Origin of the sequence: Rhizobium aureum (assembly GCF_030182495.1) — a bacterium.
GTDB lineage: Bacteria > Pseudomonadota > Alphaproteobacteria > Rhizobiales > Rhizobiaceae > Rhizobium > Rhizobium tropici_C.
The window spans coordinates 110703-168373 of the sequence record NZ_JAQJCI010000007.1 but is presented as its reverse complement, the minus strand read 5'-3'; the positions used below and the strand labels follow the sequence as shown (position 1 = coordinate 168373).

Here is a 57671-nt window from a genome sequence, read left to right as displayed (position 1 = left end):
CGCGCCAATCCGGACGCGACAGCGTCGCCATCGAGAAGGCGGCATCCTCGACCGTGCGGGTCATCGGCCCGGCGCATCGCCCGACATAATAGGGATCGACGGGAATGCGGCCATGGCTCGGCTTGAAGCCGAAAATGCCTGTCCAACCCGCGGGAAGCCGCACCGAGCCACCGATGTCGGTGCCGATATGCAGCGGCCCATAGCCGGCTGCTGCGGCAGCGGCCGCGCCGGCGCTGGAGCCGCCCGGATTTTGGCTGGGATTCCACGGATTGCGGCTGAGTTTGTGAAAGCTGGAGAGGCCGGAGGAAAGCATGCCGTAATCGGGACAGGTGGTCTTTGCGAAGATCACTGCGCCGTCCTCGCGCAGCCGGGCGGCGATCGGCGCATCCTCGGCTGCGGGAACAAGTTCGACGGCAGCCGTGCCGAGCGGCACGGGCTGGCCCTTGGTGGCGATCAGTTCTTTCAGCGTCACCGGAATGCCGTCCAGCGTCCCAAGCGGCGCGCCCTTTGCCCAGCGCTCCGTGGAGGCGGCCGCCTGCCTGCGTGCATCGTCAGGATCATAGGCATAGAGAGCAGCGATTGTCGGCTCCCACGCCTCGATATGTTCTTCAAGCGCCAGCCAGTATTCGCTGGGGGACAGGCTCTTGTCGGCAAATTTGCGCCGGAGGTCTTGGATGGAAAGATCGGTCGGTTCGGTCATGATCTATACTCTTCATGTCTCAATCAGCGCGTCGCCTCGCGGGGGTCGAGGAGATCGCGCAGCCCGTCGCCGAGCAGGTTGAAGCCGAGGACGGTGAGCGCGATGGCAAGGCCCGGCAGTAGGGCCAGCCAGGGCGCGACGTGGAAATAGGTCTGTGCGTCGGCCAGCATGCGGCCCCAGGTCGGCGCCGGTGGCGGCACGCTCAAGCCCAGGAAGGCAAGCCCGGCCTCGGTCAGGATCGCAAGGCCGAGCTGGATCGTCGCCTGAACGATGATGCTGCCCATGATGTTCGGCAGGACGTGACGCAGCGTGATGGCAAGCTGCGTATTGCCGATGGCGCGCGCCGCCAGCACATAGTCCCGGCTCCAGGCCTGCAGGGCCGAACCGAGCGCGACGCGGGCAAAGACAGGCACCATGAAGACCGCGATGGCGATAATGGCCGTGGAGCGACCCGTCCCAAGGAATGCACCGAGGATCATGGCCGAAAGGATCGGTGGCAGGGCAAAGATCACGTCGCAGGCGCGCATGATCAGCGCCTCGAACAGGCCGCGTTGCGCGGCCGCCGAAACACCGATGATCGTTCCGATCGTCCCGCCGATCGCGACGGCCGATACGGAGATGGATAGCGAATTCCAGCAGCCGGCCATCAGCATCGACAGGACATCGTGGCCGAGCTGATCGGTGCCGAGAAGGCCGAAGCCGAAGGGTGGCTGCAGCTTGTGGGTGATCTGCATCTTCGCCGGCGGCACCGGCGTCCAGAACAGCGAGACGATGGCGATGCAGACAAGCGCGAGGATGATTGGCGCGCCAACCATGAGATTAGTCCGCCGCAGTGCCCGAAAACGGCGGCGGGAGAGCTGAGAGGCCGGTCTGGCCTGGACCGTTGTCACCGCGCACCTCCCGCCCGCAGTCGGGGATCGATGGCAAGATAGGAAAGATCCACCAGGAAATTCACGACGATGACGAGCCCGGCAAAGAACAGCACGACATCCTGCAGCACGATGATATCGCGCTGGCTGAGCGCCTGATAGGCGAGGCGGCCGAGGCCGGGCAGGGTGAAGACATTTTCGATCAGCACGGCGCCGGCAACCAGAAAGGTGAATTGCAGTCCGAGAATGGTCAGCACCGGCACCAGCGCATTCGGCACCACATGCCCCCAGAGCACGCGGCTGCGCGATAGGCCTTTGGCGGTCGCGGTGCGGGCAAAATCCTCATGCAGCGTGTCGAGCACGGCCGAGCGCGCGACCCTTGTCAGCACCGCCGCTTGCGGCAGGGCCAAGGCGATGGCGGGCAGCACGAGCGATTTCAGGGCTGGCCACGCGCCGCTACTCCAGCCGGGAAAGCCGCCGGCCGGCATCCAGCCGAGCGAAGTGGCAAACAAAAGCACCAGCAGCAGGCCGATCCAGAAGCCTGGCACGGCAATGCCGATCTGCGAAAACAGCGTTGCGACGATATCGAAGACGCCGCCGCGTTTGGCGGCAGCCGCGACGCCAAGCGGCATGGCGACGAGGACGGAGAGCAGGATGGCAAGGGCGGCGAGCGGTAGGGTGATGGCAAGCCGCTCGGCAATCAGGCCGGCAACCGGTACGCCATATGTATAGGATCTGCCGAGATCGCCCGTCAGCGCACCGGCAAGCCACTGCCCGTAGCGGATGATCAGCGGCTGGTCGAGGCCCATCTCATGCCGAAGCGCCGCAAGCGTTTCCGGTGTGGCGGAGGTGCCGAGCGTGATGGCGGCGGGGTCGCCCGGCAGCAGCGCCATGACGGCAAAGACCAGCAGCGAGATCGCGATCAGCGTCAGGATCAGTCCGAAAATCCGGCGGGTGAGCAATAAGATCATAGCATGTCCGTGGCCGATCAAGCCGGCATCGAAATGATTTGCGGCGGGCGAAGCAATCCGCCCATCCGCGCCTGCAGGCAAAAGAGCTCAATCTTCCCAGGAAACGTTGGTCAGCACGTTGGACGGGATCGGTTCGTTCTCCCAGAGACCCTTCAGCTTCTTGTCCCAGACGCCGAGCTTCGGCATGACGAACAGGAAGAGCGCCGGCACATCCTCGGCAAGAATGCTCTGCGCCTCGCCATAGAGCTTGTTCTGCTCGGCGGGATCGGTGGTGAGCTGAAGCTTCTTCATCAGCTCGTTGAAGACGGGATTCTTGTAGTTGAAGTAATAGGGATCGCGCGAATAGATATCGATATCGAGCGGCTCGGCATGCGCGACGATGGTCATGTCGTAGTTGCGGCCGCTGAAGACGTCCTGCACCCATTTGGCCGGGAATTCCGTCGGCTCGATATTCATCGTCACGCCGATATCGGCAAACATGGCCTGCATCACCTGCGCGCTGCGCGGCGCATAGGCCATTTGCGGCGTCTTGATCGTGAAGGTAAAGCCGTTTGGGTAGCCGGCTTCTGCAAGCAGCGCCTTGGCTTTGGCGGTATCGTAGGGCAGCGTGCCGGTCAGGTCCTTGTAGCCGGGATCGTTCGGCGTGTAGTGGCTGCCGATCGCGGTGCCTAAGCCGGACCATGCGCCTTCGATGATCGTCTTGCGGTCGAGCGCCATCATCAGTGCCTGGCGCACGCGCTTGTCGTCGAACGGCTTGCGCGTGTTGTTCATGCCGGCCACGACCTTCAGCTCGGTATTGCCGATCTTGGTCGTCAGCCTGGCATCGCCCTCGAAGGAACTCATAAGCTCCGGCGCGGCGAATTCCGGAAAGGCATCGACATCGCCGGCCTTGAGTGCGGCGGCCTCCGCCTGCGGGTCGGCGATGAAGCGGAAGGTTGCCTTCTCAAGCTTCACGTCGACAGACTTGTTCCAGTAGTCCGGGTTCTTGACGAGGTCGACATGGTCGCCCTTCGTCCAGGAGGAGAATTTGAACGGACCGGTGCCGACAGGTGATGTCTTGTCGTTGGCCGTGGATTTCGGCCCGACCATGACGGAGCTCGGCCAGCCGAGCCAATAGAGCAGGCTGCCGGTCGGCGAGGACAGATGCAGCACCAGCGTTTCCGCATCCGGCGTGTCGATCGAGGCGATAGTTGCAAAGAAGCGCTTCTGCGGATTGACGGATTGGGCGCCGCGGGCGCGATCGAGCGTGAACTTGGCCGCGGTCGAATCGAAGACCTGGCCGTCATGGAATTTCACGCCGGTCTGCAGCTTGAACGTATAGGTGAGGCCATCGGGCGAAATCTCCCAGCTCTTGGCGAGCTGCGGCACAATCTTGCCGTTTTGGTCGATGGCAACCAGCCCTTCGAAGATATTCTGCCAGGTGACCTGACCGATCGCGACAGGCGCGGCGATCGTCGGATCGAGCCCTGTCGGCTCGACGCTCATGCCGAGATTGAGTGTCGTCTTCGCAGCCTCGGCCTGTGTCAGGCCCATCATCAGCAGGCCGGTAGAAAGTGCCGCGCCAAAGGCAAGCCGGCGCGCGACGACGCCCAGGCTCGGGCGTGAAAACTTGGTCATGTCGGTTCCCTTGCTTTTTGCCCGCATGTCCGGCTTCCCTCCGGCCTGCGGTCTTTTTCAGGATAGTGTCATCTCATAGGCGCACACACAATTCCGAAAATGTGTGCTCGGTGTAGCCGAAACCGCTACACCGATTTATCTTCTACAGTGTTGGGTTCAATCCTGCCTCCCCTTGGCGGAAAGTTGCTGGCGCATGAAGCGTTCGATGAAATCGAGCAATTTGCCGGCCGCAAACGAGAGCTGGCGATCGGGCGCGACACAGAGATCGACCGGCGTCCGCACCCCTTTGCCACCCGCAACGGGCCGTGCGACGAGCTGCCCCGCCTCGATCTCTCTTTGAACGGTGAGTGCCGGCAGCATGGTAATCGCCGCGCCGCGCAGCACCAGCTCCTTCTGCATTTCCAGCGAGCCTGTCTCAAAAACGGGATCGAGCCTCAGCCCCTCACGTTCGAACAGCGCGTCGAAGGCCTGCCTTGCGCCGAAGGAGCGATCGGGGACGGCAAGCGCGTGTGACGCGATTTCGTCTAGTGTGATCTCGCTGGCGGCAGCAAGCGGATGGGAGGAAGCGGCGATCACCTCATAGGTCAGTTCGGAACGCAGGCGCACCTTTGTGCCGGAAAGCGGCGGGGCAAACAGCGTCACCGCAATATCGGCCTCGGCATTGTTGACGGCTTCGATGGCGCCGCGAGCACTTGTGATGGTCACGTCGAATCGCAGCCGCGGATAGCGCAGGCTGAACTCGGCCAGCGCCGGAGCAAGGATGTTGGCGACGGACGCGCCGTTGGCATAGATGCTGACGGTTCCGCGCTGCAGGCCTTTCAGGTCTTCGATCAACTGGTGAACATGGTCGAGCTCGCGCAGCGTCCGGCCGGCGCGTTCCGCCAGCAATTCGCCGGCAGCCGTCAATTTGATGCCGCGGGCACTGCGCTCGACCAGCTGCGTGCCGAAATGATATTCGAGGTTCTCGATCTGGCGGCTGATGGCCGTCGGCGCCACGTTCAGGTTTTCGGCTGCCTGGCGCATCGAGTTGGTGCGCACCAGCTCGTCGAAATAGATCAGCGCGCGGATCTGCATGCGCGGATCTCCGGTTAAACGGCGGACTTGGCGAAACGATCCCGCCACGCCGCTTGCCCACCTTCGACCGGCAGCGCCGTCGCCTCATAGACGCCGCGGGCGATGGCGCGCGTCATGACAATCGTGGCGAGGTGGCAGAGCTCCATGAAACCAGGCATATCGTCGCGCGCATGCCTGCCGGTGGAAGCGGCAAATACGGTATCGCCGTCGAGCGGCAGATGCGTCGGCAAGAGCGCACGTGCAAAGCCGTCGTGAGCGCAGATGGAGAGGCGATGCGCCTCCGCCTTGGTCAGCTGGGCGTCGGTGATGACGGCACCGATGGTCGTGGCGGTAATGTTGGTGCCCTTTAAACGCAGGCGCGAATCGACCGCTTGCGGCATCCCAAGGCCGCCAAATTCGCCATTTTCCTCAAAGGAAGCCGCCCAGAAATGTGGGCCGTCGCCGATGGTGGCGGAACCGAGTGCATTGACGGCGACGATGGCGGCGACCGTGTATCCCCTGCTGCTGACGGCGCTTGCCGAGCCGAGCCCGCCCTTGACCGTTGCCGTCGTGGCGCCCGTTCCCGCGCCGACGGTACCGAGCGCGAAGGAGCCCTTGCTCGCGGCCTTGAAGGCAGCATAGCCGAGATCGCGATAGGGCGAGTGCAGCCCCCAATCCTTGTTGCCGCCGTTGATGAGATCGAACAGGATTGCCTGCGGCACGATAGGCACCAGCGCATCGCCGACCTTCAGGCCGCGGCCGATTTCCCTCAAGCCCGCCTGCACGCCACCGGCAGCATCGAGCCCGAAAGCCGAGCCACCCGAAAGCACGAGCCCATCCACGGCGCCCACCGTCATCGCGGGATCCAGCAATGCCGTGTCCCGCCCGCCCGGCGCGCCGCCGAGGACGGTGGAGGATGCGACCGCCGGCTCATCGAAGATGATGGCGGTGACACCGGAACCGAGCACAAGATCGGTGGCGTGACCGACGGCGACGCCTTCGACATCGGTCAGAAGATTGAGATGATCGGCCAATGAAAAATCCTTCGCCATTCAACGCGCGAGGTCGTCATGGCGATAGGATCGTAAAGAGAGGGAAAAGACAAGATAGGCGGTTAAGGTTGGTTCGAAAGCCGAGACGGCATTCGTTCATCAACCGCGGTGAAAAAGATTAGCCCTCACCCTGAACTTGTCGAAGGGCGAGGGCGGGTGATGGGGATGAGAAAAATTGAAAGCGAGCCGATCCATCAAACATGGATCGGCTTGGCCTGTTGGCGGGAGAGGAGATCGCGGATCGCAAGCTTCACTTCGTCCGCGTTTCTGAAATGCTGCTCGTCCAGATCATGGACATGGTATTTGACAGCGATGAACTTGAGCCGATCCTGGTCGGGAACGACGATACCGACGGGAACGCCGGCGTATTCGATAACTTGCTTCTTCATAAATAGACTCCCACTGCGCTTACGGCGCAGATATGGCGAATTGACTGTTTGATTCCGGTAGGGAGGACGAACGTCACATTCGACAGCGCGGGCGGGAGAGTGCGCCCGAGCGGTCATTGCCAAGCACGGACCGCCGAAGGATCGAAGCGATGACTTTGGTATTCAGCATGTCACTTCCTCAGTTGGCGTTGTACTTGCTGGAGCTCCGACAACGGAGCGCCACGGTGCGGTGAACTATTATCTAGTATATTAGTAGATAATAGCGATTTCATCTTCAGAAACATATTCCGAAAGATGTCAAAATATCGACGATCGGGAAAATAAAATTCCGAGCCTGGCGGGTTGCGGAGAAGGTTGTGTTAAATGCCTTCGCATTGCTACCCGTGCGGCACGGCTCGCCGATCACCGACAGACAGATAGGAACTGGCGCGAGATTCGACAATGCCCCCGCGGCATTAATATGCGCGCGCCGCTAAAACACCTCAATGGTTAACGGCGCTCGAGAGCCCATCAAAAACCGTCTTCGAGCGCCGTCTCCAGGGCTTTCACGAAGAAATCGGCGCTTTCCGGCGCGAGGCAGAGCGGCGGTTTGATCTTCAACACATTCAGGTGATCGCCGGTCGGCTGCATGATGATCCCAAGGTCGAGCAGGCGTTCGCAGATTGCAGTCGTCTCTTCCGTAGCCGGCGCAAGCGTCTCCCGGTCGCGGACGAATTCCACGCCGAGATAAAGTCCCGTGCCATGGACGGCGCCGATCAGCGGGAAGCGATCCATCAAAGCGATCAGCCCTGCCTTCAGCCGGTCGCCGACGACGCGGGCATTTTCCTGCAGCTTCTCGTCCTTGAGGACATCGAGAACGGTCAGGCCGACGACGCAACTGACCGGACTGCCGCCGGCGGAGGAGAAGAAATAGCCTTCCTTTTCCAGCGAATCGGCAATCTCGCGACGGGTGATGACGGCGCCGAGTGGGTGGCCGTTGCCCATGCCCTTGGCGATGGTGATGATATCGGGCACGACGCCTTGCGTTTCGAAGCCCCAGAAGTGCTCGCCGAGCCGCCCGTAGCCAACCTGCACTTCATCGGCGATGCAAAGGCCACCGCGCTGCCGGACGGCATCGTAGACGCCAGCAAGATAGCCATGCGGCAATGCGATACCGCCGGCATTGCCATAGACCGGTTCCGCAATGAAGCCGGCGAGGCCATCGCCCTTGTCGTCGATGGCTTTCAGTTTCGCTTCGACGTCGTCGAGGTAACCTCCAGCAGAATCGGGGCCGCGGAATGGTCCGCGATAGGTATTGGGCGACAGGACGGGATGCACCCAGTCCGGTCGCGTCGTCAGCGCCTGTGGATTATCGGCAATCGAGGTGGATACGGCGTCGCTGGCGACAGTCCAGCCGTGATAGGCCTCCAGCAGGCAGAGCATGTTCCTCCTGCCCGTGTGCGCCCAGGCAAGGCGGATCGCGAGATCGTTTGCTTCCGAGCCGCTATTGACGAGGAAGATGCTCTCCAGTCCCTCAGGCGCCAGTGTCGCCAGCCGCTCGGAAAATTCCGCGACGGCGGCATAATGGAAACGGGAGTTGGTATTGAGCCGCGACCACTGCTGCGCGATCGCCGCCGTCAACCGAGGATGAGCATGGCCGAGTGTCGTCACATTGTTGACCATGTCGAGGTAGCAGCGTCCCTGCGTGTCGAACAGGAATTCGCGCCAGCCGCGCTCGATCTGCGGCGGCAGCTCGTAATAGTGCTTCTGCGGCTTGGCGAAGCGCGCATTGCGCAATGACAGCAGCGTGGATGCATCTGGTCTCGGCGCTTCGCAGGCGGCGTTGAGAAGAGCGACGGGCGAGGGGCAGATAGCCGACCAGCCGTCTACCTGATCCGCGGCCGCAAAGAGCGGCGGCATAAGATTGGCCACGCGGCAAAGCTGCACGCGCAATCCTCCGATCGCCGAACCCTCGGTGCCGATCGTGCCGACTGTCGCGCCCTGTTCGATGGCAGCTCCATCCTCGAGAGCGCTCTCGACGCCGTCCAGATGAAGGCTTATCTCTTCGCCGGCGAGCACGAGGTGCTGCCCCTGCCGTTGCAGAAGGCCGGAGAAGGGAGCCGCAACCGTGGCGCCGGCCGGCAGGCAGATATCGCAATGCAGGGCGAAATTCTGCGGCGGCGCCATGTTGAGCGGAGCGGCGAGGGACAGGCGGAATTCGCCGTAGCGGGTTGCCGCCGCGCCTGATGTCATCGCCGTCTGGGCGAGCAGCCGCCAATCCATGTCGGGCTTTTGCCAGTTGCCGTCGGCGAAATCCGGGCCGGTGACGGAAAGATCGATTGCGGCGATCTGCGAGGAATCGATATCGGGCAGCAGCGGCGACCAGCTTTCCATGGCGATCGGAGCGATGTCGAAGCCGATTGCCCGCAGGATTGCGGCCTCCATCACATCCGGTTGCGCGCCGGTCGCCACATCGAAGATCTCGCGCTCGAAATCGAGATTGCCGCGCACATAGTCATTGTCCGGGTCGATCGCGAGCTGCTGTTCGGTACTGGCGGTCAGAATGACGGCGCGCGCGACGATCAACGGCCACAGCGCCTTGGCCTCGACCTCTTCCAGCGGATAGATGGCATGATAGGCCTTGATGGCGGGAAGGATACGGAAGGGATTGCCTTCCGCATGATGCAGCAGCGATGCACAGGTAACGGCAAGGTCGCCCACCAGCCAACCCTGAATGATATCGCCGAAATCGATGACGCCATCGGGCACCAGCTGCCCACGTGCGTCGGGATGGCTGACGACATTGTCGTCGGTGACGTCATGATGCACGGGCTGGATGCGTAGATCGCCTGCAAGTGGCTGGATGCGTTTGACGGCGGCCACCATCGCCTTGGCGATGCGGTCGCGCGCTTCATGGTCCGTAATGGCCGACAGGAGCTGAACCGCCACGGGTCCCGCGCGGCGCAGATCCCACTGCAGGCTTCGGTGAAGGCCGGGATGATCGAAATCGGCGAGATTGCGGGCAAGCCGGGCCGACAGCGCGCCGAGCCCGGCGGCTGAAGCCGGCGGCAGATGCTTGCGCCGTGTCAGCGTCTGGCCGGGGAGAAAGCCGAGCAGCCGAACGAGGTAATCCTGCTCCCGCAAGGTGATGGTCAGGATGTCGCGGCCGTTCAGCGCCGGCACGATCTCGGGCACGCGCGGAGAATCCGGTTTGGCATGCAGGTGGCGGATAGCGGCATTCTGCGCCTCGAGCTCGACCAGCTCATATTCGGCCCGGCAAATCTTCAGCACATAGGCATTCTCGCCGGCATCGATGCGGTAGTTGCGATCCTGCTGGCTGCCGAGCTCCGTCAGTGCCCCGCTCAAGCCGTAATGCGCATACAGTATCTCCGCTGCTTCCTCCGGCGTCACGTCCGGTCTTGGCAGTTGCATACGATTCACAAGCGCGGCGTCGGCCATGGCATCCCCCCGGAAGGTTCATTTGCATCGACACTAAACCATTCCATCCTAAAGAAAATTACCCAAAACAGATAGGGTGGTCGCGCAATGAGCGGAAAGATAGGCCGCCGCATGCAGCCGGCGAGGCATGATCGCCTACTCGACCTCGATGGAATAGCTGCAACCGGCGAGCGTCTTGCCCGGATGAGCCTCATCGGTCGAGACATTCAATGAGATACGGGTGTGAAGTACGGTGTCGGAATTTTCCTGCTGGTCCTTGCGCGACAGGATTTCCTTTTCACCGAGGAACTTGTTTGGCCGGTCGACCGCAGCCGTTACGCCAAGCTGTTTCGCCAGGGAATGCGGGTCGGCTTCGTCGAGCACGGCGAGCGGCCCGGTAGAGGCGAAGGCAACTCTGTTCGTCTGCCGTCCGAAAACCGTCAAGGGTGCTGAAAGCTGGAATTCCCGCAGAAAGGGATTGTCTGACGACAGTTCGCTGATACCGAACAGCTTCATGGCCTTGGCGCTTTCCGGCCCGGTCAGCCACATGGCGAATTCGTTGTAGCTCGGCACGTCATAGGTCGTGCATTCGATCAGCTTGGCGAAATCGATCTTGGAGGGGTCCTGCGCTTCGGTCACGCCACGAGATGCCGGAGCCCACAGGAGGAACGCCGCCAGCAGCAGCGTTCCATTGCGATACAATGACATATCCCCTCCTTGATCTCCGAGACGATTCGATACCGGGTGATATCAAATCGCGTGTGGGAGCGAAAAGGGAAAGAAGCCCGCCGAAAGCGCGCTCGCGCCTCACCCCATGCGCTCGGAGGCATAGGAGCCCGGGCTTGCCGGGAAGACGACGGTGCGGTTGCCGTTCAAGAAGGTGCGATAGTGGATATGCGCATGGATGGCGCGGGCCAGTACCTGGCTCTCGACGTCGCGGCCGATCGAGACATAATCCTCAGCCGACTGCGCATGCGTGATGCGAGCCGTGTCCTGCTCGATGATCGGACCCTCGTCGAGATCGGCCGTCACATAATGCGCCGTCGCCCCGATCAGCTTCACGCCGCGCTCATAGGCCTGCTTGTAAGGGTTCGCTCCCTTGAAGGACGGCAGGAAGGAATGGTGGATGTTGATGATGCGGCCCGACATCTTCCGGCAGAGAGCATCCGACAGAACCTGCATATAGCGGGCCAGCACCACGAGCTCGGTGCCGGTCTGCTCGACCAGTTCCAAAAGCTGGGCTTCGGCCTGCGGCTTGTTATCCTTCGTCACCTTGATGTGGTGGAAGGGGATGTCGTGATTGACGACCACCTTCTGGTAATCAAAATGGTTGGAGACGACGCCGACGATGTCGATCGGCAATGCACCGATCTTCCAGCGATAGAGCAGGTCGTTCAGGCAATGGCCGAAGCGCGAGACCATGAGCAGCACCTTCATGCGCTTCTTGGCATCGTGGATCTCCGCATCCATGGCGAACTTCTCGGCGATCGGCTTGAAGCCTTCGGCAAGCGCCGGCCCACCCACCCCTTCCTCGGAGATGAAGGAGACGCGCATGAAGAACTTGCCGGTATCGAGATCGTCGAACTGGCTGGAATCGACGATGTTGCAGCCCTGCTCGGCCAGATAGTTCGAGATCGCCGCAACGATCCCACGCGTCGACTTGCACGTCACTGTCAATACATAGCTCGTCATGTCTCTTCCCTCGTAAAGCGGCTTGATCTTCGCCGCTCGCTTATCGCAATCAGCCGGCAGGGAAAAGTGTCCCCGATCCGAACGTGGGGCAAAGCTTATGACAGGCGGCGGAAAATTCAGTTCCCATTGCGCCGTCCAGCCGCGTATCCCCGTCGTCCCGACGGAAGACGGCACGAATCTGATGGGGAGCGCTGATTTGATAGGACGACAGTCACGCGGCGACCGCGCGCTTCCTTCTCCATTTTCTCCAGCGGCTGGGCGTCGTCAGCTCATGGACGACGGCGCCGCCGATCGCCGAGCAGAGGATACAGCCGGTGACGAAGACCGGCGCATTCGCCAGAATGTCGATATTCAGGTGGACGCAAACGACGCGCAGCAATGCGAGCGTGAAGGCGTGGGTGATATAGATGCTGTAGGAGGCATCCCCCAGGTAATTCAGCGTGGCGATGACCGGGAGCTTCGAGAAGTCGATAGAGACGGCCGAGTACAGGATGACGACGGCCGGGATGCCCCACATGTAGGCGCGCATGCTGGCATCGCAGAGCGTTTCGTTGATGAGCAGGAACGAGAATCCCATCACCAGCGCCGGCCAGGCGACGGCCTGCGGCAGCAGGATCTTGTCGAGATAGAGCTTGGCAAGAAAGACGCCCGCCAGAAACTCATAGATGATCGGATCGCTGTAGAATTTGGCGGCGGTCGTATCGCCTGGGAGAATGCTGCAGACGGCGATGATCGCGGTCATCGCGGCAAAGAGTGCGGCGAAGCGCCATTTTTCGCGCACGAGCAGCAGCAGGCCGAAGATGAGATAGAAGAACATCTCGTAGTTCAGCGTCCAGCCCGGCACGACGACGGGGACGGTCAGCGTGAGATCAGCCGGATTGCGCCAGGGAAGGAAGAAGAGGGAGGCGATGAGATGCGGAAGGTCGAAGACAGTCGACTTCAGCAACGTCGGAGCCACCAGCGCCACGCTGGCGGCAAACAGGGTCGCCAGCCAATAGAGCGGCACGATGCGCTGGATCCGGCGCCGGTAGAAATCCAGCGGGCGAACTTCGCGCCCGGCTGTGGTCAGCCACATGACGAAACCGCTGAGCACGAAGAATATGTCGACGCCCGTCTCGCCGAAGAGATGGAAAACCGTCTGGAAGCCAGGCTGGACCTTCGGCACCTGCAGCACCGAATGAAAATAGACGACCATCAGCGCAGCGATGGCACGCAGATACTGCAGCTGAACAAGCATCCCGATCCTCACCCGGCCGTTGCCGACGCGAATCGTCGTCAGCCCGGCACTCTGCTTTCGTTTAAGGTCTCCGACTGCGCCCGAACGGCGCGCGGTCTGTCGGAGACACGCATGTAACCGACGAGCAGCCAGAGCAGTCCGGCGATCTTTATGGAAAAGATTGCCGTACCGCCGATCATCATATTCAGAAAAATGAAAAGAGAGAGTGAATGCGCGCACCGCCTTTGCGCCGCCGTCCTTCCTGCCGGATAGAGGCAGACGAAGAGCCAGAAGACGATCAGGCCGAAGATCGTCGACCCGTAGATGAGATAGACATAGCCGCTGTCGGCGAATTCGCCGATGCGCGAGATCGACAGGCCGAGCATGGATTGGATATCGAGCTCCAGCATCTTCTTGATCGTGACGCCGATCCGTCCCGTGAAATTGTCTCCGACCTCGTCCGGCTTCATGAAATGCACGAAGAAGCCCACCAGGATGATGACTGGCATCAGGACAAGGCTGAAACCCTTCGGGATCTTGGGAAACAGAAAATAACCCGCAATGCTGATGCAGGAGAAGATCAGCATCGTGCGGGTATCGTTGGTGAGCAGGATCAAAAGCACCGTCGAGATAAAAAGCGCTTTTTCGAGCAGGGCGAGCTTCGGCCAGAATGAGAGCAGGTAGATGACGATGACCCCGCAGAAATTGGCGAGAGACACCTGCTCCAGGAAGATCGAGGACGAACGGTGATCGATGAGGCCGAAGGAGAAACGCCCCTGGAAGCCGAGGGCATTGGCAAAGAGGCCGGTCGAATTGAAGCTCGCCTGCTTGATCCCGCGCGTATTCTCGAAATATTCGCCGGGATGGAACAGGCTGACGTAGAAGGGCGTGCTGACGACTTCGCAGACGAGGAATAGCAGCACCGCCGCGCAGGCGATCCGGAAGGCAAGCCTGACCGTTCGCTCGCTCGCCCAGCTGCCGATGCCGGCAAAGCAGAAGATGATCAGGATGTTGCGGAACTGGTCGATGAAGGTCAGGCGATTGAAGACGGTGATGTAGATCGTGATGACAAGCGTGAAGACGAGGAAAAGGACGATCGGCAGGTCTTCTTCATAGATTCCCTTTTTCAGAATGAAAGCCACGCTGGAGATCATCATCAGGCCCTCGCAGAGCACGACATGCGAGACCGAAAGCGGCATGATGTTGTGGTTGATATAGGCGAGGATGCAGTTGTAGAGCACCGAAAACAGCGTGATCGCCAGGATCGGATAATCGACGCGCTGTTTATCGGTAGGGCTTCTCATCTGTTGTCCGGGGCTGCCGCATGCTTTGGCCGGCACGACGATAGCAGTCTCATGATTCGCGACAAAGCGCCAATCGCCTGCCTGCGCCGCCGGTTCTCACCGTCGATCAGCCCGCCGGCTTCACGGCCGCGCAGCTCGGCGCCAGGGCTGCCTTCTTGCCGGCGGCAGCCGTGATCGTCTTCATCTGCGGCCGGTCCTTGCCGTTACGCGGCTGCACGTTCAACGGTTCGTCCGCCGGCCACCATTCGCCCGCAGCCCAATAGCTCCAGCCGAGCCAGACGTCGCTATGATCAGCCATGATGCCGAACACGGCCTTCAGCCCGTCGAGGCAGGGCTGGGTGCCGGGCACGCCGAATTCACCGAGAAAGCCACGCTTGCCGTTCTTGCGCAGCCACTCCGTGACATCAAGCAATCCCTTTTGGGCACTGTCTCTGCCATCGCAGACGGCGTGTGTGCCGGAGCTGTCGGCATCGAGATACTGATGGAATTCGAAGGCGTAGAAATCGAGCGGGTCCTTGACGCCGAGCATGACTGTGCCATTGGCGCCGCCGCCCAGAACGTCGGCCGACCAGCTGTGCGCCCCCGTCCAGTTCGTGCCGGGCACGAGAATAAGGTTGCGCGCCCCGACGGTGCGGATGCTGCGGATGGCCGCATTGGCCGCCTCTAGCCAGTCCGGCGCCTTGATGTCGTGCGGCTCGTTCATCAGGCCGAATAGGACGCCCTTGCGGTTGGCGAATTCGATCGCCAGCCGTGCCCAAAAGTCACCGAAGGCAAGATCCGTCGCAGGCGCCTGCGTCAGCTGGGTCTTGTCGTAATAGCCGAAATTGTGCGGATCGAGGAGCACGGCCATGCCGTGCTTCTGGATGAGATCGACGGCATCCTTCAGCCGCTGCAGCTCCGCGCCGTCGAAAGGTTGCCCCAGCACCGGCTGCAGGCGCTCCCAGCGGAAGGGCAAACGCACGATATTCATACCCTTGTTCGCGAAATAGCGCACGGTCTCTTCCGAGTTATATGTATAGTTGACGCCGAACGCCCCGTCGCGGTCGCCATATTCGGCGCCGGAAAGATTGATGCCACGATAGCAGAGCTGCGAGGCGGCAAAGCCGTCATCGGCTTGCGCGACAATGGAGGCAATGGCCACCGTAGCGGCAAGCGCGCGATGCAGCAGTCTTGTCATCGGTCCGGTCATTCCACGCTCCCGTTGGCGGTGAAGGCGCTGTTTTCATAAGGCTGGTTGCGTTGAACAATGGTGAATGGAAAGCGCTGCCATTGCCGCTGCCTCGACTTCCTCCGAGTGTCCTTAATGTTCCGTTAGCCAAACATTTCTAAACTCCTTGCATCCGCTGGGCGCAACAGGTCTGCGGAGCGTAGAAAGCCTGGCATGAGCTCAATGGAACGAAACAAGCGATCGGACCAACTTTCGGGTTGGCGCGGCATTGAGCCGTCTGACGGATACCGTCAGGGCCAACGTTCGCGCAGCCCGCTGCTGCGTCCGCGCGATTTCGTTTCCGGCATCGAGCCTGCCGCGGCGGCTCGGCCGATCGACATGGCGACAATCGACATGGCAACACAGGGAGCGAGCAAGAGCGAGCCGTCGCCGCGCGAATTTCAGCCCGATGTAAAACCGCAGCCGGCCGCCGAGCCGGTTGCCGCCGTTGCCCCGATAATGGAAGCCGCAATGATTGCGACGCCGCCGAGTGCCGCCGCACTGCCGGTGCCGGCAGTGATGGCTGAGGTGCCGTTGCTCGATCTTCGCTCGGCCGTTGCCTCGATCTGGGCAAAGAAGTTCGTGGTCCTTGCCCTCGCCGGCGCTGGCGCCGTGCTGGGCGCGGCCGTCATTCCGCTGATACCTCAGAAATTTACGGCCGAAACCAGTCTCTACTTCGATCCGCGACCGGTCGGTACTTCCGATTCCGCCCAGCAGGCTCCCACGGCGCCTGAATTGATCACGACGATGATCGACAGCCAGACGCAGATCCTGTCTTCGGGCAAGGTGCTCGGTCGGGTCGTGGATGCGTTGAAGCTCGATCAGGATTCGCAGTTCGATGGCGGCGCCACCGGCGAGGCGGCGAAATATGTCGCGGCCGCCGCGCTGGCGAAAGCCGTGCAGATCGCCCGCGAGGCAAGCACCTATGTCGTAACAGCGAAGGTGACGACCGGCGATCCGCAAAAGTCGGCCAGGATCGCCAACCAACTCGTGGCCTCCTTCATGGAAGAGGAGAGCAAGGCCGCGTCGAACAGCTATAAGAGCAGCAATACCGCGCTGGATTCCCGGCTCGAGGATCTGCGCCAGCAGGTACTATCGGCCGAGAAAGCCGTCGAAACGTATCGTGCCGACAATGACATGGTGGCTGTCGAGGGCAATCTGATTTCCGACAAGCGCCTGACCGCGCTGAACGACATGCTGGTCACCGCCCAGCAGAAGACGATCGAGGCGAAGGCCCGTGCCGACGCGGCTGGCAAGTTGAGCTTCGATGATGTGGTTTCCAACAATCCTTCCTCCGGGGCGACGTCGAACGCATTGAGCAGCCTGCGGCAGCAATATGCGGCGTTGGCGGCCAATGTCGGCAGCCTTCAAAGCCAGCTTGGCGCCCGTCATCCGCGCTTGCTCGCCGCCAAATCCTCCCTGGAAAGCCTTGGCGCGGAAATCCGGGCCGAATTGCAGCGGCAGATGACCTCGGCCCGGGCGGACTATGAACAGGCGCAGAAGGCCGAGCAGGACATCGCCAAGGAACTTGCGGTGCAGAAAGCCTCGCAAGTCAATACATCCGGCAAGCTCGTCGGCCTGAACGAACTGCAACGCAAGGCAACCGCTGCCCGCGATCTTTATGAATCGCTTCTGAAGCGATCCGGTCAGGCGAGTGACGCGCAGGACCTGTCGCAGAGCAATATTCGCGTGATCTCCGAAGCGGAGCCGCCGTTGAAGGCGGATGGACCGAGCCGGAAGGTGATGATGGTCGCGGGCCTGATCGCCGGCGCGATGTTCGGTGCGGCCCTCGGCATGGCTTTTGCCATTCTCCTCGGCCTGTTTCGGCACCCCGTCATCCGCGGCTATTTCGGCAAATGAGCGCTCTTCCGGCTTTTTGCGCCAGGGCTTCTTCAGGATCGGGGGATGCAATTGCGCGCCGGCTGTTCTAAATGTAAATCGGCTCCGCGAATGATTGGATCCTGCTGATGGAAGCGCGATACAGTCGTCAGGGATCGTATGATGCTTTGTGAGACAATTTATGCGAGAAAAGCGGTGCGCTGCTCCGATGACTGGCGCCGAGGAAAACTGACTGATGGTGCCCGCTGATAAGCTCGTTTTGCCATTTCTGGCACTGCCGCGTTCCACCAAGCGCGCACTGGCGCTGCTGGTCGACGCCAGCCTTTGCGTGCTCACGGTCTGGTTCGCCTATTGTCTGCGTCTCGACGATTGGGTCATTCTCGAAGGCGTCGAATGGCTGCCGGCCATCGTCTCCCTGCTCGTCGCCATACCGATCTTCATCGTCCTTGGCCTTTATCGCGCCATTTTCCGATATGCGGGCCTTTCGGCTTTCGTGACTGTCGTCAAGGCGGTGGCTATCTATGCGCTCGCCTTCATGACGATTTTTACCGCGATCAGCGTGCCGGGCGTGCCCCGTACGGTCGGCATATTGCAGCCGCTGCTGCTGCTGATCGCAATCGGCCTGTCGCGCATGTGGACACGCTATTGGCTCGGCAATGCCTATCAGCGGCTCCTCAATCGCAATCAGCTTGGCAAGGTGCTGATCTACGGCGCCGGCGCTTCGGGACGGCAGCTTGCGGGTGCGCTTGCCAACAGCGCCGAGCTGAATGTCGTCGGCTATCTCGATGACGACCGCAACCTGCATGGCAGCATCATGGGCGGCCTGCCGATCTACGCTCCAGACGATCTGTCGGCGCTCGTGGTCTCGGGCGAAATCAAGGGCGTGCTGCTTGCCTTGCCGAACGCCACGCGGCAACGTCGCAATGAAATCCTCGAAAACATGCGCAAGGCGCGCGTAACGGTCAGGACCATGCCCGATCTGACTGCGCTCGCCCAGGGTCGCGTCGCGGTCTCGGATCTGCGCGAACTCGATATCGAGGACCTGCTTGGCCGCAATGTGATTGCCCCGGACCGCGACCTGATCGAGAAGAATATACGCGGCAAGGTGGTCATGGTGACCGGAGCGGGCGGCTCGATCGGCAGCGAGCTCTGCCGTCAGATCCTGAAAAACGAGCCATCCTCGCTCTTGCTGGTGGAACAGAGCGAATTCGCGCTCTATGCCATTCACGGCGAACTGGAGAAATCGGCTGCCTCGGCCGGCCATGCCGATGTACGCATCATCCCCTTTCTTGCCTCCGTCAGGGACGGCCAGCGGCTCAGGCAGATCATGGAGGCATGGCGGCCAAAGACCGTGTACCATGCCGCCGCTTACAAGCACGTGCCACTCGTCGAATACAATCCCGTCGAGGGCATCCGCAACAATGTGCTGGGAACGCTGATCGCGGCCGAAGCCGCCCGTGATCATGGCGTCGAGAGTTTCGTCCTCATCAGCACCGACAAGGCAGTGCGTCCGACCAATATCATGGGCGCGAGCAAGCGGCTGGCGGAAATGGTGCTGCAGGCGATGGATGCCGATCGCAAATCAGATACCGACAGCACCAATTTCGCCATGGTGCGCTTCGGCAATGTGCTGGGCTCCTCCGGTTCGGTCGTGCCGCTGTTTCGCCAGCAGATTCGCGACGGCGGGCCGATCACGCTCACTCATCCCGATATCACCCGCTACTTCATGACCATCCCCGAGGCATCGCAGCTGGTCATCCAGGCGGGCGCGATGTCGGCAGGCGGCGACGTTTTCCTGCTCGACATGGGTGAGCCTGTGCGCATTGCCGATCTCGCCCGGCGCATGGTGGAACTGTCCGGTCTGACGGTGCGGGATGCGGATGAGCCGGAAGGCGATATCGAGTTGGAAATCACCGGCTTGAGGCCTGGCGAAAAGCTCTATGAGGAACTTCTGATCGGCGATAACCCGCAACCGACGAGCCATCCGCGCATCATGCAGGCGAAGGAAGATTTCCTGCCCTGGCCGGAGTTGTCGAAGCGGCTTGCAGCGCTGGAGGCGGCGCTGGAGAAAAATGACATCCCCCTCGCCAGAACGCTGCTGCAGAAGCTCGTATCCGGCTATGCGCCCAGCAGCGAGGTGGTCGATCTCGTCTATCGCGAACGCGAGACGGATTTGACGGTCGGCCAGCCGAATCTCGATAATGTCGCGCAGCTATAGATGCAGCCTGAGGAATTGAGCGGCGGCCGTCCTATCAAGCTCAGCGCTCGCTCAAGCTCGCCGCTGCTTCCTTGACGGCGTAGCGCCAGCGCCGCATCTGATCGCATGTGCGGAACCAATGCGCCGTCAGCCGCAACAGGGGATGGCGCTTCACGGCGCGGTAGTGAATACGCTTGCCGATGGTCGTGGCGGCGCGGTGCGGGCTGAAGTCGACAAGATTTTCAAATGTCGTGAAGGTTTCCACGCCGGTCGACCAGCCGCGCTCAAGAGCGACGTCATAAGGAAGAAGCATGGGCTTCAGCGTCGTCAGCAGCTTCTTGGCGGCCTTGCGGTTGACGATATAGCAGGCAGCCGACCCCTGCGGGCCGTGCATGCAGCGGCCGACGACATCGTTTTCAGCGGTTTCGCGGATCGCCTTGAAGCCGACGAGGCGGTGATTGACGAGCTTGACGAGGCGCGCGCCTTGAACGCTTTCCATGGCTGCGATCGCGCGTGGAATCAGCCGTTCGTTGAGCTCGACGTCGTCTTCCATGATGATCGCCATCTTGTCGCCGCTGGCGACAAACTGCTCCAAAGCAAGCAGATGGCTGCGATAGCAGCCGTATTCGCCGGGCAGAAGCTTGCGTCCGTTATGATAGATGAAGGACTTCGGATGGAAATCGATGCGATCACGCTCCGCGATCACACGACCGTCGACGGCGGGAATGCGCGTGATGTCCAGGTCGTATTCCATCGCCTGGCTGCATAGGCGTTCCCAACGCTCGCGCGACCGATCGAGGTTTATGACATAGATGCGAAGCTGCTGAGCGGCTTCGTCAGCGATGTCGGGATCGACAAGGCGAGGGATACGATTAATCTGTTCGAGAATGACTGTTACTCCTGCAAACAGAAACCGCGGCGACAGCAACTAAGAAGACTTTTCTACTACTATATAACATGCTTATGACTTGTCGCAAATGCCGGTTGCGCGCCCATGTTGTATTTGCGGATAAAAGCATTTTATTTGGTGTAACGCAGCGTGAACGAATTTCCGTCGCTACCCCATCGATCATTTGAACGCGATTTCGACGGGCGGCCTGTTGGCGCGCGACAGCGGCGTCATTATATTCATGCGGGATGCTGAAGTGGCTAATTCGCATGGGTAAAGGATTGTCGCAAGTCATGTTGACCAAATCGAAAATCGCCATTGTTGCGCTGTTTCTGGCAGGTCTTGCGCCGACTGCAGCCTTTGCAGAGAACCCGCTTCTACCCCAGCCATATGTCGCTCCAGTCTATCCTTACAAGAACCTGCCGGGCGTAACTGCGCCAAAAATGGCGGCAGACGAAAAATTTCAATGCCGCACGACCACGTTGCACGCGGATTATTTCCGCGAAGGTCTGTTTTACCGGAGCCTTCCGCGCCTCGGTTATGTCTGCGATCAGGATGGCGTGATTTCCAGCAGCACCAGAAAACCGAACTATCAATACTGGCAATATAACGGCCCTGACAGATAACGGGTCCGGCTCTGCCGAAATAAGCGGCAATCCAGTCAAATCGCGCGCGGCCTCATCCCTGAGAGCTGCGCTTTTTTAGGCGATAATCTGAAAATAAATTTCATGTTTTTGAGTAAATGCGCGAACGTCGTTGACGAATGCGAAAATTTGCCCCAAGCTTACGAAAATAAATTACGTAATGGGAACATAAAAGCATGCGAGTGGGAATCATTGGGCTGGGATTCCGCCTGGGATATCTGGGCTATGTCTTCAAGGCGATCGACGAAAGCTTCGAGATTGCCGGATATGTCGATCCCGCGCCCGCAGGCCTGCCCGGTTTGATCGAGAAGGGCATATCGGCCGGAAAGGCCTATGCGACGCCTCAGGAGCTGATTGCCAACGAGAAGATCGATCTGCTGATGATCGGCTCGCCCAATCACATGCATCTCGATCACATCCGCATCGGCCTCGAGGCCGGCCTCAAGATTTTCTGCGAAAAACCGATCGTCACGACCATTAAGGACAGTATCGAGCTTGCCCGCCTGATGGCGAAGTTCGGGCACGAGCGGCTGATGGTCGGTCTCGTGCTGCGCTATTCGCCGATGTACCGCGATCTGTTGGCCGCGCAGGCGGAAGGAAAGCTCGGCCATGTCGTTTCCATTGAGGCCGCCGAGCATATCGAGCCCTATCATGGCGCCTTCTTCATGCGTGACTGGCGCCGCTACGAACATTATTCCGGCAGTTTCATGCTGGAGAAATGCTGCCACGACCTCGATCTTTACAATGGTGTCGTCGGCGCGCGGCCGGAGCGGGTGGCAAGCTTCGGTGGCCGCAAGAGCTTCATCCCGGAAAACGATCCGGCACGGGAAGGCATCAACGATCTCGAGCTCTTCCATCGCAAGCCGAGCGGTTGGATGGGGTCGGACAAGGTCTTTGACAGCGACGGCGACATCATCGATTATCAGGTGGCGATCGTCGAATATGCCAATGGCGTCGGCATGAACTTCCATACCAATCTGAACGTGCCGGATCAGTTCCGCCGCTTTGCCATCATGGGTTCGCGCGGCATGGCCGAAGGTGATTTCATCCGCGGCTATTTCAACGTCCATGAAGTGCTCACGGGCAATAAGGTGATCGAAAACTCCTACGCGGCCACCACGCTTTCGCAGCATTACGGCGCCGACGAGCAGATGGCGGCCGATATTATTGCGCATGTCAAATCCGGGCTGCACCTGCCGGTCTCGACGCTGAATGCGCTGGAAGCGGGCATTCTGGCGCTCTCGATGGACGAGGCGCGAATGAAAAGAGCCGTCGTGGACCTACGTCCGGTCTGGGACGAATTCGACGAAGCGCTCTATTCGAGAGCCGCCTGAGGAGGGGCGCAAGATGGGTGTTCAACGCAGCACAGTCATCTTCGCCTGGATCCTGCTTCTTCCGGCTCTCCTCTATGTCACCGTCGTCGTCGCCTATCCGCTGGTGGACACCGTCATCCTGTCCTTCACCGACGCGTCGTTGAAGAAGGTGACGAATTGGGTCGGTTTCGAGAACTACGGCAAGATCTTCAACGAAACATTCGCATCGGTCATCGTCCGCACCTTCATCTGGACGTTCTTCTCCGTGTCGATCAAGATGATCATCGGTACCCTGGGCGCGGCGCTATTGAATTCCGCCGTCCCTGGCCGTGCGCTTTTCCGGATCCTGACCATGCCGCCCTGGATCGTGCCGATGGCGATCGGCATCTTCATGTGGGGCTGGATGTATAATGGCCAGTTCGGCATGATTTCAGGTCTGCTGCAGCGTTTCGGCATCGTCGACAGCCCGGTCGCCTTCCTGGCCTATGGCAGCTCGGCCTTCTGGGCAACGATCGTTACCGACGTCTGGATCGGCGTGCCGATGGTCACGCTCTATATGCTGGCGGCCATGCAGGCCGTCCCGCACGATCTCTATGAAGCCGCCTGGACCGACGGCGCCGGCCGTTTCTATCGTTTCCGCCGCATCACCTTGCCGCTGCTGGTGCCTTCGCTCGTCACCATGTCGATGCTCTCGCTGATTTCGACGTTCAACTCCTTCGACATCATCTGGATTCTGACCCGCGGTGGCCCGAATGGGGAGACGACGACGATGATCATCGACACCTATCGCACCGCGATCGGCTCCTACAAATATGGCGAGGGTGCCGCGCGTGCCGTGTTGATCTGCATCTTCCTGTCGCTCTTCTGCCTTGCCTATTTCCGCCTGACCAGCCGCTTTTCCGCAGGAGCCAAGCGATGAGCCAGCCCGCCATGATCAATCGCTACAAATGGTACGAGATCATCGGCATTTATGCCGGAATCCTTCTGTTCCTGGCTTTCGTGCTGGCACCCTTCATCGAAGGGTTCCTGGTGTCGCTGAAGCCTCTCAGCCAGCTATTCTCGTCGCCCTACCATTTCATTCCGGAAAACGGTTCGTTTACGGCCTACCGGACGATGTGGACCAGCGTGCCGGGCTTCGCCTGGTACATTTTCAACTCGTTTCTGATTTCCGGATCGATCACCATCATCGTGCTGATCCTCGTCGTGCCGGCCGCCTACGCCTTCGCACGTTTCGAATTCAAGGGATCCGGCCTGCTGCTCGGCGCGTTCCTCGCGGTCAAGATGTTTTCCGGCGCCGTGCTGCTCATCCCGCTGTTCCGGCTCATGCGCTCCTTCGGCGTGCTGAACACCTATTTCGCCATGATCGTGCCGGGCGTCGCCTTCATCATCCCCACCGGGATCTGGCTGCTGCACACCTATATCAGGCGCATTCCGCGCGAACTCGACGAGGCAGCCTATGTCGATGGCGCGAGCCAGTTCTATACGCTGCGCCGTGTCATCCTGCCGATCGCGATGCCCGGCATCGTCGTCGTTGCGATTTCCTCGTTCATCGAGGCTTACGCGCAGCAGTTCATCTATGCGCTTACCTTCAATTCGAAGACGGAATACATGCCGCTGCCGGTCGGGCTCTTTGCCTATTTCGGCCGGCAGGAGGTCGTCTGGAACGAACTCATGGCCGCAAGTTTCGTCGGCATCGCGCCGGCTCTGGTCGTGATCTTCTTCCTGCAACGGTATCTCGTCAGCGGTCTGACCGCCGGCGCGGTGAAGCAATAAAATCAATCAACCACCAGAGAGAACGGGAGCTTAAACGTGACATTCCATTTCAAGACGGGGCTTCTCGCCCTTGCTTTGCTCGGCTCCACCGCGCTTGGCGCCGTCAACGCCCAGGCCGCCGACAAGGAGATCAGCTGGATCTATTGCGGTGACAGCATCGATCCGATCCATGTGAAGTACATCAAGCAGTGGGAAGACAAGAACCCCGGCTGGGCGGTCAAGCCGGAACTCGTCGGCTGGGAATTGTGCCAGGATAAGGCGACGACGCTTGCTGCTGCCGGTACGCCGGTCGCCATGGCCTATGTCGGTTCGCGCACGCTCAAGCAGTTCGCGGAAAACGATCTGATCGTTCCGATCCCGATGACGGATGACGAAAAGAAGAGCTATTATCCGGGCATTGTCGATACTGTCACCATCGATGGTCAGCAATGGGGCACACCGGTGGCCTTCTCGACCAAGGCTCTCTACTGGAACAAGGACCTGTTCAAGCAGGCAGGTCTCGATCCGGAGAAGCCGCCGACCACCTGGGCCGAGGAAATCGCCGACGCCAAGACGATCAAGGAAAAGACCGGCATCCCGGGCTACGGCTTGTCGGCCAAGACCTTCGACAACACCATGCACCAGTTCCTCCACTGGGTTTACAGCAACAACGGCAAGGTCATCGACGGCGACAAGATCGTTCTCGACAGCCCGGAAGTGCTGGCCGCCCTCCAGGCCTATAAGGACATCACGCCTTACTCGGTCGAGGGACCGACGGCTTACGAGCAGAACGAGATGCGCGCCATCTTCCTCGACGGCAAGGTCGGCATGCTCCAGGCGGGGTCGGGTGCGGCCTATCGCCTGAAGGAAACGAAGATCAACTGGGGCGTCGCGCCGTTGCCGCTCGGCCCCTCGGCCAAGGGCCCGGGCACTTTGCTTATCACCGACAGCCTTGCAGTCTTCAAGGGCAGCGGCGTCGAGGACAAGGCGATCGAATTCGCCAAGTTCATCACCTCGCCTGGCCCGCAGGGCGAGTACGAGTTGCAGGGCGGTGCCGGCCTCACGCCTCTGCGCCCGTCGGCTCAGGTCGACGAGTTCGAAAAGAAGGATCCCTTCTGGAAGCCCTTCATCGACGGCATCAGCTATGGTGGTCCGGAACCGTTGTTCAAGGACTATAAGGGCTTCCAGAACGTCATGATCGAGATGGTCCAGTCGGTCGTAACCGGCAAGGCCCAGCCTGCAGACGCCTTGAAGAAGGCCGCTGCCGATCTCGAGCAGTATAAATAAGTCTGCAAGTCACCGGGCCGCGCGCGCACCACGCGCGGCCTTTGGAGCCCTGCCCGCCCTTGGCGGCGCCGCGCGGAGACAGAGTTTGGGAAAGCTGCACCTTAATCAGGTCAAAAAATCTTATGGTCATTTTGAGGTCATCAAGGGCGTGGAACTCGACGTCAACGACGGTGAATTCATCGTCTTTGTCGGTCCGTCCGGCTGCGGCAAGTCGACCTTGCTGCGCATGATCGCAGGTCTTGACGATGTGACCGGCGGCGACATCAAGATCGATGGCGCCCGCGTCAACGATCTGCCGCCCGTCAAGCGCGGCATTGCCATGGTCTTCCAGTCCTATGCTCTCTATCCGCATATGTCGGTGTTCGAGAATATCGCCTTCCCGCTGCGAGTGGAGAGAATGCCGGAAGACAAGCTCAAGACCAAGGTCGAGCATGCCGCGCGCATCCTGCACCTCGATAAACGGTTGCAGGAAAAGCCGGGCCAGCTGTCCGGCGGTCAGCGTCAGCGCGTCGCCATTGGCCGCGCCATCGTGCGCGAGCCGAAGATCTTCCTCTTCGACGAGCCGCTGTCCAACCTCGATGCCGCGCTGCGTGCCGACATGCGCATCGAGCTGGCGAAGCTGCACCGCCAATTGCAGGCGACCATGATCTATGTGACGCACGACCAGGTCGAAGCCATGACCATGGCCGACAGGATCGTAGTCTTGAATGCCGGGGAGATATCGCAGGTCGGCGCGCCGCTGGAGCTTTACCACAAGCCGGCGAATACCTTCGTTGCCCGCTTCATCGGCAATCCGAAGATGAATTTTCTGCCTGTCACCTGCGCTGGCGTCAGCGACGCGGGCGTGGAGGTGGATTACAAAGGTCAGAAGGCCCTGCTGCCGGTGACACCGCGCCCTGGCTTTGCCGGCAAACCGCTGACGCTCGGCATCCGCCCGGAGCATGTCCAGCTTGGCGACGGTGATCTGACCCTGACCATCGTGCCGACGGTCGTGGAACGGCTCGGCGCCCAAACGGTCGCCTATGCCACGGCTGATGGCATCGATGAGAATTTCTGTGCGACGCTGGAGGGCAGTGCGGCCATCCGCATGGACGTGCCGCTCAAGACCGGTATCCGCCTCGCCGACTGCCATCTCTTCGACGAGAACGGCCAGGCATTCGAGCGGCGGGTGGAACTGGCCGAAATCGACATGGACCTGCTGAGCCGAGCCGCCTCCTGACGGGAGCAGGCCCGGAAGCAACCCATCCGCCCTCGTGGTTCGAGACGGCCCTTTGGGCCTCCTCACCAGGAGGGCTGATCGATCTCGCCCAGCCCTATGCTCGGAACTCGCTCCGCCCTCATCCTGAGGCCGTCGAAGGACGAGGGTGGCCCCCGATGCAACCCGCGGGTAGCGGATCGCCCTACCAGACCAGGCCGCGAGCCGCCACATCCTCGACGCGGGTCACCACGCCATCGCGATGAAACACCATCTGGTCGAAAAGATTGGAGACGACGCAGGTGTGGTTCGGGATGATGCGGATCTTGTCGCCGATCTCAGGGCGAGGGCCGGTGCACTTCGACAGGTCGATGACGCCGTGCTCCTCGGAAAGCCCCTTGATGACGGCGTCGGGATAGCCGACCACCTGGCCATAATCGGCAAAGCCGAGAAGATCCGAGGTGAGCGCCTTCGAGCCGGCATCGATGACGGCCCGGTCTTCCGTCGGCCTTGAGACGACGGTGGCGAGGATATGCATCGCGCAATCCTCTTCGCGGCAATGGCCGGCCCGCACCATGGAACGGTCATTATAGATGTAGGTGCCGGCACGATGTTCGGTTGCCGCGGTCACGAGATGCGCTTCGAAGAGGCTCGGCGTGCCGCCATTGCTGACGATCGGGCATTCGATCCCTTCGCCCTTCAGGAGTTTCACGGCTTCCGACAGGAATTCCTGTGTCGCAGCGGCGTTGTCCGGCTTCGGATAGGTCATCAGGCCGCCGAAGACGAGGCCTGGCTGGCCGCCGATATGCTTGCCGAGAGCGGCAGCCTGCTCGGGCGATTGCACCCCGCAGCGCGCGCCGCCTGTGTCGCATTCCACCAGCACGGTGAGCGGTTTGCGGGCGGCGAACCAGGCGGAAAGACCATCGACCGTCACCGCACTATCGGCTACGACCTTGAGGCCGGAAATGCGGTCGTTCAGAGCGGAAAGCCGTGCGAGCTTTTCAGCTCCAAGAATATTGAAGGTGATCAGAATATCCTCGAAGCCCGCATCGGCGAAAGCCTCCGCCTCGGTGATCTTCTGGCAGTTGATGCCCTTGGCGCCGGCGGCGACCTGCGCCTGCGCGAGCGCGGGGATCTTGTGCGTCTTGATATGCGGGCGGAAATTCAGGCCATGCTCGTCCATGTAGGACTGCACGCGGGCGATGTTCGCAGCCAGCCGATCTTCGTCGATGACCGGGCGCGGCGTCGAAAGCCCATCGATCCGGTCGCCGGGCTTGGGACTGATCTGCGAGGCGATGTCATGAGAAATGTGATGGGCCATGTCAGGCACCTTTCCGTTCGTCTGCAAAGGGATCCGGCACCATCGGCCAGATGTCCTTCCGCGCGCGGCGATAGGGCGTGCGCGCCGGATTGTTGGGATAAGGCGTTCCCGCCGAGCAGTAAAGGATCTGCGAGGCGATCTTGGAGAAGGACGCATAGAAGTGATTGGTCGACTTGATGACCAGGATCTTTTTGGTCGTGGGATCGATGCCCATGACGGAGAACAGGCTCGGATCGAAGCTCTGGGCACGCGTCGAATTCAGGATGATGTCGATACCATCGAGCTGAATATGCGCGGCATCGCCGAAGGGGGCGAAGCTTTCGCCGAAGCGCATCTCTGCATTGGTGACAAGGCGGACGATCTTGACGCGGCCGTCGATTGGATTGCCCGTGCCCGGCGCCGATTTCGCGCCGAAGCGCAGCGGGATTTCCGCGCCTTCGCCGGCAGCCATGCAGATCTGCACGGCCATCGGATCCCAGATCGTGCCGATCGCCGTGTCGGTAGCACCGCGATCGAGCAGTTCCTGCAGCACCACCGTGGCGTCTCCCGCCGTGCCGCCGCCGGGATTGTCCCAGAGATCGGCAATCACGACCGGACCCGCGGTTGCAGCCATCGCCTGGCTCACGGCCTGCTTCTCGTCGATCTGCGGCATGATGAAGGTGCCGCGCCTGGAGAAGAGCTCCAGCCCGAGGTCGCGGGCGATTGCCGATCCCTTATCCGGCTTACCATCAGTGACGACGAGCAGCTTCGTGCCCATATCGGGCACGTCGCCGGCCATGAAGCCGTGAATGACCGAGATCGACAGGATGTCGGCATCGCTCTTTTCCATCGCCATGATCTTGTCGACGAAGGAGCGCATCGGCTCGCGCGATGTCGGGAAGACGTCGATCATGCGGCAATCGAACACCGACATGACCGGCTTGACGCGGCCTTCCAGCGTATCGATGGCAATGCGCCAGAGATCTTCGGCGCGATCGACGAAATCCGTATGCGGGAATTCCTTGAAATAGACGAGGAAATCCACGGCCGCGAGGCGCTTTTCGGTCAGATGGCTATGCGGGTCGAGTTCGGCACAGACCAGGATATCAGAGCCCACGATCTCGCGGACGCGCGACAGGAAATCGCCCTCCGTGTCCTCGTAACCATCCGCGACCATGGCGCCGTGCAGCCCGAGAATGACGGCATCGACAGGCATGGCCGCCCGCAGCTGGTCGAGAATCTCGTCCCGCAGCTCCTCGTAGGTCCGGCGGTTCACCAGCCCGGCCGGATCGGCCCAGGCGGCGGTGCCCTCGATCACGTCCCAGCCCTTTTGCGCGGCAATGCGCCGTCCCACGGTGATCGGCGCCGAACACAGCGTCGGCGTTTCCGGATGCGTCCCGGGGGGAGCATAGAGAGAGGCTTCGAAAGCACGCCGGTCGATGCAGATGGGGGAGAAGGTATTCGTCTCGGTCGCGAGGGTCGCGGTAAAAATGCGCAACGCCGTCGCCTCTATTCCATCGGGTTCGGCAGATAACCGGTAAAGCCGCAGATCTTCCAGCGGCCCTCATGCAGGCGGCAATAGTAAAGCGTCTGCCATTTCAACACGTCGATGCCGCCATCCGACTTCTTCAGGCTGCCGTCGAATTTCTTGCGCACGAGAGCCATGTCGCCCTCGATCTCGATGTCTTCGAGCGTCGTCGTGGTGAAAATGGCCGTACGCGGATCCTCGGCGAAGGACTGGGTGGCAAAATCGCGCGCCTGGCGCAGCCACTCGTCGCGATAGGCGGATAGTGTCGGGAAAGCGAGGCGCCACTTGTCGGGGCTGATTTCGCGGCGGCCGTCGATGCCGATGAAGCCCTCTTCGACGAAATCGGCTGATACCATCGACCAATCGGCGGCGAGAAAAGCGTCGATATCGCGCGAAACGAGCATTTCCCAGATCGAGTGCCGAGCGACGTCGCTGGCCGGGAAAGGATTCTTGAAAGGATCACGCATTGTAACCGCCGTCATTTAAATTCTTTTCATAATTTTCGATTTTCGCTGGTCAAATTCCGCTTTCTATGGTCACTTGTCAACGCACCAAGAAAATAATTTGCAGGAACTGGATGGCGGCCATCACACGTCAGGGTTTCTGCCGGATGGGGACGAATGGCAATGCGCGCCCGCCCGTAAGCCTGTCCACAGGCAAAGGCGGGAACGGTGAGATTGAGATGGATTGCGTCGCTTACTACGTGTCAAACGTTTGGAAAACTGCGACAAAGGGGGGCTGATGGATATCTTCACGACCATGCAGGACGAGAGGGGCCGGCTTTCACAATCGGAAATCCGCATTGCCGACATCGTTCTCAACGATTTCGAATTCGCCGTTAATGCGTCCATCATCGAGCTTGCGGGTAAGGCGGATGTCTCGCCGCCCACGGTGACGCGCTTCTGTCGTCGCCTCGGCTGCGAAAGCTTTTCCGATTTCAAGGTGCAGCTCGCGCGCACGGCCTATGTCGGCATGCGCTATCTGAAGCCCGAGCCGAAGAGCATAGCGCCGGCCGACGTTGCCCAGGACATTATCACCAAGGCGCAGAATGCGCTTTTCCTGCTACATCGCGGCCTGGATGTCGCCGCTATCGAGCAGGCGGCGAACCGGCTTGCCGGTGCCGAGATGATTTACGCCTTCGGCTCAGGCGGTAATTCCTCGATGATCGCCAGCGAGCTGCAGAACAGACTGTTCCGCTTCGGCCTGCGGATTACTTCAAGTTCCGACCACAGCATGCAGCTGATGATGGCCGCCGCCGCCAAGCCGGCGGATGTGCTGATCGGTTCGTCCTTCTCCGGCCGTAATGCCGAGCTGGTGCGCGCCTTCACGCTGGCGCGCGAAGCCAAGGTGCCGACGATCGCGCTGACGCAGAGTGGCAGCCCGGTGGCGCATGCCGCCGATATCACGCTGCCGGTCGACCTGCCGGAAGGCGACAACATCTATCGGCCGACATCGACGCGCATCGCCTATCTCGCGGTCGTCGATATTCTCGCCAGCCTGGTCGCCCATCGTATCCAGCCGCAGGCGACGGTGATATTGCGCCGTATCAAGCAACAGCTCGTGACCCATCGCGACGGCGACGATCGCCAGCTTCTCGGGGACTAGCCCGTCTGGAGCTACCGACAAACAACAATAAGGAGCGGCAACGTCCGCTCGGGAACGCATTAGAGGAACCATATGAGCAGATCCGTTGCCATCGTCACTGGGGCGGCCGGCGATATCGGTCGTGCCATCGCAAAACGCCTGGCGGATGACCATGATGTCATCCTGCTCGTCGATATAGACGAGGCGGCAGTGCAGACGGCGGCGCTGGCCCTCGGCCCCGCGGAACGTTTCGTGCCGCTCAAGGCGGATATCACCAGCGACGGCGATGTTGCCGCCATGGCCGAGGCGGCATCGGGATTGGGCGGATTGAGGACGCTGGTCAACAACGCCGGTGCCGCCCGCGCCGTCAGCCTTCACGATACGACGCCCGCCATATGGCGCGCCGACAATGCCCTCAATCTCGAGGCGGCGTTCCTCTGCTTCCGAGCGGTCGAGGACATGCTGAAGGCGTCGAAAGGGTCGGTCATCAATATAGCCTCCGTCAACGGCATGGCCGTCTTCGGCCATCCGGCCTATAGCGCCGCCAAGGCCGGGCTTTTGCATTTCACCCGGCTGGTCGCGGTGGAATACGGCAAGTTCGGCATCCGTTCGAATGCGGTGGCGCCCGGCACCGTGCGCACCCAGGCTTGGGAAGTGCGCGCCGCCGCCAATCCGAATGTCTTCGAGGAGGCGAGGCGCTGGTATGCGCTGCAGCGAGTCGTCGATCCCGTCGATGTCGCCAATGCCGTCTCCTTCCTCGCAAGCCCGCTCGCCGCGGCGATCACGGGCGTCTGCCTGCCTGTCGATTGCGGCCTGACGGCAGGGCAGGCGGAACTTGCCCACACCTTCTCACAGTCCGAACACTACTGAAGCTCTCTGTCAAGGGGAACATAATGCAGCCGTCCTCCTCCTATCATTTCGAAAACACCTGGTCTCCCGAGGGCGGAAAGCACGGTCGGCTGACCCTGACGCTTTTCAATTTTTCGGATGCGCCTCTTTCGAATTTTCGCCTTGCCTATACGACGCTGACGCGCCTCGTCGATCCGCAAGCCTGCGACAATGCCGTCTTCGTGCGCCGCAACGCCAATTTTCATGAGTTCGCGCCGCCGGCTGGCCTGTCCATCGCGCCCGGAGAGAGCTGGACATTCACCGTCTCGGCACTTCATAGGGTCGCGCGGCATTGCACCGACGGCGCGAAATCCGCCTATGTGACGCTGGCGGACGGCACCCATGTCACGGTCTTGACATCGGATCTCCTGCTGGCCGATCGCGCCAGCGAGCCGCCGCCGGTGCTGCTGCCGGAAGGCCGGCTGGAACTTCCCTTCGCCATCCAGCCCTGGCCGGCAAAGATCGATGTCAAGCCGGATCAAGATTTCCCTGTGGCACTCTATCCAGCGGAAGGCTCAGATGCTGCGAGTGTGAAGGCGCTCGCCACCGCGCAGGCGCTGTTCCGCCGTCTCTTTCCTTCCAATCACATCCCCTTCAGCCTCATTGCCGCGCCTGGGGGCCGGGCGCTGCGTTTCGTGGAGCGGCCGGCGCTCGCCCGCGAAGCCTATGAGCTTTCCTTCTCCGGCGATGAGGTCGTGCTTGCCTTCTCCGCCGCTGCGGGCCGTCTCTATGGCCTGACGACGCTGGCGCAGCTTCTCGATGGCGCGCGGCGCGAGCCCGGCAAGTTCCGCTTCCCGGTTTCCGGCGTGATCGCCGACCGGCCGCGTTACGGCTGGCGCGGCTGCCATCTCGATGTCTCCAGGCAATTTACCCCCAAGGCGGACGTCCTGCGCCTGCTCGACATTCTTGCCTGGCTGAAGCTCAATATCTTCCATTGGCACCTGACCGACGACGAGGCCTGGCGGCTCGAGATCCGCGCCTATCCGCAGCTGACCACCACGGGTGTGCTGCGCGGGCCGGACGAGCCGCTGTTGCCGCAGCTCGGCAATGCCGCCGAGCCGGTCGGCGGCTTCTATTCGCAGGATGACGTTCACGAGATCGTCGCCCACGCCACAGTGCTCGGCATCGAGGTGATCCCCGAAATCGATATACCCGGCCATAGCACCGCCACCCTCATTGCCCTGCCTGACCTGACGGACGGGCAGGAGGCACCCGACAGCTATCACTCCGTTCAGGGCTTCCCAAACAATGCGCTTAATCCGGCGATCGAGCTCACCTATGAGTTCCTCGGCAAGGTCTTCGACGAAATGGTCGAGCTCTTCCCGTCCGAATATATCCATATCGGCGGCGATGAGGTCGCCAACGGGTCCTGGCTCGCCTCGCCGCTCGCACGCGGGCTGATGGAGCAGGAAGGCATTTCGGGAACGTTTGGGCTGCAGTCCTATTTCCTGAAGCGCATCAAGGCCATGCTCGGCGAACGCGGCCGCAAGCTCGCCGGCTGGAACGAGGTCGCCCATGGCGGCGGTGTCGATCCGGAAGGCTCCCTGCTGATGGCCTGGGAAAAGCCCGAGGTCGGCATCGAACTCGCACGCGAGGGCTATGAAGTCGTCATGACGCCGGGTCAGGCCTATTATCTCGACATGGTGCAGGCCGATGCCTGGCAGGAGCCGGGTGCGAGCTGGGCAGGCACGGTGCCGCCCGCCCATACTTATGCCTATGAGGCAGAGGGTGAGTTCCCCGATGAGCTGAAGCATTTGATGAAGGGCGTGCAAGCCTGCATCTGGCAGGAGAATTTCATCTCCCGCGACTATTTCAACCGTCTGGTTTTCCCGCGCCTGCCGGCCATTGCCGAGGCGGCCTGGACGCCGAAGGCGCAGAAGGATTGGCTGCGCTTTGCCGCCATCGTCCCGCTGAGCCCGAAGCTTTAGAAGGGCGCCCCGACCTTCGCTCACGCTTCAGGCCGCCGAGATGGATTTTCGGCGGCTTTTTCGTGGGCTGGCTGCTATCAAGGCAACGGTCGACAGGATTGCGCGGTCATCGCGCAGGAGCGTTTTACCCCGCGCGCAGGGTCGCCATATCGGTCGGGAAGAAACCCGCCCACGCCATCACTGTCATGGCGGTGATGATGAGCAGATACCACATGGCGACATAATCCCCGACCAGCCGCCGGTTTAACGCGGCAAAGAGAAGAGCGACGCTGAAGGCAAGCCAGAGCAGATTGCAGACGTGGTTCATTTTGTTGTTCCCCTTATTCGTCTTACCTCCCTGCTTCAGAAGCTAGCCAGTCGGGAACGCGCCAGCTAGCGCTGTAGCGGGATGGAGGTTTGCGCTGAGCGCGAAGCGCGGATGGAGCGATCGGCGCTTGAGGCATGGGAAAGAAGTACCCGGCAGGCGAGTCGCGTCCTGCATCGGGCCTGAGCCGATGCTGCTGCAGGAGAATCTCAACGGCGCGCCCACAGCTCAGGAACATCTCGCCACCGCTCCCGTTATCGCCTCATGGCGTCAGGAGAGGAGTTGATTTCATGGATTATTATACGACGATCGCCGCATGCGTCGGCACCGGATCGTTTCTGATCGCAGTATTGATAGCGCTCAACGGTTGAGGAGGCGTGACGATGGAATATGGTGATTGGAACAACCCCGTCATAGTCGACCTCGGCGGTGCCGGTCGCTATGCGATCATAACCAACGCGCTCGATGCGGCCAACTGCATGAGCGACGAGTGGCCGGTAAGCGGCGGACCTGCCGTGGACGAGGCCGTTCTGGTATGTCTCGATGCAGTGCTCGGCAAGGCCTCGGCCGAGCAATCCCGGAGGGCTTTCCTGGAAGCGGCAGAAGAGGCAGGGCTTGATGTCAGACCGGACACCGAAAGCCTTCACTAGCGTAATATGAAGCACCCTGATGAAGGACGTGGCGCTTGAATCTGAAGCGCTTAGATCATCCAGAAGATCAGGCTGAGGATCACGATAACGGCGAGGATGAAACCCATCATCCTCCCGAGCCCTTCATTGACGTTACCATTGCCGACGATCAGATCGTACCAGTCGCTCTTATGGTCCATCGAAAATCCCTCAAGGTTTCCCCCATTAGGTCGACCTCTTCTCCGGCAGTCAATGATTTAAAGATTAGGCTGAAAGGCTGGCCGTGGACGCGCATGCGATACACGAGGGAGCCACCTGCAAGCCAAAGCCGGAAGTGACGATAACAACAAATTGGTAATACAACCTATGATAATGATTTGCTGTTTGAATCAGAAAGTTTGATTTGATGTCTGGTCAATCTATTTCTATTGCGTTGATGGCACAAAACGGTGCAAGCCGATGCTGGATCATTCTCTTTAGCTTCTGCTCTTTGTATGTCGGGCTCGCGGCGATTGCCTGGCCCTCCCGCTATTTCACTTTGTTGGGCATCTACGCGCAGACATTCCTTACCGGTATCCCGATGATTCTGTTCGCTGGCCTCATCGCCGGTGGCGTCTTGGCGGACAAGACGGCCCCGTTGCGGGGCGCGGTGCGCATTCTTCGAAACCGCGGGCCGCAGATGACGGCTGTCGTCCTGGGTTTCCTGCTGTTCCTTACGGCTTTCACCACCTTCAAGATCGCGATCTCTGAAATCAGGCCTTTCTATGCCGATCCCCTGCTTGCCAATATCGATCGAGTGATCTTTGGCACTGATGCCTGGCTCCCCAGCCACATGATGGTCAACAGGCAGATGCTTCCTGTTCTGGCGTTCCAATATGAAGTCACTTGGAAGGTGATGTGGTTCGCCATGTTCGTCTTCATCGGCCTTTGGCGGGATCGGACGCGCGGTGCCAGATACCTGCTCGCCCACGCTCTGACACTGATCATTTGCGGGACAGTCCTCGCGACGGCCCTGTCGTCAGTCGGCCCGATCTTCTATGACCGGATCTACGGCGGCGATCGTTTCGCTGATCTCGCCAAGATCTTGCAGGGTCAAGGCGATGCCATGGATACCTGGCGGACCTCAAACTACTTGTTCCTGGCATATCAGAGCGGGCAGCCTTATCTCGGTAGCGGCATCAGCGCCATGCCAAGCATTCATGTGGCGGTTGCCGCACTGAATGCCTTCTTCCTGACGAGCCTGAACCGCTGGCTGGGCATCATTGCCTGGAGTTTCTTTGCCGTAATCGCTTTCATGTCGGTCTACACCGGCTGGCATTACGTCTCGGATGGCGTTTTGTCGGTCATAGTGGTTAGCATGATTTGGTACGGCATAGGCAAAGTGTCGAGATCTGACGCTGACGGTTGAGCGACATGGTGAGCTGATTTTCAGCCACTCGCGGAAGGTACAGGTTTTCTGTTTCTCGTGGCGCTCGTCGTCATGGCGCCAACTCTCCGCGTCCGAGGGCTTCACCGGCAGGTAGAGGCCGATTGAATTGGCAAGCCTGCAGCTCTTTTCACGCATCCTCGCTAAAGCGACGGGATCCGAGGCACGGCCGGGAATTTGACGGTGAATTCAGACGGTATTCGGAGCTGTGGGTTGGCAGTGATTGCAATCCGTCCCGAAGAAACAGATTGACACAACCTCATACAGATTTCCGATTTTGCGGGAGATCTCAATGAGTTCATCATACGGATTCAAAAAAATCCGCATCGGATAAAACCGATTGAAAAATGGAATGGTGCCCAGAAGAGGACTCGAACCTCCACGCCTCGCGGCACAGGTACCTGAAACCTGCGCGTCTACCAATTCCGCCATCTGGGCGACGGACACGCATGTAAGGGGGTGGCCGTCCGGTGTCAACAGGGTTTTTGAAGTTTTAGTGTCAATCGCGAAAAAAGCGGCTGAAGCCCGGGTCAAACCCGGGCTGCAGCCCATGCGCTGATGAGGCCAAGTCCCTGTTCCAGCAGGGCCTTTGCCTCGCTTTCGGTCGAAGCTTCCACATAGCAGCGCATTTCCGGCGCATTGCCGGAAGGGCGGAAATGGATGATTCGGTTATCCACAAGCGTGACCCTGAGTCCGTCGATGTCGCTCTTGGACGCGACGGTCGCGATCGGTTTCAGGAAATCCGCGAGATTGGCGTCGGAAGCACGCAGATAGGCCATCAGCGCTGCGCTGGTCTCGACCGGAAAATTCTCCAGGCGGTCGGCGGCGGCAAAGGGCAGGCGGTAGCTGCCGGCAACCACCGAAAGCGGCTCGCGCGCCTTTGCGGCGGCATAAAGCGTCGCGAGGATCGGCAGGAAGCTGTCGCGAGTCGGCAGCGGTTCGAAGGGTTTGCCTTCGACGCTGCGGCGGCTGGCCGTCAGCGTGCCGCCATTGGCCTCGAAGCCCATGACATTGGCCTTGCCGGCCGCAACGGCCTCGTCCATGCCGGCGATCACATAGGGCGAGCCGACGCGGGTGCGGATAACGGAGTAGGAGCCGGCCGATTCGATGCCAGAATTGGACGTAACCGGGGTGACCACCACCTGCGCGCCGAGGAAGTTTGCGGCGATGAGGCCGAGCAGATCGCCGCGCAGCGGCTCGCCGGTCTCATCCGCCACCAGCGGCCGGTCGCCGTCACCATCGGCTGAGACGATGGCATCCAGCCCTTGTTCCGGTGCCCAGCCTTTCATGAGGCGGATCGTTTCGGGCGAGACCGCTTCGGTATCCACCGGAATGAAGCTCTCCGAGCGGCCGAGCGGCACGACGCGGGCGCCATAATGCGAAAGCACCTCACCGAAAAGATCGCGCGCCACCGTGCTGTGCTGATAGACGCCGACGGTAAGTCCGGCGAGGCTGCCTGACGGCAGCAGGCTCTTATTGCGCTCCAGGAACAGTACGGCGGTCTCCGCCGTGCGATTTTCCGCCGTGGCTGGCGTTTCGTCGAGAACGGAATCGCCGATCGCAAGCGCCTCCTCGCTGATCGCCACTTCGTCGCGCTTGTCGATCTCGCCGTCCGGCCGGTAGAATTTGATGCCGTTGCGGTCGGCCGGGATATGCGAACCAGTGATCATCAGCGAGGCCGCCTTCAGCTGAAGCCCGTAAAGCGCCAATGCCGGCGTTGGCAAGGTGCCGCAGTCGATGGGCGTCAGGCCCGCCCTCTTCAGCGCGCCGATGCAGGTGGCGGAGATTGCCGGGCTCGATTCGCGGAAATCACGGCCGACGAGGACGAGATCGCCCGATTTAGCATGGCCGCTCTTCAGCAGATAGCGGGCAAAGGCGGTGGCATAGAGAGCGGATGCCCGTCCGATGAGGTCTGCGGATAGGCCGCGAAGGCCGCTGGTGCCGAATTTCAAGCTGCTCACAGGCAATCTCCCTAGCAATGATCGGGCTGTTATGGAGCAAGCGGCGTCGGCGATCAACTGATTGCGAGCAGTTGGCCGCGAGAGGCGGTAGCACTGGTTTTACCTTGCCTGCGACCCCAGATAGGTTAACGGCTGCCGCGAAAAGCATGCGGTTTCGCCGCGGAGCGGATAGGAGTTTATCATGACTGTTTGCGGCAGGATCGCGCTCGGATATGTTCTTGCACTCGCCGTGCTGGCGCAGGCGGATTTTGCGGCTGCCGCTTCGAATTCCCCGAAGATCGTCATTCCGCCGCGCAGCACGAATTCCGTCATCTGCGATTCCCGGGGCTGCTTCGGCTTCGGGGAGCGGCAGTTTTACACGCGCCCCGGCCAGCCGCTGCCGATTGCGCCGCCCTATACCGGCGGGGTCAACCGCTACGACGCTCCGCGAGTTCAGATTCCGCCGCGTGAAACCTATACGCCGCCGAGGACGGTCTATCCTTCGCCGGCCCAGCAGCGCACGCGGCATCAGACATGGTGCGCCGAACGCTACCGGACGTACAATCCCGGCACCAACCTCTATTCCACGATCAATCGCGGCTTCCAGCCGTGCCGCGCGCCCTTCGACTGACAGCTCGGCGGCGAAATCGGCTCAGCTTTCCAGCGATGCGCGATCGGTATGGCCGAGATCGCGCTCGGGATCGATGACATCGCGCACCCGCTGCTTCAGCTCCTTCGGTCCCGGGAAGCCGCCATCCCGCTTGCGCTCCCACAACAGCTCGCCGTCGATGCGGATTTCGAAGACCCCGCCGGTGCCGGGGATCAGCGCTACTTCGCCGAGGCTGTCGGTGAAGGTCTGCAAGAGCTCCTGTGCCATCCAGCCGGAGCGCAGAAGCCAGTTGCATTGGGTGCAGTAGAGAATGGTGATCCTGGGCTTGTCGCTCATAGTCATGATCCTTCGCTGTTTGCTGAGATCTAGGCTCAACTTTAGTCCGCTGCAAGCCAAAGCAATTTCAGGAAGAGTGCCAGGCGGTTTTCCGTCCGGAATTGCACGGGGAAAGACGGCCAGAGCGGTTCGGCATCTCCGTCGAGCGCTGAAACGCTCCAGCCACTTGCCTCTCCCGCAGCCTCATGCTCATCTCCGGTGGTAACATTGCTTGGGAATCATCGGTATGCGCGTCGCCATCATCGAAAATATGAAGAACACCCCGCTCGGCGCTCTCGGCATTGCGCTCGAAGAGGCCGGGGCCGACGTCGAATGGTTTCGCCCCTGGAGCGGCGAAGCGCTACCCGGGGAGACGGCATCCCACGATGCGCTCGTCGTGCTCGGCGGCGAACAGAGCGCGCGCGACGACGACACCCATCCCTATCTGCCGGAGCTGGCGAGGCTCATGCGCCGTTTCGAGGGGGAGGACAAGGCCGTGCTCGGCATCTGCCTCGGCAGCCAGATCCTGGCGCGTGCCTACGAGGCCGAAAATCTGCTCGGCACCGCCCATGAGTTCGGCTGGAAGACGATCGGCCTGACTGATGAGGGCAGGAAAGACCCGCTGCTGGCCAATGTCGGCGACGAATTCACCATTTTCGAGTGGCATTCCGACACCTTTACCTTGCCTGATGGAGCCACGCGCCTCGCGGCCAATGGCGTGACGCGAAACCAGGCCTTCCGCATCGGCCGCGCCACCTATGGCACGCAGTTCCACTTCGAAGCCAACGCTGCCGTGGTCGAGCGCTGGCGCGGCGAATTCAGGGAAACCATCGAGCGCAAGGAGCCCGGCTGGCTTGAGAGCTATCCCGAGCTTGTCGCCAAGTACGCCGCTGCCGCTGAGACGGCGGGTCTTGCTATCGCTCGCGCTTGGGTGCGGACGATCAGGGTGCAGGCAGAGCTTCCGCAGGCCGCGGAGGCTTGAGGGTCGCTGATGATCGGACACGTCCAATCAATCCGATGGCGACATGCCATACACCGGCAGTTTTGAAATGGGAGGAAATGACATCATGAGCACGCTGGAACTACCGAGCGAGGGCGGCTGCCGTTGCGGGCAGGTGCGGTTGAAGATCAGCGCCAAGCCGATGCTCACCATGGCCTGCCATTGCACAGGCTGCCAGCGCATGACCGGCGGTCCCTATTCGCTAAGCGCCGCCATCCCCACGCAGGGTTTCGATGTGACTGAGGGCGAGCCTGTCATCGGCGGCCTGCACGGCGATGTCATCCATCACTATTTCTGCCCGCATTGCATGAGCTGGATGTTCACGAAGCTCGAAGGCGTCGACTGGTTCGTCAATGTCCGCGCCACCATGCTCGACGACACCAGCTGGTTCACGCCCTTCGTGGAGACCTGGACGAGCGAAAAGCTGCCATGGGTGACGACGCCTGCCAAGCACAGCTATGCCGCGCTGCCGGCGATGGAGGAGTATGAGGGGCTGACGAAGGAGTATATGGGGCAGGGGTGAGGCTGGTCCTCACTCATCCCCCATCTTCAGGGCGGCAATGAACGCTTCCTGCGGGATTTCGACCTTGCCGAACTGCCGCATGCGCTTCTTGCCTTCCTTCTGCTTGTCGAGCAGCTTGCGCTTGCGGGTGGCGTCGCCGCCGTAGCACTTGGCGGTCACGTCCTTGCGCAGCGCCTTCACCGTTTCGCGGGCGATGATGCGTCCGCCAATGGCGGCCTGGATCGGAATCTGGAACATGTGCTGCGGGATCAGATCCTTCAGCTTCTCGCACATGACGCGGCCGCGCTTTTCGGCGGCGGAGCGGTGCACGAGCATGGAAAGCGCATCCACCGGCTCGGCATTGACGAGGATCGACATCTTGACGAGATCGCTCTCGCGATAGTCGGTCAGGCTGTAGTCGAAGGAGGCGTAGCCCTTGGAGATCGACTTCAGGCGGTCGTAGAAGTCGAAGACGACTTCGTTGAGCGGCAGGTCGTAGGTGATCATGGCGCGATTGCCGACGTAGGTCAGCTCGGTCTGGATGCCGCGGCGGTCCTGGCAAAGCTTCAGGATCGAGCCGAGATAATCGTCCGGCGTCAGGATCGTCGCCTTGATCCACGGCTCACGGAATTCGGAAATCTTGACGACGTCGGGCATGTCGGCCGGGTTGTGCAGCTCGATCTCGGTGCCGTCGGTCATGGTGAGCTGATAGACGACGGAAGGCGCCGTCGCGATCAGGTCGAGATTGAATTCGCGCTCCAGGCGCTCCTGGATGATTTCGAGATGCAGCAGGCCGAGGAAGCCGCAGCGGAAGCCGAAGCCGAGAGCGGCGGACGATTCCATCTCGAAGGAGAAGCTGGCGTCGTTGAGGCGCAGCTTGCCCATGGCCGAGCGCAGGTCCTCGAAATCGGCGGCATCGACCGGGAAGAGGCCGCAGAAGACGACGGGCTGCGCCGGCTTGAAGCCCGGAAGGGCCTCGGCGGTCGGGCGCTTGTCTTCGGTGATGGTATCGCCGACGCGGGTATCGGCCACTTCCTTGATCGAAGCGGTGATGAAGCCGATTTCGCCGGGCCCGAGGCTGTCGACGGCGACCATCTTCGGCGTGAGAACGCCGACGCGCTCGATCTGGTACTTCGCGTCCGTGCCCATCATGCGGATGGTCTGGCCCTTGGTCAGGGTGCCGTCGATGATGCGCACGAGAACCATGACGCCGAGATAGGTGTCGTACCAGCTGTCGACCAGCAGCGCCTTCAGCGGTGCCTTTTCGCCACCCGCGCTCTTCGGCGCCGGCAGCTTGTGCACGATGGCTTCCAGCACGTCGGGAATGCCGAGGCCGGTTTTGGCCGAAATCAGCACGGCATCGGAGGCGTCGATGCCGATCACTTCCTCGATCTGTTCCTTGATGCGGTCGGGTTCGGCGGCCGGCAGGTCGATCTTGTTGAGGACGGTAACGAGCTCGTGATTGTTGTCGATCGCCTGATAGACGTTGGCAAGCGTCTGCGCTTCCACACCCTGCGATGCGTCGACGACAAGCAGCGATCCCTCGCAAGCCGACAGCGAGCGCGAGACTTCATAGGCGAAGTCGACGTGTCCGGGCGTGTCGATCAGGTTGAGAATATAGGTCTCGCCGTTCTTGGCCTTGTAGTGCAGGCGCACGGTCTGGGCCTTGATGGTGATGCCGCGCTCGCGCTCGATCTCCATATTATCAAGCACCTGCTCCGACATCTCGCGTTCGGCGAGGCCGCCCGTCGTCTGGATCAGGCGATCGGCCAGCGTCGATTTGCCGTGGTCGATATGGGCCACGATCGAGAAGTTGCGGATATGCGAAAGCGGAGTGGTGGAATTGGTGCTCATGCGCGCCATATAGCAGCGCCGCCCCGCGCCGCAAAGCGGAAAAGCGGGGCTTTGGCGGCTATCTTCACGTTATGTTAGCCTTTTTCGGTTCGCCGTCGAGCAATGTCGAAGCATACTTGATTCCATCATGCGATCGTGTATTTCTCATATAGTAGAATCACGAAGCGTGAGACATGAGTCATGGCGGATGATGATCTGGAACTGGCGATCGGCGCGCGCATCAAGGAACTGCGCATCGCCCGCAGCCTGACGCTGGATGAGCTTGCCAATGCCTCGGCCGTCAGCCGCGCCATGATCTCGCGCATCGAGCGGGCGGAGGCGAGCCCGACGGCCTCGCTGCTGTCGCGGCTCTGCGCGGCGCTTGGCCTTTCGCTCTCGGCTTTCTTTGCCGAGGAGGACGAGGAGGTGTCGCCGCTTGCCCGCCATGCTCAGCAGGCGATCTGGCGCGATCCGGGGACCGGCTACGTCAGACGGGCCGTCTCGCCGCCGGGAACGGGTTCGAAGGTCGATGTCGTGGAGGTCATCTTCCCCGCCGGAGCGCGCGTCATCTTCCCGCCGAATACGGCAAGTGCCGGTATGACCCAGCATGTCTGGCTGTTCGAGGGCGAGATGGAGGTGACGCACCGCGACGTCGCCCATCGCCTGATGCCTGGCGATTGTCTCTTCATGGGCGTCGGCGATGGCCACGCTTTCCATAATCCTGGCGAGGTACCGGCGCGCTACAGCGTCATCCTCGACCGCGGCCGTTCATAAGCCCAAGGATCTTTTTCATGACCGATATTCGTCTTCTCTCCGCTGTTGAAGCTCGCATTGTTCTGCCGGATCTCTGCGATGTGCTTGCCGATTGCGTCAATGGCGGTGCATCCGTCGGCTTCATGCAGCCCTACGGAACGGCCGATGCCTTACCCTACTGGCAAGGTGTTGCCGATAGCGTCGAAAGCGGCGCGACGCTGCTTTTCGTCGCCCTGACCGAGGGCAGGGTCGTCGGCACGGTGCAGGTAGGTGCCGCGCAAATGCCGAACCAACCGCATCGCGGCGATCTGAAAAAGCTGCTGGTGCACAGCTCCGCGCGGGGCAGGGGTCTTGCCCGCCTCTTGATGGAGACGGCAGAGCGCGAAGCCGTCCGCATCGGCAAGACCCTGCTCGTGCTCGACACCGCGACCGGCAGCGATGCCGAGGCGATCTATCCGCGTCTCGGCTGGCAGCGCGTCGGCGTGGTGCCTGATTATGCGATGTGGCCCGAGGGCGGCCTTTGCGACACGACCATTTTCTATAAGCGCATTGCGGCCTGAGAAGGCTATTCAAGCTGAGAAGGCGGTAATGGCATCCTGCAAAGTCGATCCCGCTGTCCATTGCATCGCCTTCCAGCCGAAGTGCCGTGCGGCTTTGATATTGGCCTCCACATCATCGATGAAGCCGATCTCGCTTGCGGATATCCCGACACGTTCGGTTGCCAGCCGGAAGAATTCGGCTGCTGGCTTCTGATAGCCGAGGGCGGCGGAATAGAAGATGCCGTCGAAGCGGGAGGAGAGCCCGAGTTCGCCCATCAGATAGGCGGCGCGCATATGCTCCTGGTTGGTCGCGAGGAACATCCTTGTTCCCCCGGCCCGCAGTGCGGCCAAGTCTTCGAGCAGGTCGTGGTCCAGGCGGGAGTCATTCTCGAACCAGTAGTCGATCAGAGTTCGAGCGCTGAGATGGGGAGCGATCCTGCCGAGAACTTCTGCAAGCTTCGGCTCCAGCGCATCGCGGCCGGTGACGATATCGACGCAGCAGGTTTTGAAGAATGCCTGTTGCAGTACCTCGAGCCGCAAGCCTAGATCGCGCTCCAGATAGGTGAACAACGGCAATCCATCGCTCGGCCGGGCGTATACCAACACGCCGTCGACATCGACCATCAGGAGTTTCATGCTGCTGCCCTCAGTTCATCAAGCGCGCGTGGAAGGTGTCGTCGTTTGCGATTGCGTTCAAGACCGCATCCCGCTCTTTTTTCTCTACCGCGATGCATGTAAGCCTTTGCCCCACCAAGGTAACGGAGGAAGTGAACATGCGGGTCATCTATTCGGAGGATCATAAGCTCAGGGATGCAAAGACCGAGCTGCATGATGGCCAGCTCGTCACGCCCTTCGAAGCACCCTTCCGCGCCGAATGGATCCTCGCCGCCGTCAAGGAGGCCGGCTTCGCCGATGTCGTCGCGCCCGATGCCTATGGATTGGAAACGGCGCGCAAGGTCCATGATCCCGCTTATCTCGATTTCCTCGGCGTCGTCTGGGAACGCTGGGTCGCCGCCGGTTATAAGGGCGAGGCGATCGCCAATTCCTTTCCCGTCAGGCGCACCAGCCAGCGCGTGCCGGAAAATATTGTCGGCATGATCGGCCATTATGCCAATGCCGCCGATACCTCGATCACCAAGGGGTCCTATGAGGCGGTGCTTGCCTCGATGCGCTGCGCCCTGACCGGCGCCGATTGGCTGAATGCAAGCAATCGCTTCGCCTTCTCGCTCTGCCGCCCGCCCGGCCATCACGCCGGCTTCGATCTCTTCGGCGGCTATTGCTTTATCAACAATGCCGGCGTTGCCGCTCAGCGCCTGCGTGACCACGGTGCGGCCAAGGTGGCGGTGCTCGATGTCGATTTCCATCACGGCAACGGCACGCAGGACATGTTCTACCGGCGCGGCGATGTCTTCACGGCGTCGCTGCATGGTGATCCTATCCACGCCTTTCCCTATTTCCTCGGCCATGCCGACGAGGAAGGCGAGGACAATGGGTTGGGCGCCAACCGCAATTACCCCATGCCGCGCGGCACGCCCTGGGAGGCCTGGTCGGCGGCACTCGACGACGCGCTTTTCCGCATCAAGGTCTTCGGTGCGGAGGCGATCGTGCTCTCGCTCGGCGTCGACACCTTCGAGCGCGATCCAATCTCCTTCTTCAAGCTGACCTCGCAGGATTTCATTCGCATGGGCGAGCGCATCGCTGCCGCCGGCCTGCCTGTTCTTGTCTGCATGGAGGGCGGTTACGGCGTACCGGAAATCGGCCTGAATGTCGCCAATGTGCTGAAAGGCCTTGAAGCCTGAGCAGGTCTTGTATCAAGGCACCTGATCGCAGCATGAAAAGTTTGAATTTGCCACTGCATGGTCACGCCTCTAAAAACGCCGCCTAGTTGGGGGTGGTTATGGAACAGAAGCTTGTCGACAGCGGATCCGATGGCGGCGCGGCGCTGATGCCGGATTCGGATGCTGCGCCATCGACCGGCGGCATTGTCGCCGGCGTGCTGATGTGTGTGATGTCGATGTCGTCAATCCAGTTCGGCTCGGCCTTGTCGGCTCCGATCATCAACGCCTATGGGCCGGTGGGGGCCACATGGCTGCGGCTCGTCTTCGCCTCTATCGCGCTGGCGCTGATCGTTCGGCCTAAGATCATGAGCTACAGCCGCTCGCAATGGCTCGGCGTGCTGGCGCTTGGCTCCGTATCGGCGTTTATGACGGCTTCCTTTTTCTCGGCGATTGCACGCATTCCACTGGGTCTCGCCGTCGCCATCGAGTTTCTCGGGCCGCTGCTGGTCGCAACCCTCGGCTTCGGGCTCAGCCGTCAGCTTCTCTGGCCGATCTTAGCCGCCATCGGCGTTCTGCTCCTGGCCTATGATGGCCAGGCATGGGTTGGCAATCTCCCCGGCATCCTCTTCGCCATTGGCGCAGGTGCGGGCTGGGCCTGCTATATCCTTTTGACGAAGAAGGTCGGCAATGCCTTTCAAGGCCTCGAAGGCCTTTCCATGTCGCTGCTGGTTGCAGCCGTTGTTTCGACCCCCTTCGGCTATGCCTCCGCCGCTTCGCATTTGACAGGTTTCGGTCTCCTCGAAATAGCCGGGCTGGCGCTGCTCGTTCCGCTACTGCCCTATGTGCTGGAAATGGTGGCGCTGCGACGCATGCCGACCTCATCCTTCGGGATCCTCATGAGCCTCGAGCCCGCCATCGGTGCCGCTGCCGGCTTTGTCATCCTGGCGCAGCCGATGACGCCATCGCAGATGTTCGGCACGGCGCTCGTGGTATCTGCCAGCATCGGCGCAACGGTTTTTGCCACGAAAGGGTGATTGGCGGCGGGCTGGTTTGTCGGTCGATTGGTAGACTTCGCGTTTGCGGAGGCTAGCACCCCTCCCCACGAACTCAAATCTGGACGTTCATCACCCCTACCGTGCTGCATCTTCCAGTGCACACCTGGGATCGATCATATCCTCTGCGGACCCGCGGACCTTGTTTGCTCCCATTATTCTCGCCAGGATATAGAAGCCGTGCTGGCCGTCGGGCGATGTCGAGCCGAAGACGCCAACCACGACGTTTTCCATATTCGAGCGAGCACCATCCACACCGTCTGCGACAAGCTTCAACGGGTTCAAATCGGAGAGGTCATCGGCTGCATGGAATGTGGCCCACCAGCCGGCCTTCGTCCTCAAATTTGTAAACCGACTGCTTCCAATCTCTGTCGCATGGGTCTTCAGCAATGTGCGAAAGCGGGGCGTCTCGCATCCCATGTGGATATGAAGCCGATCCTGAGTGCGCCAATTGGCAGCATTTATCGCCAGCGCGAAATTCCGTGAGGAGTCCTTCCAGGCGCGCTGACCCAATCCGTCGGCTCGCTCTCTCCAGGCGGCATCGAAATAGTTCGGTGCGTCCGCTGCCAGAAGGCGGGGATCTTCGATGCCGGGCACATCGGCCAACGGCGCGAGAATGGTCCGCTCTTTGTCTGCCGGCTCGCGAAGAACGACATAGGAAGACAACGGGTCCTTGGCTTTAACTATCTTGAGGCACGGATACGGCGATCCGGTCAGGGCAGAATTGACCTCGCAGGCTCTAATCACCAGCCCCAGAGCGGAGCGGCTGGCGAATGAGCTCATGATGACGACGGCGATACCGAGAGAGATAGAGAGAGCGACAAGCCGGTGCTTCATGTGTGATTTCGATTTCCTTCTGGGGAGCCGATCATTCCCGAAAACCTGCCTCTCATGACGCTTTATCCCATTGGCACACTGATATTTCCAGAAGTCCTATCTGGCAAAACAGAAAATGTTGAACATGAAACACCGCGCATGGACCGTCTACGGCGCAAACTTGCCACAACGATGTCACCGTTCATCTGCCCGCGACGTACTTTAAACCGTCTTCCTTGCGGGATCGTCCAGTGCCGGATTGTAGAAGAGCGAGAGCGTCAGGCTCTTGGCGATGCGTTCGGCCGTCGCCATGAACCAGTCCCTTGCTTCCGCCGATGGTGCGATATCGGCAAGCGTCTGCGAGAACAGCGCCAGCCATTCCGGAAAAAGCTCGGCCGCCATGCCTTCGACGCCGAGATGCGCCTGTACCGGCTTGCCACCATAGGCGCCGTTCTTGAAGGCGATCGACGACCAGAAACGCTTCATCCTGTCCATATGATCGGGCCAGCGCCCGGCAAGCCGTCCGTCGAAGACCGGTCCGAGCTGTGAATGCGCCTGCACGCGGCCGTAGAATGTATCGACGAGCCTGTCGATGAATGCGGCATCGATGCCCATGCGAGCCATTTCCGCCTCGGCCTTTTCACGGATGCCCGCAAGATGGGCGGCGCGGCCCTGTAGTTCCTGTTCCATAATCGTCTCCGGGTGCGCCGGCGGGATATCGCGGCGGCCAGCGTTCGTTCCCTATGTATGCAATTCGCTGTTATAGCCAAGCCGTCATGCAAGCGTTGCGGCATTCTGTCAAAATCATCTCGCTTTTGACCGTAGACCTTCGCCGCAGCCGACGAATTCTCCGACACGATTTACACTCCTTACGGCGCATGCGCGCTTGACCGGCGCAATGCCACAATTTAGAATTAGAATAATTCTAAATTTAAGAGGTTACCCGATGCTTTTAGGCTTATTCCGCCCGTCGAAACGTTCCTTTACCTCCCTGTCCGAGCAGGAGATCCTCGCCATCGCCATCGCCGCCGAAGAGGACGATTCGCGCATCTATCTCGCCTATGCCGATATTCTGCGCCCCAATTTTCCCGAGTCGGCCAAGGTTTTCGAGGATATGGCCGAGGTCGAGGATACCCATCGCAAGACACTGATCGACATGCATCGCCAGCGTTTCGGCGAGCGTATTCCGCTCATCCGGCGCGAGCATGTTCGAGGATTTTACGAGCGCAAGCCGGACTGGCTGCGCAAGAACCTCTCGCTCGATGCCATGCGCGACGAGGCGGAAGCGATGGAGCAGCAGGCCTATCATTTCTATGTCGAGGCCGCCAAGCAGGTGTCCGATGCCTCGACACGCCAGCTCCTCGGCGATCTGGCGCTGGCCGAGCAGGGACATGAGGATGTTGCCCGTATGCTCGGCGACAAGCACACGCCGGAGACGGTCAAGCAGGAGGAGGATGCCCAGGCGCGTCGCCAGTTCGTGCTGACCTATGTGCAGCCTGGCCTTGCCGGCCTCATGGATGGTTCCGTCTCGACGCTCGCGCCGATCTTCGCCGCCGCCTTTGCCACGCAGCAGACATGGCAGACCTTTCTTGTCGGCCTGTCGGCGTCTGTCGGCGCTGGCATCTCCATGGGTTTCACCGAGGCGGCGCATGATGACGGCAAGATCTCCGGTCGCGGTTCGCCGATCAAGCGTGGCCTTGCCTGCGGCATCATGACCGCTATCGGCGGTCTCGGCCATGCGCTTCCCTATCTCATCCCGCACTTCTGGACCGCGACGATCACCGCCGCCGTCGTCGTCTTCTTCGAGCTGTGGGCCATCGCCTTCATCCAGAACAGATATATGGAGACTCCCTTCCTGCGCGCGGCCTTCCAGGTCGTCCTTGGCGGTTCGCTCGTGCTCGGCGCCGGCATTCTGATCGGAAATGGGTGAGACGCGTTCGGCAAGCTTATGTGCCCAAGCGAGGGTCGGCGGGTGAGATATGGGTGATCTTTCGTCTCCCTGGGCAGAGTGGAGATAGGCGATCTTCACGAAATGTTAAAATTCGGAACGCCTGCCGCCGCCATCGGTTAGCAACACGAGGCCGCTCTTGGCCTCGACAGCAAACCAAAGGAGATAATCCAATGGCAAACCAAGGTGGAACCCACGAACAGCATGTGAAGGCTGGCCAGCAGAGCCACAAGAACATGGAGAGCAACACCAGGAATGCTTCGTCCACCGGCTCGCGCGAGCAGCACTCTGGCGGCTCCCGCGGCGGCACTCACGAGCAACACGTCAAGGCAGGCCAGCAGAGCCATAAAAACAGCTGACGTTCGTGGTGACAGTTCATTCGCCCTTACCGTAGAGTAGGGAGCGTTTTTACCAATGATGAAAAGCGAAAGGCCGGTCCGATGGGCCGGCCTTGCTGCATGATGCAAATTGCTTTTGCGCTTACTTGACGGCGCCGACCAGAACGTCGTTGTCGTTCTCGATGGTAACCCAACGCCCGGCATTGAAGCTCGCTTGACGCTTCAGGTAGGAATAGGGGGTCTTGTTCCAGATCTTGATCTGGTCCTCGAGGTTGTCGAGGATGTAATCGCCCTGCTTGGTACGCAGCGTCAGCACCGCATGGCCCTCGCCATCCGGCTTGCGCACGACCGTCATCAGCAGGTCAGAGGCGGAAATGCCGCTCTGTATCAGGAGCTTGCGCTTCAGCAGGGCAAAATCCTCGCAATCGCCGGCGGTCTTCGGATATTCCCAATATTCTTCCTGGCCATAGACTTCCATATCCGTTGCCGGTTGGATGGTCTTGTTGACGCGCAGATTGATCTGGCTGACCAGCGCCCATGAGGCGGCATTCATGTCGAGGGGACCGGCATTGCGGGTCGGGCCGCATTCGTCGGCATGTCTCTGGCAGAAATCGTAGTGCCCGATCGGCTGGGAGGTCACGTTGCCAACCGTCATCGACGCACTCTGTTGAGGCGCCGGCACAGCCGACGACGACATCGCAACTATAGCAGCGAAGGCAATCAATACGCCCTTAATACGCACGCCCACTATCCTTGTATCGTCCCTGCATTTGTTAACAAATTGTTAATGTAGGGGGGCGTGGGAAGTCAATCGTTACTTAAGTGTTAACGCCGGAACCGGCTCACATGGTTAATTTCGGCACAATCCAAGGGATAGCTGCCATAATTCCATGCCTCTTATGATTATGGAAACGCACGTAGATATAACCCCGGCAGCGATGCCTGCTTGAACTATTTCGCGCGTATCTGCTTGTTTTTATGGCGTATTATGCAGAGCCAAGGTCTCGGCGACGGCGAGCATGCGCTCCAGATCCTGGGGGCGCGACAGGCGATGGTCGCCGTCGCGCACAAGCGTTAACACCACATCGTCTGCCGGCAGGTGCTCGACGAGCTTTAACGAATGCGCGAAGGGCACGTCGGCATCCTGCATGCCCTGCAATATGTGCACCGGGCAGCCGGTCTCGATGATGCCGGTCAGCACACGATTGGTGCGGCCGTCCTCGATAAGGGCGCGGGTGAAGATGTTCGGCTCGGGGCTGTAGTCCGAGGGTTCCTCGAAATAGCCGCGTTCCTCCAGCGAGCGCCGCTCCACCTCGGAAAGATTGGGTTCGATGAGATCGATGGTGAAGTCCGGTGCAGGCGCTATGAGCACCAGCCCGGCAACGGAGGGCGCCTTCCTGCGCTTGCGCAATTCCTGGATGACCCGCAGCGCGATCCAGCCGCCCATCGACGAGCCGACAAGAACGATCTTCTTCGGCTTCGTATGATCGATGACGGCAAGCGCTTCTTCCAGCCAGCGCGAAATCGTGCCGTCGGTGAATTTGCCGCCGGATTGGCCGTGGCCGGAATAGTCGAGGCGGATGCAGCCTATCCCCAGTCGCGCCGCCAGCGCATCCAGCTCCACCGCCTTGGTACCGCTCATGTCGGATCGATAGCCCGAGAGCCAGACGAAGCTGACGTTCCTGGCGCCCTTGCCGGCGGCGCGCTGGATGATGGCGATCTGGCGTTCGTTCTCGCCCGTGCCGACGGGAAGGAAGGTCGGTTGGATGGCTGTGGCTGTCTCGGACATGAAAAGCTCCTGGATTTTCTGCCCTATAGAACAGATTCGCGTCCGCGTGACCTGAAAAATCCTCGATCTTTTCGCTGGAGTTTCTATATAAAGGGGGAACGATACTGTGTCCTTGGCGCATCTGCGCCTGCGTGACACTCTGCTGACACGCAGGAGGTGCTTTTTTCCTGCTGTCATGCTATTGACTTCAACACAGCTTTTACGACATTTCCGTCAGTTGCGCCGGCGGGGAGCGAGAGGCTGCAGCTATCCGAAACAATTCGTGGAGAATACGACCATTCGCAGACCCTTCAAAACCGATGCGCCCGTAAAGGACGGGCCACGTTCCAACAGGGAAATTCGCATTCCCAAAGTTCAGCTCATTGCAGCTGACGGCCAGAATATGGGTATCGTCCCAACCGACCAGGCATTGAGAATGGCAGAGGAGGCCGGTCTCGATCTGGTAGAGATTTCCCCCAATGCCGAACCGCCTGTGTGCAAGATCCTCGATCTGGGCAAGCTGAAATATGCCAACCAGAAGAAGGCCGCCGAGGCGCGCAAGAAGCAGAAGATCGTCGAAGTCAAAGAAATCAAGATGCGTCCCAACATCGACACCCACGACTATGAGGTGAAGATGAAGGCGATCGGCCGTTTCTTCGAGGAAGGCGACAAGGTGAAGGTGACCTTGAAGTTCCGTGGGCGTGAAATGGCCCACCAGGAACTCGGTATGAAGCTTCTTCAGCAGGTCAAGGAAGATACGCTCGAGATCGCCAAGGTCGAAGCCGAGCCCAAGCTCGAAGGCCGCCAGATGATGATGGTGCTTGCGCCCAAGTGAGGCGCAGGTCGAAATAAGAGGTCGGAGCCGTCCCATTGGGCGGCTTTTTCCTTTTTGCGGGCCGCTCGCGCGTTGTCATCGATCTGCAAAGATTCCCGCGCCGGCCCCGTTGCACTTCAAGGCGAGTGCGGTTATAAGCGCGCGTCCGAACTGACCGGCAGGGCATGCCGTGGCAGTTCAGAATGCTGGCTGAGCGGTTCGTCACCGTTTCAGCCGTTCAACAACAAACGCTCCGGCACCTTGTTGCAGCCCGGCCTGTCCGGACCTGTGGGAAGGGCTTTTAAGCAAAGCGCGCCAGGAAGCATCGAAGGAGTAGCAAAATGCCCAAGATGAAGACGAAGTCCTCTGCCAAGAAGCGGTTCAAGATCACCGCATCCGGCAAGGTCAAGGCAGCCGCTGCTGGCAAGCGCCACGGCATGATCAAGCGTAGCAACAAGTTCATTCGCGATGCCCGCGGCACCATGGTTCTCGCAGAGCCGGATGGCCGTAAGGTTATCAAGAACTACTTGCCGAACGGTCTCTAAGACTATTCGTAACGCTATAGACTAAGGAGATCATGAAATGGCACGCGTAAAAAGAGGCGTTACCGCCCACGCCAAGCACAAGAAGGTTCTGAAGGCAGCCAAGGGCTTCTACGGCCGTCGCAAGAACACCATCCGTACAGCCAAGGCCGCCGTCGATCGTGCAAAGCAGTATGCTTATCGCGACCGCAAGGTTAATAAGCGCAATTTCCGCGCCCTCTGGATCCAGCGTATCAACGCTGCCGTCCGCGAGCATGGCCTGACTTACGGCCGCTTTATCGACGGTCTGAACAAGGCTGGTATCGAGGTCGACCGCAAGGTTCTCTCCGACATGGCGATCCATGAGTCGGAAGCTTTCGGCGCGCTCGTCGCTGCTTCGAAGAAGGCGCTTGAATACCTCAAGGAAGCCGGCACGAAGAACGAGTTCGAGGCTGCTGTCGGCTAAGGCTGCCTTCGAGACATTTTTGTGTCAAATTTGTGAAACCCGCGCTTGTGTAACCAGCGCGGGTTTTGTATTTTCTGAGATACAATCAATTTGCGATGATCACCTTGGGGCTTCCCGGTATCGGGGTAGGTGAAGTTGTTAGGCCAGACGACATTAGAGCAATTTCAGCAAAAGTGCGCAGCGATTTTCCGCCCGCAACTGCGTAAAAACAAGAGGATAGAGCGTCTTCGCGATTCACAGGAAAGCGGAAAGGCTCCAAATTCCATATCCAATCTCACCGGCAAGGATATCGAGACCTTACTGACGGCGCTGGTGAATGGATCGAGGCGCGTCGAACGCGTTTCTCTCTCGTCATGCGGAGTATGGATCAAGCGATACGGCACGGAAAGACCTTCGGTCTGGCGCCATTTGCAGACCATCCTTTCGCGCATCGTCCCAATCGCTTTCCTGCGTCCCTGCGCCTATCTGTCTCCGTGGCAAATGGCGGAGCGGGAAACGGGCCGCATCGTCCTGTTCAAGGAGCGGGGTATTCCCGTTCCCGACCTTCTCTATGTCTCGAATGGCGCGATCATGCTTGCCGACGCGGGCATGACGGTGCAACAGCGCCTGCGGCAATTGCGGGATAGCGATCCCGTCGCCCATGATGATCTCATGGTCGTCTGCGCCGCTGAACTCGGCCGGCTGCACGCTAAAGGCCTTTGCCATGGCCGGCCCTATCCGCGTGATATGTTCTTTGTCGGCAACCGGCTTGGCTTCATGGATTTCGAGGAAGACCCGCAGACCGTCATGCCGCTTGAGGTGGCGCAGGCCCGCGACGTCTGGCTGCTCTTCCTGCAGATCGCCACCGGCGCCCGCCTTGGCCTGCAAACGCAGAACAGGGCTTATGAAGCCTGGCTCGAGCACGCGCCGGCGGCCGCGCGTGCCGAGCTTCAGCGCATGATTCGCTTTCTTGGCGGTTTTTTGTTCCTTGCCCGGTTGATTGGCCGCGTGCACATGGGTAGTGATCTCCAGCGCTTCATCGTTGCCACAAGCTTTCTGATGCATGCGTTTACCAATTATTCCGTGGACTGAGTGCCCGATGGCCGTGGTCCGCAAGGCAGGACCAGATGACGGAACTCGTAACGCTTGAAACCCAACTCATGGCCGAAGTGGCGGCTGCGACCGACGAGCAGTCGATCGAAGCCGTCAGGGTCGCCGCGCTCGGCAAGAAGGGCTCGGTTTCGGAACTGCTGAAGACGCTGGGTTCGATGTCGCCGGAAGAACGCCAGACACGCGGCGCGGCGATCAATGCGTTGAAGAACGCCGTCACCGATGCCATCAATGCCCGTAAAAGCGAGCTGCGCGATGCCGCGATTGAGGCGAAGCTCAAGGCCGAGACCGTCGATGTCAGCCTGCCGGTCCGCTCCTCGCCGGCCGAGCGCGGCCGCATCCATCCGATCAGCCAGATCGTCGACGAGATCACCGCCATCTTCGGCGACATGGGCTTTTCGATTGCCGAAGGTCCCGATGTCGAGACCGACTACTATAACTTCACGGCGTTGAACTTCCCGGAAGGGCACCCGGCACGCGAAATGCACGACACCTTCTTCTTCCAGCCGGATGAAAAGGGTGAGCGCAAGGTGCTGCGCACGCACACCTCGCCGGTGCAGGTACGCACCATGGAAGCGCAAAAGCCGCCGATCCGCATCATCATCCCCGGCAAGACCTACCGCCAGGATAGCGACGCCACGCATTCGCCGATGTTCCATCAGGTCGAAGGTCTCGTCATCGACAAGACGGCGAATGTCGCCAATATCCGCTGGGTGCTGGAAGAATTCTGCAAGACCTTCTTCGAGGTCGACAATGTGACGATGCGCTTCCGTCCGTCCTTCTTCCCCTTCACGGAGCCGTCTTTCGAGGTCGATATCCAATGTGACCGCTCCGGCCCGATCGTCAAGTTCGGCGAAGGCACGGACTGGATGGAAATCCTCGGCTGCGGCATGGTGCATCCGAACGTGCTGCGTTATGGCGGTCTCGATCCGGACGAATATCAGGGCTTTGCCTGGGGCATGGGCCTCGACCGCATCGCCATGCTGAAATACGGCATGCCCGACCTGCGCGACTTCTTCAACGCCGATGTCCGCTGGATGAACCACTACGGCTTCCGCCCGCTCGACATGCCGACCTTGTTCGGCGGTCTGAGCGCGTAAGGAAGGGATAAAGCACATGAAATTCACACTCTCCTGGCTGAAAGAGCATCTGGAAACCGACGCCTCGCTCGACGAGATCTGCGCCCGCCTGACGATGATCGGGCTGGAAGTGGAAGAGGTCGACGACAAGGCTGCGTTCAAGCCCTTCGTCATCGCCAAGGTTCTCTCGGCCGAAAAGCATCCCCAGGCCGATCGCCTCAAGGTGCTGATGGTCGATACCGGCAGCGGCGCGCCCGTTCAGGTCGTCTGCGGCGCCCCCAATGCGCGCGCTGGCCTCGTCGGCGCCTTCGCCGCCCCCGGCACCTATGTTCCCGGCATCGATGTGACGCTTGCGATCGGCAACATCCGCGGCGTCGAGAGCCGCGGCATGATGTGCTCGGAAAAGGAGCTCGAAATCTCCGACAGCCATGACGGCATCATCGACCTTCCGGAAGATGCGCCAGTCGGCACGAGCTTCGCCGCCTATGCCGGCCTCGACGATCCGGTCATCGAGATCAATCTGACGCCGAACCGCCCGGATTGCACTGGCGTCTATGGCATCGCCCGCGATCTCGCCGCCTCCGGCCTCGGCACGCTGAAGCCGCGCCTCACGCCAACTTTCCCTGTCCAGGGCGAAACGCCGACCGAACTCAAGATCGTGCTGGACGATGCGCGCCTGTGCCCCGGTTTTGCGCTTCGTCTCGTGCGCGGGGTCAAGAACGGCCCGAGCCCGAAGTGGATGCAGCAGCGCCTGCTCGCGATCGGCCTCCGTCCAATCAGCGCGCTGGTCGACATCACCAACTACATGACCTTCGATCAGGGCCGGCCGATGCACGTCTTCGATGCCGCCAAGGTCAAGGGCAATCTGGTCGTGCGCCGCGCCAGGGACGGCGAAACCGTGCTGGCGCTCGATGAGCGCGAATACAAGCTCAATTCAAGCAATGTCGTCATCGCCGATGACAATGGCGTCGAGTCGATCGGCGGCATCATGGGCGGCGAGCATTCCGGCTGTGACGAGAACACCACGGACGTGCTGATCGAATCCGCACTCTGGGACCCGATGAACATCGCCAAGACCGGCCGCAGCCTCGGCATCATCACCGATGCGCGCTATCGTTTCGAGCGCGGCGTCGATCCGGAATATATGGTGCCTGGCCTTGAGCGCACGACGGAACTGGTGCTTGCCTGCTGTGGTGGCACGGCCGCTAAGGCCCGCGTCGAAGGCTACAAGGGCTATGAGGCCAAGGTCATCGATTTCCCGCTGTCGGAAGTCAAGCGCCTGACCGGCCTCGACGTTTCGGCCGATGAGAGCAAGTCGATCCTGACGAAGCTCGGCTTCTCGGTCTCGGGTTCCGGTGAGCGCATTTCCGTTGCCGTGCCCTCCTGGCGTCCGGATGTCGATGGCAAGGCCGACCTCGTCGAAGAGATCATGCGCATCCACGGCGTCGACAATATCAAGCCGCAGCCGTTGGCAAGCCACACCGCTGTGAATGGCAAGATCCTGACGACGCTGCAGATTCGCACGCGCACCGCCAAGCGGGCGCTCGCTGCGCGCGGCATGCTGGAAGCGGTCACCTGGTCCTTCATCTCGGAAGATCAGGCCAAGCTCTTCGGCGGCGGCTCCAACGCGCTGAAGCTTGCGAACCCGATCGCCGCTGATATGTCCGACATGCGTCCCTCGCTGCTGCCGGGTCTGCTGTCGGCGGCGCAGCGCAATGCCGACAAGGGCTATGGCGACGTCGCGATCTTCGAAGTCTCCGGCACCTATGAAAACGATACGCCTGAGGGCCAGCGGCGCGTTACCGGCGGCATCCGCCGCGGCACGGCAACGCTTGCCGGCGCCGGCCGCATGTGGTCGAACGCCACCAAGGGCGGCGGCAAGCCGGTCGATGTCTTTGACGCCAAGGCCGATGCTCTCGCCGTCCTCGAGGCCTGCGGTCTGCCGATGGGCAATATCCAGATCGAGCAGGGCGGCCCGGCCTGGTACCACCCCGGCCGCTCCGGCACCATCAAGATGGGTCCGAAGGTCGTGCTCGGCTATTTCGGCGAATTCCATCCGAAGACGCTGGAATCGCTCGACGTGTCGGGCGCTCTCGCCGGCTTCGAAGTCTATATCGATGCCATGCCCGAACCGAAGAAGAAGGCGACCCGCACCAAGCCGGCGCTGGAGCTTTCCCCCTTCCAGGCGGTCAAGCGCGACTTCGCCTTTGTGGTCGACAAGTCGGTGGAAGCCGGAGCGATCATCCGCGCTGCCGCCGGTGCCGACCGCAAGCTGGTCACCGGCGTCAATGTCTTCGACATCTTCGAGGGCGCATCGCTC

Annotated in this window: 55 protein-coding genes and 1 tRNA gene (2 of these 56 cut by a window edge); 28 read left to right on the top strand and 28 right to left on the bottom strand. The window is 60.8% G+C overall.

Features of this window, described 5'->3' with window-relative positions:
• The 13 genes from PH552_RS18595 to PH552_RS18535 form a co-directional block, all read right to left on the bottom strand.
• Positions 1-700, bottom strand: partial view of an amidase gene (locus tag PH552_RS18595; RefSeq protein WP_113250956.1) — the 5' portion only. Its footprint begins 692 nt before the window's first position; 700 of the gene's 1392 nt are visible here — the first part of the coding sequence; the start codon lies at positions 698-700; its stop codon lies beyond the left edge, outside the window.
• A gap of 23 nt (positions 701-723) precedes the next feature.
• Positions 724-1590, bottom strand: a complete 867-nt coding sequence (locus PH552_RS18590; RefSeq protein WP_113250957.1) for an ABC transporter permease — start codon at positions 1588-1590, stop codon at positions 724-726.
• Complete coding sequence (locus PH552_RS18585) at positions 1587-2540, bottom strand: ABC transporter permease (RefSeq protein WP_113250966.1); 954 nt, start codon at positions 2538-2540, stop codon at positions 1587-1589. Before PH552_RS18585 ends, PH552_RS18590 begins: the two co-directional genes overlap by 4 nt.
• A gap of 87 nt (positions 2541-2627) precedes the next feature.
• Complete coding sequence (locus PH552_RS18580; protein WP_113250967.1) at positions 2628-4157, bottom strand: ABC transporter substrate-binding protein; 1530 nt, start codon at positions 4155-4157, stop codon at positions 2628-2630.
• 156 nt (positions 4158-4313) lie between these two features.
• Positions 4314-5231, bottom strand: coding sequence for a LysR family transcriptional regulator (locus PH552_RS18575; RefSeq protein ID WP_112341891.1), 918 nt, complete (start codon positions 5229-5231; stop codon positions 4314-4316).
• Positions 5232-5245: 14 nt separating this feature from the next.
• Entirely contained in the window at positions 5246-6244 is a 999-nt protein-coding gene (locus tag PH552_RS18570; RefSeq protein ID WP_113250968.1) for a P1 family peptidase, read from the bottom strand.
• Between the two features lie 212 nt (positions 6245-6456).
• A complete protein-coding gene (locus PH552_RS18565) occupies positions 6457-6651 on the bottom strand; it encodes a hypothetical protein (protein WP_015338438.1) in 195 nt (64 codons plus the stop codon).
• A gap of 510 nt (positions 6652-7161) precedes the next feature.
• Positions 7162-10089 (bottom strand): aminotransferase, encoded by a 2928-nt coding sequence (locus tag PH552_RS18560; RefSeq protein ID WP_285166217.1) that lies wholly within the window; start codon positions 10087-10089, stop codon positions 7162-7164.
• A 135-nt stretch (positions 10090-10224) separates the two neighbouring features.
• Entirely contained in the window at positions 10225-10776 is a 552-nt protein-coding gene (locus tag PH552_RS18555; RefSeq protein WP_285166215.1) for a hypothetical protein, read from the bottom strand.
• 99 nt (positions 10777-10875) lie between these two features.
• Positions 10876-11760: a formyltetrahydrofolate deformylase gene (gene purU, locus PH552_RS18550; RefSeq protein WP_145644345.1), complete on the bottom strand. Its 885-nt coding sequence runs from the start codon at positions 11758-11760 to the stop codon at positions 10876-10878.
• Between the two features lie 211 nt (positions 11761-11971).
• A complete protein-coding gene (locus PH552_RS18545) occupies positions 11972-12997 on the bottom strand; it encodes an acyltransferase family protein (protein WP_112343503.1) in 1026 nt (341 codons plus the stop codon).
• A gap of 38 nt (positions 12998-13035) precedes the next feature.
• A complete protein-coding gene (locus tag PH552_RS18540) occupies positions 13036-14280 on the bottom strand; it encodes a hypothetical protein (RefSeq protein WP_112343504.1) in 1245 nt (414 codons plus the stop codon).
• A gap of 106 nt (positions 14281-14386) precedes the next feature.
• Complete coding sequence (locus PH552_RS18535; protein WP_112343505.1) at positions 14387-15469, bottom strand: glycoside hydrolase family 5 protein; 1083 nt, start codon at positions 15467-15469, stop codon at positions 14387-14389.
• 192 nt (positions 15470-15661) lie between these two features.
• Here PH552_RS18535 and PH552_RS18530 point away from each other — a divergent pair, with 192 nt between their 5' ends.
• Both PH552_RS18530 and PH552_RS18525 read left to right on the top strand, forming a co-directional pair.
• Complete coding sequence (locus PH552_RS18530) at positions 15662-17347, top strand: GumC family protein (RefSeq protein WP_285166214.1); 1686 nt, start codon at positions 15662-15664, stop codon at positions 17345-17347.
• A 214-nt stretch (positions 17348-17561) separates the two neighbouring features.
• Complete coding sequence (locus PH552_RS18525; RefSeq protein ID WP_285166213.1) at positions 17562-19544, top strand: polysaccharide biosynthesis protein; 1983 nt, start codon at positions 17562-17564, stop codon at positions 19542-19544.
• Positions 19545-19584: 40 nt separating this feature from the next.
• Here PH552_RS18525 and PH552_RS18520 read toward each other — a convergent pair whose 3' ends face one another.
• Positions 19585-20451, bottom strand: a complete 867-nt coding sequence (locus PH552_RS18520) for a glycosyltransferase family 25 protein (protein WP_285166212.1) — start codon at positions 20449-20451, stop codon at positions 19585-19587.
• Between the two features lie 230 nt (positions 20452-20681).
• Between PH552_RS18520 and PH552_RS18515 the strand changes: the two genes are divergently transcribed.
• From PH552_RS18515 to PH552_RS18490, 6 genes are all read left to right on the top strand, one after another.
• Positions 20682-21038, top strand: a complete 357-nt coding sequence (locus PH552_RS18515) for a hypothetical protein (RefSeq protein ID WP_285166211.1) — start codon at positions 20682-20684, stop codon at positions 21036-21038.
• 194 nt (positions 21039-21232) lie between these two features.
• Positions 21233-22390, top strand: coding sequence for a Gfo/Idh/MocA family protein (locus PH552_RS18510; RefSeq protein WP_113251041.1), 1158 nt, complete (start codon positions 21233-21235; stop codon positions 22388-22390).
• A 13-nt stretch (positions 22391-22403) separates the two neighbouring features.
• Positions 22404-23288 (top strand): carbohydrate ABC transporter permease, encoded by an 885-nt coding sequence (locus PH552_RS18505; protein ID WP_112343510.1) that lies wholly within the window; start codon positions 22404-22406, stop codon positions 23286-23288.
• The gene (locus tag PH552_RS18500; RefSeq protein ID WP_183762223.1) at positions 23285-24142 is read left to right on the top strand and encodes a carbohydrate ABC transporter permease; all 858 of its coding nucleotides are present in this window, start codon (positions 23285-23287) and stop codon (positions 24140-24142) included. The genes PH552_RS18505 and PH552_RS18500 overlap by 4 nt, the downstream gene beginning before the upstream one ends.
• Before the next feature lie 36 nt (positions 24143-24178).
• Positions 24179-25408 carry an extracellular solute-binding protein gene (locus PH552_RS18495; protein ID WP_112343512.1) on the top strand — a complete coding sequence of 410 codons (1230 nt, stop codon included), beginning with the start codon at positions 24179-24181 and terminating at the stop codon, positions 25406-25408.
• Positions 25409-25493: 85 nt separating this feature from the next.
• Complete coding sequence (locus PH552_RS18490; RefSeq protein WP_183762225.1) at positions 25494-26627, top strand: ABC transporter ATP-binding protein; 1134 nt, start codon at positions 25494-25496, stop codon at positions 26625-26627.
• Positions 26628-26808: 181 nt separating this feature from the next.
• On the opposite strand, the gene PH552_RS18485 is transcribed toward PH552_RS18490, so the two are convergent.
• From PH552_RS18485 to PH552_RS18475, 3 genes are read right to left on the bottom strand one after another with little or no spacing between them, the layout of a single operon-like run.
• Positions 26809-27924 (bottom strand): D-TA family PLP-dependent enzyme, encoded by a 1116-nt coding sequence (locus tag PH552_RS18485; RefSeq protein ID WP_285166210.1) that lies wholly within the window; start codon positions 27922-27924, stop codon positions 26809-26811.
• A 1-nt stretch (position 27925) separates the two neighbouring features.
• On the bottom strand, positions 27926-29401 hold the full coding sequence (locus PH552_RS18480) for a M81 family metallopeptidase (RefSeq protein WP_183762230.1): 1476 nt from the start codon (positions 29399-29401) through the stop codon (positions 27926-27928).
• An 11-nt stretch (positions 29402-29412) separates the two neighbouring features.
• The gene (locus PH552_RS18475; RefSeq protein WP_112343824.1) at positions 29413-29898 is read right to left on the bottom strand and encodes a hypothetical protein; all 486 of its coding nucleotides are present in this window, start codon (positions 29896-29898) and stop codon (positions 29413-29415) included.
• 274 nt (positions 29899-30172) lie between these two features.
• On the opposite strand from PH552_RS18475, the gene PH552_RS18470 reads away from it, so the two are divergent.
• From PH552_RS18470 to PH552_RS18460, 3 genes are all read left to right on the top strand, one after another.
• Positions 30173-31036 carry a MurR/RpiR family transcriptional regulator gene (locus PH552_RS18470; protein WP_112343515.1) on the top strand — a complete coding sequence of 288 codons (864 nt, stop codon included), beginning with the start codon at positions 30173-30175 and terminating at the stop codon, positions 31034-31036.
• A gap of 72 nt (positions 31037-31108) precedes the next feature.
• Complete coding sequence (locus PH552_RS18465) at positions 31109-31885, top strand: SDR family oxidoreductase (RefSeq protein ID WP_183762232.1); 777 nt, start codon at positions 31109-31111, stop codon at positions 31883-31885.
• 23 nt (positions 31886-31908) lie between these two features.
• Entirely contained in the window at positions 31909-33831 is a 1923-nt protein-coding gene (locus tag PH552_RS18460; RefSeq protein WP_183762234.1) for a beta-N-acetylhexosaminidase, read from the top strand.
• 124 nt (positions 33832-33955) lie between these two features.
• Here the strand turns inward: PH552_RS18460 and PH552_RS18455 are convergent, their stop codons facing one another.
• Positions 33956-34138 (bottom strand): hypothetical protein, encoded by a 183-nt coding sequence (locus tag PH552_RS18455; RefSeq protein ID WP_112343518.1) that lies wholly within the window; start codon positions 34136-34138, stop codon positions 33956-33958.
• 380 nt (positions 34139-34518) lie between these two features.
• On the opposite strand from PH552_RS18455, the gene PH552_RS18450 reads away from it, so the two are divergent.
• Entirely contained in the window at positions 34519-34785 is a 267-nt protein-coding gene (locus PH552_RS18450; protein WP_112343519.1) for a DUF982 domain-containing protein, read from the top strand.
• 50 nt (positions 34786-34835) lie between these two features.
• Here the strand turns inward: PH552_RS18450 and PH552_RS18445 are convergent, their stop codons facing one another.
• A complete protein-coding gene (locus PH552_RS18445; protein WP_281024030.1) occupies positions 34836-34964 on the bottom strand; it encodes a hypothetical protein in 129 nt (42 codons plus the stop codon).
• Between the two features lie 380 nt (positions 34965-35344).
• On the opposite strand from PH552_RS18445, the gene PH552_RS18440 reads away from it, so the two are divergent.
• Positions 35345-36172, top strand: coding sequence for a phosphatase PAP2 family protein (locus PH552_RS18440; protein WP_183768559.1), 828 nt, complete (start codon positions 35345-35347; stop codon positions 36170-36172).
• A 371-nt stretch (positions 36173-36543) separates the two neighbouring features.
• Here the strand turns inward: PH552_RS18440 and PH552_RS18435 are convergent.
• Both PH552_RS18435 and PH552_RS18430 read right to left on the bottom strand, forming a co-directional pair.
• Positions 36544-36628 (bottom strand) — tRNA-Leu (locus PH552_RS18435).
• Positions 36629-36720: 92 nt separating this feature from the next.
• Entirely contained in the window at positions 36721-38151 is a 1431-nt protein-coding gene (locus tag PH552_RS18430) for a phosphomannomutase (protein ID WP_285166209.1), read from the bottom strand.
• A gap of 181 nt (positions 38152-38332) precedes the next feature.
• Between PH552_RS18430 and PH552_RS18425 the strand changes: the two genes are divergently transcribed.
• Positions 38333-38761: a BA14K family protein gene (locus PH552_RS18425; RefSeq protein WP_183762240.1), complete on the top strand. Its 429-nt coding sequence runs from the start codon at positions 38333-38335 to the stop codon at positions 38759-38761.
• Between the two features lie 21 nt (positions 38762-38782).
• On the opposite strand, the gene PH552_RS18420 is transcribed toward PH552_RS18425, so the two are convergent.
• On the bottom strand, positions 38783-39076 hold the full coding sequence (locus tag PH552_RS18420) for an Rdx family protein (protein ID WP_034514177.1): 294 nt from the start codon (positions 39074-39076) through the stop codon (positions 38783-38785).
• Between the two features lie 226 nt (positions 39077-39302).
• Here PH552_RS18420 and PH552_RS18415 point away from each other — a divergent pair, with 226 nt between their 5' ends.
• Together PH552_RS18415 and PH552_RS18410 are read left to right on the top strand one after the other, a co-directional pair.
• Positions 39303-40037: a type 1 glutamine amidotransferase gene (locus PH552_RS18415; RefSeq protein ID WP_112343523.1), complete on the top strand. Its 735-nt coding sequence runs from the start codon at positions 39303-39305 to the stop codon at positions 40035-40037.
• A gap of 85 nt (positions 40038-40122) precedes the next feature.
• Complete coding sequence (locus tag PH552_RS18410; RefSeq protein WP_183762243.1) at positions 40123-40578, top strand: GFA family protein; 456 nt, start codon at positions 40123-40125, stop codon at positions 40576-40578.
• Positions 40579-40587: 9 nt separating this feature from the next.
• On the opposite strand, the gene lepA is transcribed toward PH552_RS18410, so the two are convergent.
• A complete protein-coding gene (lepA, locus tag PH552_RS18405; protein WP_112343525.1) occupies positions 40588-42420 on the bottom strand; it encodes a translation elongation factor 4 in 1833 nt (610 codons plus the stop codon).
• A 171-nt stretch (positions 42421-42591) separates the two neighbouring features.
• Between lepA and PH552_RS18400 the strand changes: the two genes are divergently transcribed.
• Together PH552_RS18400 and PH552_RS18395 are read left to right on the top strand one after the other, a co-directional pair.
• The gene (locus tag PH552_RS18400) at positions 42592-43164 is read left to right on the top strand and encodes a helix-turn-helix domain-containing protein (protein ID WP_112343526.1); all 573 of its coding nucleotides are present in this window, start codon (positions 42592-42594) and stop codon (positions 43162-43164) included.
• Positions 43165-43181: 17 nt separating this feature from the next.
• A complete protein-coding gene (locus tag PH552_RS18395) occupies positions 43182-43703 on the top strand; it encodes a GNAT family N-acetyltransferase (protein WP_112343527.1) in 522 nt (173 codons plus the stop codon).
• A gap of 9 nt (positions 43704-43712) precedes the next feature.
• On the opposite strand, the gene PH552_RS18390 is transcribed toward PH552_RS18395, so the two are convergent.
• Positions 43713-44318, bottom strand: a complete 606-nt coding sequence (locus PH552_RS18390) for an HAD-IA family hydrolase (protein WP_183762245.1) — start codon at positions 44316-44318, stop codon at positions 43713-43715.
• Between the two features lie 137 nt (positions 44319-44455).
• Between PH552_RS18390 and PH552_RS18385 the strand changes: the two genes are divergently transcribed.
• Positions 44456-45481 (top strand): histone deacetylase family protein, encoded by a 1026-nt coding sequence (locus PH552_RS18385; RefSeq protein ID WP_183762248.1) that lies wholly within the window; start codon positions 44456-44458, stop codon positions 45479-45481.
• A gap of 98 nt (positions 45482-45579) precedes the next feature.
• Positions 45580-46494 (top strand): EamA family transporter, encoded by a 915-nt coding sequence (locus tag PH552_RS18380; protein ID WP_183762251.1) that lies wholly within the window; start codon positions 45580-45582, stop codon positions 46492-46494.
• A gap of 96 nt (positions 46495-46590) precedes the next feature.
• On the opposite strand, the gene PH552_RS18375 is transcribed toward PH552_RS18380, so the two are convergent.
• Both PH552_RS18375 and PH552_RS18370 read right to left on the bottom strand, forming a co-directional pair.
• Positions 46591-47349: a CDP-diacylglycerol diphosphatase gene (locus PH552_RS18375; RefSeq protein WP_112343531.1), complete on the bottom strand. Its 759-nt coding sequence runs from the start codon at positions 47347-47349 to the stop codon at positions 46591-46593.
• A gap of 201 nt (positions 47350-47550) precedes the next feature.
• Complete coding sequence (locus tag PH552_RS18370; protein WP_112343532.1) at positions 47551-48018, bottom strand: group III truncated hemoglobin; 468 nt, start codon at positions 48016-48018, stop codon at positions 47551-47553.
• Between the two features lie 256 nt (positions 48019-48274).
• Here PH552_RS18370 and mbfA point away from each other — a divergent pair, with 256 nt between their 5' ends.
• Both mbfA and PH552_RS18360 read left to right on the top strand, forming a co-directional pair.
• Positions 48275-49258 (top strand): iron exporter MbfA, encoded by a 984-nt coding sequence (gene mbfA / locus PH552_RS18365; RefSeq protein WP_112343533.1) that lies wholly within the window; start codon positions 48275-48277, stop codon positions 49256-49258.
• Positions 49259-49449: 191 nt separating this feature from the next.
• On the top strand, positions 49450-49635 hold the full coding sequence (locus PH552_RS18360) for a hypothetical protein (RefSeq protein ID WP_112343534.1): 186 nt from the start codon (positions 49450-49452) through the stop codon (positions 49633-49635).
• A 121-nt stretch (positions 49636-49756) separates the two neighbouring features.
• Here PH552_RS18360 and PH552_RS18355 read toward each other — a convergent pair whose 3' ends face one another.
• On the bottom strand, positions 49757-50356 hold the full coding sequence (locus PH552_RS18355) for a transglutaminase-like cysteine peptidase (protein ID WP_112343535.1): 600 nt from the start codon (positions 50354-50356) through the stop codon (positions 49757-49759).
• Between the two features lie 234 nt (positions 50357-50590).
• Entirely contained in the window at positions 50591-51403 is an 813-nt protein-coding gene (locus tag PH552_RS18350) for an alpha/beta hydrolase (RefSeq protein WP_113251299.1), read from the bottom strand.
• A 277-nt stretch (positions 51404-51680) separates the two neighbouring features.
• On the opposite strand from PH552_RS18350, the gene infC reads away from it, so the two are divergent.
• From infC to pheT, 6 genes are all read left to right on the top strand, one after another.
• A complete protein-coding gene (infC, locus tag PH552_RS18345; protein ID WP_037149235.1) occupies positions 51681-52217 on the top strand; it encodes a translation initiation factor IF-3 in 537 nt (178 codons plus the stop codon).
• Positions 52218-52537: 320 nt separating this feature from the next.
• Positions 52538-52741, top strand: coding sequence for a 50S ribosomal protein L35 (gene rpmI, locus PH552_RS18340; protein WP_012759782.1), 204 nt, complete (start codon positions 52538-52540; stop codon positions 52739-52741).
• A 37-nt stretch (positions 52742-52778) separates the two neighbouring features.
• Complete coding sequence (rplT, locus tag PH552_RS18335) at positions 52779-53183, top strand: 50S ribosomal protein L20 (protein WP_112343537.1); 405 nt, start codon at positions 52779-52781, stop codon at positions 53181-53183.
• Positions 53184-53591: 408 nt separating this feature from the next.
• Complete coding sequence (locus tag PH552_RS18330) at positions 53592-54254, top strand: BUD32 family EKC/KEOPS complex subunit (protein WP_113251300.1); 663 nt, start codon at positions 53592-53594, stop codon at positions 54252-54254.
• A 35-nt stretch (positions 54255-54289) separates the two neighbouring features.
• Positions 54290-55372, top strand: a complete 1083-nt coding sequence (gene pheS / locus PH552_RS18325) for a phenylalanine--tRNA ligase subunit alpha (RefSeq protein WP_113251301.1) — start codon at positions 54290-54292, stop codon at positions 55370-55372.
• 16 nt (positions 55373-55388) lie between these two features.
• On the top strand, positions 55389-57671 hold the 5' portion of the coding sequence (gene pheT / locus PH552_RS18320) for a phenylalanine--tRNA ligase subunit beta (protein ID WP_183762253.1). Its footprint extends 141 nt past the window's final position; the window shows 2283 of its 2424 coding nt (coding positions 1-2283); it begins with the start codon at positions 55389-55391; its stop codon lies off the right edge, out of view.

Coding starts and splice junctions, on each gene's coding strand:
- PH552_RS18470 (WP_112343515.1), top strand. CDS start 30,173: ATGGATATCTTCACGACCATGCAGGACGAGAGGGGCCGGCTTTCACAA.
- rpmI (WP_012759782.1), top strand. CDS start 52,538: ATGCCCAAGATGAAGACGAAGTCCTCTGCCAAGAAGCGGTTCAAGATC.
- PH552_RS18510 (WP_113251041.1), top strand. CDS start 21,233: ATGCGAGTGGGAATCATTGGGCTGGGATTCCGCCTGGGATATCTGGGC.
- PH552_RS18465 (WP_183762232.1), top strand. CDS start 31,109: ATGAGCAGATCCGTTGCCATCGTCACTGGGGCGGCCGGCGATATCGGT.
- PH552_RS18555 (WP_285166215.1), bottom strand. CDS start 10,776: ATGTCATTGTATCGCAATGGAACGCTGCTGCTGGCGGCGTTCCTCCTG.
- PH552_RS18575 (WP_112341891.1), bottom strand. CDS start 5,231: ATGCAGATCCGCGCGCTGATCTATTTCGACGAGCTGGTGCGCACCAAC.
- PH552_RS18460 (WP_183762234.1), top strand. CDS start 31,909: ATGCAGCCGTCCTCCTCCTATCATTTCGAAAACACCTGGTCTCCCGAG.
- PH552_RS18360 (WP_112343534.1), top strand. CDS start 49,450: ATGGCAAACCAAGGTGGAACCCACGAACAGCATGTGAAGGCTGGCCAG.
- PH552_RS18420 (WP_034514177.1), bottom strand. CDS start 39,076: ATGAGCGACAAGCCCAGGATCACCATTCTCTACTGCACCCAATGCAAC.
- PH552_RS18415 (WP_112343523.1), top strand. CDS start 39,303: ATGCGCGTCGCCATCATCGAAAATATGAAGAACACCCCGCTCGGCGCT.
- purU (WP_145644345.1), bottom strand. CDS start 11,760: ATGACGAGCTATGTATTGACAGTGACGTGCAAGTCGACGCGTGGGATC.
- PH552_RS18385 (WP_183762248.1), top strand. CDS start 44,456: ATGCGGGTCATCTATTCGGAGGATCATAAGCTCAGGGATGCAAAGACC.
- PH552_RS18525 (WP_285166213.1), top strand. CDS start 17,562: ATGGTGCCCGCTGATAAGCTCGTTTTGCCATTTCTGGCACTGCCGCGT.
- PH552_RS18400 (WP_112343526.1), top strand. CDS start 42,592: ATGGCGGATGATGATCTGGAACTGGCGATCGGCGCGCGCATCAAGGAA.
- PH552_RS18530 (WP_285166214.1), top strand. CDS start 15,662: ATGAGCTCAATGGAACGAAACAAGCGATCGGACCAACTTTCGGGTTGG.
- PH552_RS18580 (WP_113250967.1), bottom strand. CDS start 4,157: ATGACCAAGTTTTCACGCCCGAGCCTGGGCGTCGTCGCGCGCCGGCTT.
- PH552_RS18475 (WP_112343824.1), bottom strand. CDS start 29,898: ATGCGTGATCCTTTCAAGAATCCTTTCCCGGCCAGCGACGTCGCTCGG.
- PH552_RS18560 (WP_285166217.1), bottom strand. CDS start 10,089: ATGGCCGACGCCGCGCTTGTGAATCGTATGCAACTGCCAAGACCGGAC.
- lepA (WP_112343525.1), bottom strand. CDS start 42,420: ATGGCGCGCATGAGCACCAATTCCACCACTCCGCTTTCGCATATCCGC.
- PH552_RS18445 (WP_281024030.1), bottom strand. CDS start 34,964: ATGGACCATAAGAGCGACTGGTACGATCTGATCGTCGGCAATGGTAAC.
- pheS (WP_113251301.1), top strand. CDS start 54,290: ATGACGGAACTCGTAACGCTTGAAACCCAACTCATGGCCGAAGTGGCG.
- PH552_RS18515 (WP_285166211.1), top strand. CDS start 20,682: ATGGGTAAAGGATTGTCGCAAGTCATGTTGACCAAATCGAAAATCGCC.
- mbfA (WP_112343533.1), top strand. CDS start 48,275: ATGCTTTTAGGCTTATTCCGCCCGTCGAAACGTTCCTTTACCTCCCTG.
- PH552_RS18375 (WP_112343531.1), bottom strand. CDS start 47,349: ATGAAGCACCGGCTTGTCGCTCTCTCTATCTCTCTCGGTATCGCCGTC.
- PH552_RS18395 (WP_112343527.1), top strand. CDS start 43,182: ATGACCGATATTCGTCTTCTCTCCGCTGTTGAAGCTCGCATTGTTCTG.
- rplT (WP_112343537.1), top strand. CDS start 52,779: ATGGCACGCGTAAAAAGAGGCGTTACCGCCCACGCCAAGCACAAGAAG.
- PH552_RS18500 (WP_183762223.1), top strand. CDS start 23,285: ATGAGCCAGCCCGCCATGATCAATCGCTACAAATGGTACGAGATCATC.
- PH552_RS18535 (WP_112343505.1), bottom strand. CDS start 15,469: ATGACCGGACCGATGACAAGACTGCTGCATCGCGCGCTTGCCGCTACG.
- PH552_RS18450 (WP_112343519.1), top strand. CDS start 34,519: ATGGAATATGGTGATTGGAACAACCCCGTCATAGTCGACCTCGGCGGT.
- PH552_RS18390 (WP_183762245.1), bottom strand. CDS start 44,318: ATGAAACTCCTGATGGTCGATGTCGACGGCGTGTTGGTATACGCCCGG.
- PH552_RS18585 (WP_113250966.1), bottom strand. CDS start 2,540: ATGATCTTATTGCTCACCCGCCGGATTTTCGGACTGATCCTGACGCTG.
- PH552_RS18545 (WP_112343503.1), bottom strand. CDS start 12,997: ATGCTTGTTCAGCTGCAGTATCTGCGTGCCATCGCTGCGCTGATGGTC.
- PH552_RS18425 (WP_183762240.1), top strand. CDS start 38,333: ATGACTGTTTGCGGCAGGATCGCGCTCGGATATGTTCTTGCACTCGCC.
- PH552_RS18350 (WP_113251299.1), bottom strand. CDS start 51,403: ATGTCCGAGACAGCCACAGCCATCCAACCGACCTTCCTTCCCGTCGGC.
- PH552_RS18440 (WP_183768559.1), top strand. CDS start 35,345: ATGATTCTGTTCGCTGGCCTCATCGCCGGTGGCGTCTTGGCGGACAAG.
- PH552_RS18565 (WP_015338438.1), bottom strand. CDS start 6,651: ATGAAGAAGCAAGTTATCGAATACGCCGGCGTTCCCGTCGGTATCGTC.
- PH552_RS18540 (WP_112343504.1), bottom strand. CDS start 14,280: ATGAGAAGCCCTACCGATAAACAGCGCGTCGATTATCCGATCCTGGCG.
- PH552_RS18370 (WP_112343532.1), bottom strand. CDS start 48,018: ATGGAACAGGAACTACAGGGCCGCGCCGCCCATCTTGCGGGCATCCGT.
- PH552_RS18380 (WP_183762251.1), top strand. CDS start 45,580: ATGGAACAGAAGCTTGTCGACAGCGGATCCGATGGCGGCGCGGCGCTG.
- PH552_RS18505 (WP_112343510.1), top strand. CDS start 22,404: ATGGGTGTTCAACGCAGCACAGTCATCTTCGCCTGGATCCTGCTTCTT.
- PH552_RS18485 (WP_285166210.1), bottom strand. CDS start 27,924: ATGGCCCATCACATTTCTCATGACATCGCCTCGCAGATCAGTCCCAAG.
- PH552_RS18455 (WP_112343518.1), bottom strand. CDS start 34,138: ATGAACCACGTCTGCAATCTGCTCTGGCTTGCCTTCAGCGTCGCTCTT.
- PH552_RS18410 (WP_183762243.1), top strand. CDS start 40,123: ATGAGCACGCTGGAACTACCGAGCGAGGGCGGCTGCCGTTGCGGGCAG.